Raw genomic sequence first — 44,577 nt, 5'->3', positions numbered from 1 at the left:
TCTAACTACAGTCGAGGATTTTTCTCCAAGGAGTAGCTATAAAAAGGTACAACAGGGGGGACTCGCAGATTAGCTAACTAAAGTCAAGAAATAAGAATGTTTCATTTTCATACCTGGATTACACAGCTTTTTTCCTACCATCCAGAAAAATCCGAACCTGCTCAGCGGATGTAATAGGCGAAAGGCCTGGCTATTCTTTAACACTGAGAAAATAAGCCGCAACAGTTTATTCATCACTGCGCCCAAAGCTTGTAAGACTCGCGGAGACGGTTCTCTTGATGAGAATGAAGTAAATGATACTATCAAAAATAGAGGTAATAACCATGCTCCGAAAAGCCCGGTAACGAAAGTGTCAGGGAACTGGGTTGCTGACAACGGGATAAAGACCTCGGGTATGCTGAAAGGGCCACATTTTTAAAAATGGTACGGTAACTATACAAGCTGACAAGTTAGGCGAATTTAATAAAATAATTCGGGAGATTATTCATAAGTACTGATAAGCTGTCTAGGAGGATATTATGCTTATAATTAAGGCAGAAATCATATTTGATATCCCTAATAAAAATTACACTGAAAATGATGGGATAACAACGCAATACCCTTTAAGGCCAGCATTTAATTTTGGAGAGGGGTTACTATTTTCTGGAACAATAAAAAATGATCTCTCTTGTGATAAACTTTTTTACCAAAAGGTATATTGTGTGAATGTAGAATTTCCTACAATAGCGAGTGAAGCATATGAAGCTGTTCAACCTTTAATTAAAATAGGAATGAGCCTAAAGATTCAAAATGCCTCAAACGTAATTGGTGTAGCAAAATTACTGGATTTCGTCTATAGAGATTGATTTAGGTTTAGTTCAAGGGTAGTAAGGTGTTACGAAGTATCAGAGACCAACTAATTGGAAGTGTCAGTGGACGGGGTTGTTGACAACGATAGGAGTTGACGCTGGGGACCGCTCGCTCTTTGACCGTTGTTTTAAAGTGAACAAAAAAAGCAGAGCAACGGACAAAGTTCGTTAAGGCTCGCTGTATGTTTATAAGAAGCGAGGGGACGCTTGAAAAGTGTCAGGAGACGGGATTATTGACAACAAGATTAGGACTTCGAGTATGGTGAAAGGGCCACTTTTAAACATAGTAGTTTCTGAATTCAATAGTACGTCTTGAAGAAACTAACTAAAACAGGAATTCAGTGTTCGGAAAAGAAAGTGATTAACATAGAATGCTTCCACGCAATACAAACAACAGAGCAACGAACAGATTAAGTCCGTTGCTCTGTTGTTTGTTTAGGCAGAACAGGATGATTCCCCAAGTCGGCTCCGCACCGGTCCATGCGGCCTCAGCCAGCAGCAGACGAGTAATGGCGGAATAAACGCGCAGGCAGGTGTTTGCCTTTTCATAGTCCGCATCAACGGTTTTGCCTTGAATGCATCCATAACTTTATGGCGGTTAGCAGCGGCAAGCTGAGAGACAACCAGGACAATCCCCGCCAGATTCCGGCTCCGAACAGTGCGGAGCCGCAACCCAGGAGGGTTAAGGACCCTATCAGCAAAGGCAGTTTCCAGATTTGCCAGGTGGATTGCGGCTGCGGAGCTTCTGTGGCTGTCAGCCCGGAACCGGTAGCCGGCTGTGGCCGTTTGCGCAATATCCACAGGTATACCCCGCTGACAATCACGCCGATCGTGATGATATCCAGCAAGGCCCACAGAATTTTCAACGGCAGCCCGCCATAATTTCCGAAATGCAAAGGGTGGGCGAGCTGCAGCAAGCGGATATACCAGGGAACAGCGGCGACGGCGGTTAGCTGTCCGGTTGCCGCATCAATCAGCGCCGGCGTATACCAGTGAGCCGTAACCGCTGTGGAGCCGGTCGCAAAGACCATATAATGGTATGGGCTGCCCCACTGGTCATTGGGAAAATAGAGAAAGGCGACGCGTTGGCCGGGAAACGCTTCCCGGGCGGCGGCGACAGCCTGCTGCGCAGGAATGAAATGAGAAGTAGGCTGTTGATTTTGGTAAGGCGTCAGCAGGGCCTGTATAGACGTAGTCTGCCAGTGAGTATATAAAGGGGAGGCCAGCGTATGTAAAACGCCGGTTCCCGTCATCACTACGGCCCATACCAAAGCCACCATGCTCAGCAGCTTGTGAAGATCGGCGTATTTTTGACGCGGCGAGCCCTCGGCGCGAATGGCGCCAAAGGCGGTAAAACGCATCAGCGGCTTGTAGATGATGCTGCCGGATACCAAGGCCAGTAGGAATAAAAGACCCATAAAGCCGAGAAACAACTGTCCGGGCAAACCGGCAAATAGATCGGCATGTAAACGGAAGAGCCAGGTTAATGCGGTCTTGCCCGGCGACTCGGTTTCCGAGGTCGTGATGACTTCGCCCGAGTAAGCGTTCAGGGTAACCCACGGATTTTCACCGTTGCTTGGTGAAGCCAGTCCGACGAAAACTTCCGGCTTTTCGTAATCAATACCGACCCAGAGCGGCTTATAGGCCGGATACTTAGCTGCAGCGGCTGCAACAAGCGTGTCCGGATCTTTGTAAAGAGAAGGCTGGGCCGCCAAATGCGGCCGGCCGTACAACGCGTCTTCCAGCTCATCGTGGAAAATGAGCGGCAGCCCGGTGATGCAAAGCATGAGCATGACAAGGGCGCAAATCAGGCTGGACCATTTATGGATGGAATACCAGTACCGCATGAAACCCTCCTATTATCTATCGCATGATCGCAAAATTTTTGAAGCTGGCAGAAGTGCTTTCAATTCTCACCAGCGGTGCGTGGCTGTCAGCAGCACAGTCCGGCCTTCGCCGGCATAGCCGTTGCCGACATCATAAAACTTATCAAACAGATTGCGGACGTTCAGTGCCAGCCGCCATTCGTCCAGGTCATAGTGGACCATAGCATCGGTCACTACCACTCCCGGATGCTTGGCGGTGTTGGCGCTATTATAACGGGAACCAATATAGCGCACCCCGCCGCCAAAACCTAGCCCTTTCGCCTTGCCTTCCTGTATCGTGTAATCGGTCCAGAACGCGGCGACATGCCTGGCAACTCCTGCGGTGTGTTTGCCAATGTCTGTTGCCACCGTACTCTTCGTTGTTTTATTATCCAGCAAGGTATAGGCGGCAATAATATTAAGACCCTTAACCGGTGTCAGATTGGCTTCCAGTTCCAGCCCTTTTGATGTTACCTCTCCGGTTTGTACATTGTACTCAGGCTGGCTGGGAAAGGTTTCGTTCAGCGGATCGGCGGTCAGGACATTTTGCTGGCGCAGGTCAAATACGGCGGCGGTAAACCGGGCATTGCCCCCGGTTGGTTCGTACTGAACGCCAAGCTCGTGCTGGGTTCCGGTGGTCGGCACAAAAGCCTTGCCGTACCGGTCAGCGCCGGATTGCGGCTCGAAGGATTCCGTATAACTGATATAAGGAGACAGCTCGTCGGTGGCATGATAGACGATGCCGGCCCGGCCGGTATTGGCCGTCTGCTTGATGCTCTCACTGTCCCTGTCATCTTCATACCAGTCCCGGCGGCCGCCCGCCAAAAATACCCAACGGTTTCCCAATTTCGCCTGATCCTGTAGATATAAACCGCGCTGCCGCATATGGGACAATTGAGAATAAAAGGGAACATCCGGCGTGGGTACCGCCTGGCCATAATTCAAGCTCACTAAATCAAGGCTGGGGCCAGGGCCGGTTAGCCAGCGGGAATCAAAGTTGCGCCGCTGGTAATCAAAACCCAGTAAAGTTGTATGCGACCATGCCCCGTTTGACCATTTGGCCTGAAAATGGGTATCAATGGTATCGGCGCTCAAGGTTTCCGGCATTGCATATGCCTTGCGGTCTAAGGTACGGCCATCGCTGCTAAGTCCGCTGTCTCCTATGTCCAGATATTGATACTGTATGTCAATATCGGAGTGGCGGGCAGTCTGCGTTACTGACCATACATTGTTGAACTGATGCTCAAAAATATAGCCGATCTGTTTCTGCTCCCGTTCGAAACGGTCATAATCCGGTTCACCGATAAATATTGTACTGGGATATCCGTACAGTGGATGATCGGATGAAAAAATTTGCCGAGTGCCTGTAGAGGAGCCTTTAACATCATTTTTCTGGTAAGTGGCTAAGATGGTCAATTTCGTGTCATCATCCGGCTTCCACGTTAGCGCTGGAGCAATAAAAACACTTTTGCCGCTGCTATAGTCCTGCTCAAGATCCTGTTCCTGGGTCCGGGCTGTCAGACGAAACAGCAGTTGGCCGTCCGCACGTGCCGTCCCGCCGATGTCCAGGGCGATACTTTTAGTAGCATTATTGCCGACCTGAATTTGAATTTCATGCAGTTCCTGCTCCGTTGGCTGCTTGGTAACCTGATTAAACAGACCGCCGGGAGCGTTGGCGCCATAAAGAATAGAAGCCGGCCCCCGCAGGATTTCAATCCGGTCAAAAGCATAGGTGTCGGTACTGACGGTGGCAAACGACCCGACCGGATTTCGCAGGCCGTCGGTAAAGGTCGAATAGTTGCCGCTGCTAAGCCCCCGGATGAGTGCATAGCTGTAGCCGCGAGCGTCTTTGCCGTATGTGGTGGAAGTGATGCCCGGCGTATAGGCGATGGCTTCATCCAAATTTTGTACGGCGCGGGCTTCCATCTGTTTCTGGGTAACTACGCTGATGGACTGAGCCGTTTCGTTGAGCGGCGTATCGGTCTTGGTAGAAATAGAGCTGCGTTTGGCAACATAGCCGGTGTCTTTTGCGGCTGTGACCTCCACATCTTCCAGAACATATTCCCCCTGCGCCGCATCATCGGCTGCGGCTGCTTCCCGGGCGGCTTCTTCGGACGGGGGCTGCCCCGCTTCTTCGGCGGCGTAAACGGGATATTGCCAAAAAAGACTGCTGCCGATCAGGGCATACAGCAGTCTTTTTTTGGCCGGGCTTAATGTTTTTTTCATCCGTTCCCTTACACTCCTTTACGATATAGGGTCCCTGGTTCATGCCGAAAAGCCTGCTTTTCCCGGCGCAATAGCAATGGCTGGGCGGCAAAACGGTACTGAACGCACGTAACTTCCCTCTGATGTTCCCTGCCTGGGAATCGCTACGGATTCAGCTTGTTCTGATATAAAACAAAGTATATATGATAATGATAATCAGTGTCAATTGATTTCTTCCAAATTTTAAAAGAAACGCGGGGCCATGCTGCTCCTTGGTTTATACGCAAAAAAGCGCCTCATGCCAGGCCTGTCGCTCGCAGATGCTTCAGATATTGAGCAGAGATATATTAAACGGGAAAATCGGTCACCCCAAATAAGCTTGTAAAAAACCGGGAATATTCCCGGTTTTTTATTTGTTACGATCATCATTTCGTCATATTTATTTGGTACAATCGGTATCACGGGGAGACAAGCCTGGGGAGGCGGTAAAGAATTGCAACAACATTTCTTGCTAAAGGTGATCATGCTTATATCGCTGGTGCTGATTGGCAGCGGTATGGCGCCGGTGAGTGCAGAGACGGCAGTGATCCGGCGGGGTGACAGCGGTCCGGACGTGGTTATGCTGCAAAAGCGGCTCAGCAATCTCGGCTATGCTGCCGGGACGACTGACGGCCTATTTGGCAGGCAGACGGAAGCAGCGGTTAAGGCTTTTCAGGCCGCTAACGGGCTCTACCCAGACGGAATTGTTGGTGATGGTACCTGGAGTGCGCTGCGCTCCGATGATATAGTGGCAAGTCGCGGCTTAGGCGGCAGCGCCGATGTCGGACAGATTCTCTTTGCAGCGAAGCAATATCAGGGAGTGCCTTATCTTTGGGGCGGCAGTGCTCCCGATGGATTTGATTGTTCAGGTTTTACCCAGTATGTGTTCGCACTGCATGGGATTCGCCTGCCCCGTACTGCCGACCTGCAGTTTGAAGTCGGCCTGCCGGTGCGCTATGACCAACTGCGGCCAGGTGATTTGGTGTTTTTTACCACATATGCGCCCGGGGCGTCTCATAACGGCATTTATCTCGGAGACAAAAAATTTGTCAGTGCTACTTCCAGCCGGGGGGTTGCTATTGACCGGATGAACAGTTCCTATTGGGAACCCCGTTATATTGGGGCACGACGGATAGTACGATAAATACGAGTACGAAACTGACTTAATAGAGGCGGTAAAGCTCCGTATCCGGATCCGCGAAACCGTCTCGCCGGATATTCCGGACAGTAAAACAGCAGCATGATACACGGAACCCGCCGGGATTGCTGTGCACCTCCGGCGGGTTCCGTCTTGTGCCCCAGACAGGGGCGCATTTTTGTTATTTGGGTTTTCTATTGCGTAACATCATAGATATGTATTTTATTTTTCCCGGAAAGTTATCTATACTGTATAGGATATAATTTGCAGATTTTTCCGAAGAGATAGCGTTCCCCAAAAGCATATAATCCAAATCTGCTGTTTACTTCGCTCTTAGAGCTTTGACGATGGCCGGAGAGCCACTATGGAGAAACAGTTAGTGGAAATAAAAATTCTAAAGCGGAGGTTAATATTGTATGAGCTTTAAACACAGTATTCAATTTCGCCTCACGAGTCTTATCGGCGCACTTATTTTCGTTACTTTGCTGATTGTATCAGGGAGTAGTTTTTATGTTTCCAATACCCATTTAACCGCTAGCCAGAATAAACTGGAGGATGCTATTGCGGACGGCGCAATTACGAATATCCAAAAACAAATCGATACCGCCATTACACAGCTAGAAGGAATCAGCCGCTTTGACCAGGTGAGAAGCGGTGACTTAGCCAGAATACAGCCGGTTTTAAAAGAGGCATTGGATCATTTCAGCAATTTTAATAATATTTATTTTGCCCGGGCGGACGGAAACGGGATCAATGCCAGAGGCAATGCGCTCAATGTCAGTGACCGGGAGTATTTCAAAAAAGTTGTAGCTTTACAGGCGAGCTATGTTTCAGATATTTTCTTTTCCGATACCCTTAATAAACAGGCAGTCACATTTTGCGTTCCTGTTTTCCGGGGCAGACAGCTTATCGGGGCTGTATTCGGCACTTATGCACTGGACCATATGGATGCGCTTATAAACGGGATTACCTTTAAAGAGAAGGGCTATGGTGTACTGATAGAAGGCAGCGGCCAATATATTATTCATCCCAGGAATCCCGAACGCAATGGCAACATGAATATCCGAACAGGTGAAATCTCGGCTGAATTGCAGCGCAAGGCAGGAACGGCTCCCAAGCTTGCCGCCGAATTCGTAAACGGATTTCAAGAGGCAGCTGATAAAAACATAAAGATGCATGTACAATATTCGTCGCTTAGCAGCGGTGAAGAACAGTTTGGGTTATTTGCCCCTATAGATCTGCCGGGCGGTCAGCGTTGGGTATTGCTCTTGACAACAACCGCAGCCGATGCCAAAAGTGAAATGAACACTTTCACCAGGCTTCTTCTGGGGTTATCTGTAAGCGCCTTGGCGGCTGGCCTTATTCTAACCTTCTTTTTCGGTAGATCTTTTGTCAAGCCTATCGTGAAAATCAATCAAGTCGCACAAACGATTGCCGGCGGTAATTTGAAGAGGATTGAAAGAACGATTGATGATAAGGGTGAAATCGGCCAATTAGCGGACAGTATTATTTTAATGAATGTAAATCTGCGTAATTTAGTCGGTAATGTTCAGTCGCAATCCTCACAGCTTGCCGCTGCCAGCGAAGAACTAACCGCCGGCGCGCAGCAATCCGCCGAGGCAGCCAGCCAGGTGGCAAATTCTATCGCACAGATCGCCCAGAACACTGATCATCAAGCGGTTAGCGCCAATCAGATCATGAAGATTGCCGAGCGTATACAAGAAGAGGTTGATCAGGGCGCTGCGATTGCAGACCGCGTATCGCAGGCGGCAATGGATACATCCAAAGCTGCCGAGGAAGGGCGCAGCGTAGTTGCCACTTCCTTGACGAAAATGCAGGAAATTGGCCAAAATACAGCTGTAACCCAGGGATTGATTGCTGACTTAAGTAAAAGCTCACGATATATTAGCGAAATGATTCAGCTCATTTCCGCGATCGCAGGACAAACCAATCTCCTTGCTTTAAATGCCGCTATTGAAGCGGCGAGGGCGGGTGAACAGGGACGCGGCTTTGCGGTAGTCGCCGAGGAAGTCAGAAAACTGGCGGCGGAATCGAATGCGGCAGCCCAGAAAATTGCCGTATTAGTGGCAGAAAATGAAAGCAACCTCACACAAGTGGTTGCAGCAACGACGGCTGGCGCGGAAGGCATTGACGCGGGCATCGCTTTATCCAACCAAACCGGGGAAGCTTTTGAGGCGATTGTTGCGGCTGTGCTTGGCCTCTCAACGCAAATCAAAGATGTGTCTGCGGCTATGCAAACCGTTGCCGACGGTAATAAAACCTTAACAGAATCGATCAAGGAAATTGATGCAACCAGTCAAACGGTTGCAGGCGAAGCTGAGACAGTTTCAGCTGCAACGGAAGAACAATCGGCTTCAATGCAGCAAATTTCTTCATCCAGTCAAAGTCTGGCTGCGCTGGCGAATGAACTGCAAGCGGCTGTTGCTAAATTTCAGGTTTAAGATAGTCTTTATTTTCTAGTGCTCGATCATCCGTTAAGGATGAGGCTGCTCGTTTGGGTTATATCCGGCGGTACGTGAAAATAAGACTGCGTTTAGGCTTTATCGCCGTTTTTATTGTGGGGAAGAAAAGAAACAGGGCGATTTGTCCCGCATCGCTGCGGACAAGTCGCCTGTTTTAATTATCGGATTAAGCGTGGAGCGCGCGCTTTTTGCGCTCTGGGGAGCAAGGCGCCTGTCCCATGCCTCTTGTTGCACACTACACGGATAAAAGGATTTACAATACGATGAACCATACCAGTAATAGAGTGCCGGTCAACAAGGTAATAGGCTTCATGGCGGAAAGGAAATCTCCTTTATAATAATCTAAAGAGACTAAAAGGCACAAATGCGCAGGCGAAAGCATTTGCCCGGCAAACCCGGCCACAAAAGCCGCTGCGGCTATATTGACATTCCCCTTGGAAATTGCGGCAACCAGGGGGAATGTGATGGCTACAAAGCCTTGACCGGTGCCTACGAGGATCCCCACCAGAAAAGCAATCAAACCAATGACAATCATAAGCGGAATGCCGGAATTCTGTAATACATGGGCAACCTCAGCGATAATCCCTGAATGTGTCAAAATCTGCTGAAAAAATAAGATGCAGATTATACCCCACAGCAGCTTTTTATCCAATGCATGTTTCAGCATCGAAAAAATTCCATCCGGCGTTTGCCGCAGCAGCAAAATCATCCCCGCTACCGCCACCAGCATAGACAAAGCCGGCCCGAATCCAAACGCCACGACCAAAATGAAATTGACAAGGATCGGTCCTGTTGCCATGGCTATAGCCCCGATGCCGCTTCGTTTCGACTGCGCGGCGATGTGTGAAACCCGGGCTTCTTCCTGCCTTTTTAGCGGTGCAATGTAATAAAGCCATCCGACTATAAGGCAAAAAACCGGAACCCAAAGCATATGGACAATCAGGACGCCTACCGGGATTTGTACAATTTGAGCAGCTAACAGCAGTGCAGGCATAATGGGATTAACGCACTCAAACAAATGACGAAACCAGTAGTTGATCCCGGCTTTTTGCTCCGGTGAAACAGCGTATTGCCTGGCGGCCGCCTCGACTAATGGCGCAGAAAATACGGCGCCGCCGAGAGATGGTAAAAAACCGAGAAAAGCAGGCATTAATGCCAATAAGACCTTGTCGCTCTTCAGCAAGACACGGGCAGCCTCCATTAGGCCGTCGATAATGCCATGCGTCCTAAGCTGGTATTCTACGCACATGACCAGGTAAAGAGCAAACAGGATTTCCCACGTGCTCCCGCTTAAGAGCAGTCCTTTTACCGCCAATTGCAATGTTGTTATCTGAGGGGAGCACATAATAAACAACAAGCCTGCGCCCGCCAGCATGGAATTGCCAATGCCGAATTTTCTGTGCAATAAAACCACGACTAACACTAAGGTCACGAACACCTTGATGACAGAAATCATATCCGATCAAGTCTCCTTATTTTCTCATATATTGATCGCCGGCATTGTTTCTGCTTTCCTCGCCCGCGGACTGCCCCGGCAGCAAGATGCAAAAAGAATCAAGCGACTTGATCAAACACTTCCTAAAATGGGATAATGCCCAAAACGAGTGCGGTGACCAGCATGACCACGGATGTCCCGATCGAGGGCAGCAGCGCGCTGCGCGTTAAGTCATCCAGAGTGGCTCCCGTTAAGCCCAGCAAGACATAAGTGGATGACACGAGCGGACTTAAGAGATGGCATCCCTGAGCCACTAATGATGCGCGGGCGATCTCCGCGGCGCTGATATCAAAATTGGTTGCATATTTTGCCAGCAGCGGCACAATGCCGAAATAGAAGGCGTCATTGGTTAAAAAGTAGTCAAAAGGCAGACTTGACAAGGCTGTAATCAATGCAATGCGGGAGCCAAATTCAGGGGGGATGGATTGAGTCAATGTATTTGCCATAGCATCGATTATTTTGGTTTCCCCCATAATGCCGGAAAAGATGCCAGCCCCCAACACCATCGCAACATTAAGCATGATGTTTTGCCCGTAATGACAGATTCGATCCTGCTGCACCTTAATGTTAGTGCCGTAATTTATGACTGACGCTAAGGCTGTTCCAATCATGAACAGGACATTCAGCGGCATCAGTTCAACAACCAGGGCTGCCATCAAAACGACAGTCATGATCACATTGACCCAGAATAAATGAGGCCGTTTCAGCTTTTGCGCTTCCTCGTCCATTTCAGCTTCAGCGGAGGCGAGGGCATCAAACTGCGCTGTATTGGCGTTTGAAGCGGTTATCCCCAACCGCTTCCGTTCTTGTATCCCCAAACGATAAGACCACAGAAGCACCCATGCAGCCCCGGCAATCATACAGGGAATCAGAGGAATAAATACATCAGACGCCTCCAGCTGCAATGCACTCATGACCCTTCCTGTAGGCCCTCCCCAGGGTACGATATTCATAACGCCCACAACCATAACCGCTACAGTGGGTAAAATGATCGGTCTAATCCCCAGCCGTTTATGCACAGCCATCATAGCAGTCGTAGTAATGATATAGGTTGTCGGTCCGTCACCATCCAGCGAAACCAGTCCTGCCAGAATTGTGGTGCCAACAATGACTTTCACCGGATCTCCTTTCACTGTCTGTAAAATTTTCTTCATGAGCGGGTCAAACATTCCCGCGTCAATCATAATTGAAAAATAGAACATCGCAAAGGCAATCATCACTGCTGTCGGCGCCACGCTCTTAATCCCGTTCAGCGCCATTTTGCCGACAGACGGCCCAAATCCAAGTCCTACTGCAACAATGATCGGAATCAGTATAAGAGCATTCATTGCGGTGATTCGTTTTGTCATCAGTAAATACATAAATACAATAATCATGGAAAAACCAACAACGGCTAATAAGGACATAATCATTCTCCTCATCCAATTTTTCGTTTGGAAATTAATTTTTGGGGCGCTGTCAATACAGACCGAAGCCAAATCGATCGAAACAGCCTTTTGCCGCGGCCTTGCCTGCCAAACCGGCAAATTGCCGGGCCAGTTCCGGCATGGTGGTTGTTGTCATGACTCCGGCCGTATATGTCGTGACTTTTTGTAATTCGGACGGCAGCATGCCAACCAGTGTTACGCCTTTGACAGGGATGATTTCTGTTGCCTGCTGAACACCAATTTCAGCACTGCCCGCGGCCACTGCTTCCATCACGGAATAACCGCCGGACAAACAGTGGCTTTTGGTTTGAACAGCCGTTTGTATTCCCAGTCTTTCCAGGACATTGGCAAAATGTATCCCGCTGGAGGCTCCTTTGCGCGGATCAGCGTATACGATAGACTTGGCGTTAAGCAACACTTGGCGGAAGGACTCCGTGGTTGAAATATCCGGGATGGGTTGTCCTTCCCGCACGGCAATACCGACTCCGACTCGGCCGATTCCAATGATCGTATCGGGCATGATTGTCCCTTGCTGCCTCAGCTTTTGCAGGGACTGATCCGTCAGTACAACAATATCCGCTGTCTCTCCGCCATGAATTTTCTCTACAATACTCCCTGCCGGCGCGAAAGTGACCTGAATTTGACTGCCCGTTTCCTGTAAAAAAATTTCCATCAGATAGCCGATAGCTGCCTGAGCCGCTCCCGCGCTCAGCACGGTAAGAGCTCTCCCGGAATCAGGGGCTATCGTTCCAGGCATTTTTGCCATCCTTCAACCCCCCCTTTCATTAAAGTCTGTTATATCGATTCAGTTTTGGGATTTGCTAATTTTTCAGAAACATAAGGAATCAATCCGCCTAAACGAATATATTCAACGAGAAATGCCGGGGGCTTTACAAACCGGTATTCTTTTCCCGTAGCCAGGTTTGTGACGATTCCTTCCTCAAGATTTATTTCCGCCAGATCCATCTCGGTTGATTCCTCCACAAATTGGGGGCAGACAATGGCCGGAACCCCGACATTATAACAATTGCGGTAAAAAATACGGGCAAAAGATTTGGCAATGACTGCGCTTACGCCAGCCCATTTCAAAGCCTGCGGCGCTTGCTCACGGCTCGAGCCGTAACCGATATTGAAACCCGCAGCAACAATATCGCCCTGCTGAACTTTTTTGGCAAACTCAGGGTCGGCCCCTGCCAGGCAATTTGCCGCCAACTCGTTTGGCTTTACCTGCGTCATAAAGCGCGACGGCAATATGTGATCCGTACTGATATTGTCGCCGAATTTCCATATCCGTCCAACAGGAGTCTGCTTTTGAACGCTCATCTTATTTTCCCCCCAGCATTTCTCTCGGATCGGTAATTGCACCAGCCACAGCAGAGGCGGCGACCGTCAATGCACTTGCCAGGTAAATTTGTCCTCCGGGGCCCATACGCCCGTCCATATTTCTGGTAGTCGTAGAAATACAGACATCCCCAGGAGCCAGGCATCCCACTTCATATCCTGCACAAGTACCGCAAGTTGGCGAATTAATAATGGCGCCTGCTTTGACAAGCCTCTCGATGATCCCATCGCGGGCCGCCTGTTCAACGACCCGGGACGTATTAGGCACTATAATAAAACGCACATCCTTATGAACCTTTTTTCCGTCTAATATTTGAGCAGCCTGAACTAAATCGTGATAAAAGGCGCCGGAACAAGACCCCAGGGTTGCCTGATGTATCGGCGTCCCGCTGACTTCAGCAACCTCTGCGCCGTTAGTGGGCAAGCTTGGCCGCGCGACAAAAGGCTGCAGTTCGGATACATCATAGGACTTCTCTGCGGCATAAATTGCGTCTGCATCCGGTTGCCAAAGTTGATCCCCGTCTCTTTGACCGCCAATCTTGCCAAAAGTTTTCGCATCGCATGAAACAAAAACATTTTTTGTCCCCATCTCCAATCCCATGATCGCAATGGCCATCCGTTCCTCCACGGACAAAGCTTTCATAACCGGACCGCCTAATTCCACAGCCATATAGTTTAACCCGTGGGGGCCGAACTGACTTAATATGAAGAGGGAAATATCCTTGGCCGTTACACCGGGGCGCAATGTGCCAGTCAATGTTATTTTGACGGTTTCAGGAACCTGCAGCCATATTTTGCCGCTGGCAAGCACTGCCGCCATTTCCGTTGAGCCGATTCCCGTAGCAAAGCACCCTAAAGAACCCAAACCGACTGTATGCGAATCTGTCCCAACGACAACATTGCCAGGTCTGGCTAAGCCTTCCTCTGCTACCACCGGGTGCATTATGCCGCGCCCTAAGGGGAAGATATTTGTGCCGTACTGTGCGGCAAACCGCTTTATATCCTGATAATGTTCAGCCGCACGGAAACTGGTGGCAGGTGAATGGTGATCAAGGGAAAACCAAACCTTATCCGGGTCCCATACTTTGGCATTGGGAATATCGGCGAATTGTTTAATCATGATAGGACCATTATTATCATGGATAATGGCTAAATCAACCGCAACGTCGACAATCTGTCCCACTGCCGGGTCTTTACAATTGGATTTGCAACTTAAGATTTTTTGAACAATTGTTTGTCCCATATTTTTTCTCCTTTTCACAATAATCTAAATCCTCGTGCTAGCAGTCTCATCCTATCACCGTTTTTTTACTTTTTAAAATACTTAAAAAATATAATGCCATTTCGAATCAATATAACGAAGCCACTGCTCTATCCGCAGTCTTTTTTTTAGAATCGGACGGCTGGTATGCCAAAAGTCATAAAAGTACAATGTTAAAGTCATACTAAAAATATGGTATGATGAGCAGAAAGCAAGTAGGGGTGTAGCATATCAATGGAACTGCGTCATCTTGAATATTTTAAGGAAGTATGCCGATCCGGCAGTTTTACCAAAGCCGCTTCGAACCTGTATGTCGCACAGCCGGTTGTAACTAATGCGATATTAAAACTGGAAGCAGAGCTGAACGTTCGTTTGCTGCATCGTTCCAATAAATCAGTAACACTGACAAATGAGGGGCAGCTTTTTTTAACAAGGATTGAGTCCCTGCTTGAGTTGGCTGATGATATTCATAAGGAAATGCGAGATTGCAACAGTCACAATTCCGGTTCACTGCGGCTTGGCATACCCCCCCAGATCGGTAATCGTCTTTTCCCGTATGTTTTTATCCATTTTAACAAAAGGTATCCCGATTTAAATCTCATTGTTACAGAAGAGAATTCTTCATGCATTATTTCCATGGTGGCAAAGGGCGAATTGGAGGTCGGCATTGTCGTGCTGCCGGAAACGCCTCTGGAGAATGTGCAGAGTCAGACTCTTTTTCAGCAGCAGATTGTACTGTGTGTCGGAACAGGACATCCTCTGCGCGGACGGGAAACAGTTGCTTTATCCGAACTGCGCAATGAAAAATTTATCATGCGTAAACCAGGCTCTCTTCAAAGAGATATTATGATCCAGCGATGTCAAGCCTGTGGATTCACCCCAAACATCATTTTTTCATCCAGTCAAATTCAAACAATTCGCACTCTTGTCGCACATAACGTAGGGATTTCCTTTCTTATGCAGATGATCGTGCTTGACGAACGGAAAATTCGGCCGATTTCACTGAAAGATCCTATTTTATTAAATATTGGTGTGGTTTGGAAAAAGGATAAATATATTTCTAAGGCTGCTCAAGCCTTTATTGATTTTGTGTGTACAACATGGAAACCCGCCTGAAGCATTCTGTTCCATGCGGGTTCCTCTTGGCGTGCTGATCTCTATTTTTTCTCGCTGGCGGCCCTAATAGGTAGTGCTTTTAAACTGTCATGAATAAGGGATAGGTTAGATCGCTTCGCAGAGTCATTCGCTCGCGGGGCTTTTTTGTGTTTGTTTTTAGTTAACTACAATCAAACGGTTGTGATGTACCGTATGAAAAAGCTGTTAGAATTTGTTGAAAATAAGTTATATTATGAAATTAGGTAAAAATCCGGATTTTACAGAAAAAAGATAATTAGAAACGGGGGAAACAGCAAACAAAGAAACGAAAATCAAACAGAACTTACAAAAAAGCCACATCGATTCTTTTGTTCATATTGTGTCTCCGTATTTTGCAGTTATGAATTACAATTAAATGATTGTGATACCCTGCTGCCCAGATTGTGCAACAAAAATACACATGGGGAGTGGCAAAAATGACAAATAAAGCGGTGGAAAATCAAAAAACAAAATTAGAGCAGATTTTGTTTGGTATCGAAAAAGTTGGCAACAAGATTCCGGACCCGATGATGCTGTTTGTCTATCTAAGCATTATAACAATTATCGCCTCGGCAGTATTAGCCTATTTCGATTGGTCGGCCATTAATCCGGTAACGAAAAAGGCAGTAACCGTGTACAATCTGGCTTCTAAGGATGGCTTGCTGAAAATGCTGACATCGGCAATTCATAACTTTGTGACAATGCCGGCGCTGGGTATGGTACTGACCTGTATGTTAGGTGTCGGCGTAGCCAATGAATCAGGGCTTTTCCTGGTAGGCCTCCGTGGAATGGTGGAGCGTTCAAAAGGGTCCGATCTGAAAATTATTGTTATTTTCGTTATCGCCTGTGTGCTATCCCATATTACCGGCGGCACAGGATTTGTCGTTATGCCGCCGCTGGGAGCGCTGATTTTTACGGCAATGGGACGCAATCCATTAGCGGGGCTAATGTGCGCCTATGCTTCCGTTACCGGTGCGTTCGCCTGTAATGTCGTCGTAACTTCTATGGATGTTATTACCGTCAGCTTTACCGAAGCAGCGGCAAAAATGGTCATCCCGGATATTACGCTCTCGCCGGCAATTGGTTATTATTACTCTTTAGCCACAGTCATTCCCGTAACAATTGCCGCAGTTTTAATTACCACTCATGTTGTGGAACCCCGGCTGGGGAAATATACCGGGAAGGGAATTGCCGACGGCGGAGGGGGTAATAGGGTAATTTCTGAACTGGACTATAAGGCTTTGAAATATGCTCTATGGTCTATGGTTATTTTCGTGGGAATTGTCTGTGCCGGAATCATCCCGGAGCACGGTATTTTAAAAGATCCCGCCACAGGGTCGGCTTTGACGGGAAAAGCCCCACTGATGACAAGTCTGGCGTTTCTTATTGCCCTCATGTTTTTCATCCCCGGCGTTGTCTTTGGTAAAGTATCCGGAAAGTTTAAAGACTGTCGTGACGTTGCCAGGGCAATGGGAAAAGCAATGGCGGATATGGGAACCTATATTGCGATCATTTTTGTCATTGCCCAGTTTCTAAAGTATTTTGATTGGTCCAACCTCGGGATCATCATTGCAATTAAAGGCGCTGAAATACTGCAAAACTCGGGATTCCCCATTTCGATCGTCGTTATACTGTTTGTTCTGATGTGCAGCTTTCTGAATCTGTTTATTGGCAGTGCATCGACCAAGTGGGCGATTTTATCCGCCGTATTCGTCCCGATGTTTATGTTTTTGGGATACCACCCGGCTTTGCCGCAAATGGCGTACTTAATTGGCGATGCCGTCACGAATCCGATCTGCCCGACCGATGCGTATTTCAGCATGTTGCTTGTATTGGCGCAAAAGTATGATCCGGAAGCTGGCATCGGTACATTACTGGCAAATATGATGCCATACGCCATTACGTATTTAATTATTATGACGGCTATATTAATGGTTTGGTTCTTCCTGGGACTGCCGTTGGGACCGGGAGCTCCGCTGCATATCTGATTTCGGGGAGGAATCCATGATGAATAAAGAAGCTGGCCCGTTCATAAACGCCCGTATAGAAAAGCTGCGGCTTGCTATGGGGGAAAAAAATATTGATACCGCTATCATCGCACGTCCGGAAAATGTTTTCTATTTTAGTAACTTTAATCCGATTATTAACAGCCATCCGGCTTATGTGATCATCAGCCTTAAGCAAGACGCCTGCCTTTTAGTGCATTGCATCCGCAATGATCATGCCCGCATGGAAGGCTCCGTCGAAAATGTTCAACTGTATGGCAAGTGGGGAGCTAATGTCGCCTTGGCTATGCACGATATAGATGCCATAGCGGCATTGCTGGGGGACAGTCCCATCCGCCTTGGCGTCGAAGGGGATTATGCCAGCGTTAACTGGCTAAAAGCGGTGCATTCCAAACTTAACGCGGCGGACACCAGCGATATTGCCGGGGACATTGAAATGCTGAAAATCATAAAGGATGCCTATGAAATCGGCTGTATACGCAAATCTGCCGCATTGGTGGACTGTGGCGTCGAAACAGCGATTGGCTGTCTTGATGCCGGCGCCCATGAAGCGGCAGCCTGCACCGAAGGCCAGTATCGCATGCGGGAAATGTGGCATGAGCGCTTTCAAGACTATGAAGTCAGCGGTTTCGGCAGCTCAGAGGGGGCGCAAGTCGACTCCCTGGCGGTTTGGAGCATGGCCAATGAGCGGATTGCTTATGGCTGTGACTGTCCTCAGGCCTACTTTCCTGTAGCGGGAGATTTGGTCTTACCCATGTCATGGGCGAGAATCGGCGGATACGCGGCTGAGAACGAGCGGTCCGTAGCGGTAGGAGAGCTGGACGCGCTCCGGAACCGCGCTTACGACGCAATGCTGGGCGCCAGGGAAGCGTTGTTTGCTGTTTTGCGTCCGGGGACCCCTTTTGAGGAGTTGTATCTGGCAGCCATGAAGGTGTTTGAAGACGCTGGGTTTTCATCTATTCTGCCGGGACGCTGCGGCCATGGCATCGGCCTTTCGACACACGAATTTCCTTCATTAACGAGCGGCAACAAAATCCGGTTAAAGCCCGGCATGGTTTTCACTGTAGAACCGGGTCTGATGACCAAAGACTGGGGCGGCGTACGCCACTCTGACACTGTGCTGGTGACGGAGGCGGGGTACGAGTTGCTTACCCAATCCCGCCGGGACAAAATCACGATCAAACAATGCGCCTATCGATAAGGAGAATAAGCCATGAATAAAAAAGAACGTATCCGGGCGGCGGTAACCGGCGAAAAACCGGACTGCCTTCCTTATTCCTTCTGGAGCCACCTGCCCGACGTTGACCTGGACCCGGCAGCCTTAGCGGAAGAAACCTACCGGTTTTATAAAACCTATGATATCGATTTTATCAAGACAATGAACAACGGTATGTACGCCATTGAGGACTACGGCTGCGAGATTGACTTTTCCGAAATAAAAAAAGGCGGGGTAGCCAGGCTCGTAAGGACCCCCGTCCAGTCCGCCGCCGACTGGGAAGAGCTTTCGGTCTGCCCCGTCACGCAAGGCACTCTTGCCCGGGAACTCACTTCCCTCAAGCTGCTGCTGGAAAAAGTACGCCAGGAAAATGTCCCGGTGCTGTTCACCGTTTTCAGCCCTATCACCATCGCTGATAAACTCTCAGGCAAGCAGCTTTTCCGCCACATTGCCGAGGGGCACGGCGCTGCAGTCCACAAGGCTCTGAAGGTCATAGCCGAGACCACGGCCAACCTCGCCCGGGAGGCCATCCGCCTCGGCGCCGACGGCATCTTCCTGGCCTCGCAGCTTAGCACCTATAACGCTATGCACCCCAGTGACTATATGGAATACGGCAAGCCTTACGACCTGACTGTCTTTGAAGGGGCTGAGGCCGGCTGGTTCAACACCATTCACGCCCATGGCGACAACATCATGCTGGAAGTGCTGCGCGACTACCCGGTAGCCGCTTTTAACTGGCATGCCTGGGAAACGCTGCCCGCCCTCGATGAGGCCCGTGTGCTGACCGGCAAGTGCCTGATGGGGGGCTTGCAACGGATGGACATTACCAACAAAAAGAAGAACGAAGTGCAGCATCAGATATTTAAATGCCTCCAGATGCTCGGCGGACGGAATCACATTCTGACACCCGGCTGCGTTATCCGCTATCCGCTTGATAACGAAATGCTCGCTTTCGTGAAGCGCACCAAGGACTACGTCGAGGGCTGCATGAAATAGTCTATGCCTCGCTCCGGAAAATTTCCTTGGTTATGCGGATAAACTCTCGGGCGGACTGGGACAAATATTTGTGTTTCATGTAATTGAGGGCAATTACGTGGTGTTCCGGTTCGAGATCCAGCGGATAAATGGACACGTGCCGCAGCTTCTCGGCGTTTAACTGGATATTAAGCTTGTGCAGGAAAATGCGGGGACAGACGATGGCGCCCATGCCCTCTAAGCACAGAGCCACTAAGGTTGCAATGTTGACGGTTTCCACCACTACTCTTGGAGTAATGCCCGTTTTGCGGCAATAGCGCTCTAAAATTGCTCCCGCCCAAGTAGTGGCGCTGATGGTGACGAAAGGGCACTGGCGCAGTATTTCCCGGACCGGAGCCGCCGCCGTATTGCAAAGCTCCAGGCTTTTGCCCGGCAAGTACTTTTTCAATAGCGGATGCGGCACAACCAATACGGATGTTTCGTCCAGCAGCATTTCTGACTCAACATTGCTGGCGTTGGCAGGTTTAAAGCCGATGGTGAGGTCTACATTTCCGTTCAGGAGCGCATCTTCAAGCTGCTGAGACGTTCCCTCCACCAACTGGAGTTTGACCTGCGGAAACATACGGTGGAAAGGGGGAAGCACCATCGGCAATATTACCGTCCCCCGGGCATGGGTTACTCCTACAGAGAGATATCCGCTGCGAAAATCTTTAATATCCTGTAGTTCCAGTTCCGTTTCGTTTTTGGCGTCCAGTAACGAGCGGGCGCGCTTTACCAGGCTGAGTCCGGCAGAAGTCAACGTCATAGGGGGAGTTCGGTCAAACAGCGGAAGGCCAAAGTGCTCTTCCAGCTTGGCGATGTGATTGCTCAGTGACTGTTGCGAAATATAGAGGCGTTTCGCAGCTTTCGTGAAGTTCAGTTCCTCGGCAGCTATCAAAAAATATTCCAGGTTAAGAAAATTCACACGCAACCCCCTTTGCTACCTAACAGATAATAACATACGGCAAAGCCGTCGTATTTTTTAAAGGATGGTATTTATGAACCCAAAAACCTATCATAGTTTTCTTGCTATTCTCAAGAGCGAGCTAGTGGTGGCTCTCGGCTGCACCGAGCCGATCGCCATTGCCTACGCCGGCGCGAAGGCCCGCCAAGCGCTCGGCGCAATGCCGGACAAGTGCACCGTCTGCTGCAGCGGCAATATCGTCAAAAATGTAAAAGGCGTCACCGTGCCTAATTCCGGCGGCCTTAAGGGCATTGAGACGGCGGCCATCCTGGGCATAGTCGGCGGCGATCCCGATCGCGGGCTTACTGTACTGGAGACCGTTACCGAAGAGCATATCGCCAAAACCAAGGAACTGCGTGCGGCCGGCTTTTGCCGGTGTGAGCTGCAGGCGAATCTCGCCGGCCTTTATATTGCCGTTAAGTTATCGGCTGGCGAAGCCACTGCCGAAGTAGTAATCGCCGACTATCATACCAACATCGTCCGCATCGCCAAAAACGGCGAAGACCTGTTTGTCAAGGCGCGTCCCGCCTCTGCCCAGGATGAAAACGATTCGGACAAATCCCTGCTCAACGTTAAGGACATTCTCGCCTTTGCCGGCGAAGTGAAAATCGACGACGTGCGGGAGATTCTTTCCCGTCAGATCGAGTACAACAGCGCCATCTCCCGGGAAGGGCTGAGCCATCCCTACGGAGTGGAGGTTGGCCGCAGCCTGATGAGTGATTTTGATTCCAAAAGCGTCAAACTGCGGGCCAAGGCCGCCGCTGCCGCCGGTTCGGACGCCCGCATGAGCGGCTGTCCCCTTCCGGTGGTCATCAACTCAGGCAGCGGCAATCAAGGTATCACCGTCACCATGCCGGTCGTCGAGTACGCCAGGGAGTACGGCGCAAGCGAGGAAAAGCTTTACCGTGCGCTGGTTGTCAGCAACCTGATAGCCATCCACCAGAAAAAATATATTGGCAGCCTTTCCGCTTATTGCGGCGTTGTCAGCGCCGCCTGCGGCAGCGGCGCCGGCATTGCCTATCTGCTGGACTGCAGCTACGAGGAAATCTGCAACACCATTACCAACACCATCGGCAACATTGGCGGCATGGTTTGTGACGGCGCCAAGCCTTCCTGCGCCGCCAAAATCGCCAGCGCCGTCGAGGCTGCGATCCTGGCCTTGCACCTCAGCCGCAAAAACCGGGTGTTTCAGCCCGGGGAAGGCCTGGTAAAGGAGGACGTCGAGCAGACGATCACCAGTATCGGCCGCATGGGCCGCGACGGTATGAAAGCCACTGATATAGAGATATTAAACATCATGTTGGAGAAATAACAGCCAAGTTTTTTATACATCATAGCATTTTTCATTTGCTTTATGAAGATGGGGCAGAGGTTTGAGTGTCTTGTGCAATTCATAGAGGACGCTAAGCGTTTCTTTTGGTGACGGCAAGGAGGATAGCATGAAAGTAAATAGCATTCAAACAAAATTTCTCATTATCTTAATTCCTCTTTATATCCTGTCAGTCGGCATATTATCCGGCATCAGCTACAGCATTTCCAGCCGGGCGCTGATAAGCAGCATGGATGAGGCCGCTATGGCGCTCGGCACGGATTATGCCAATCGAATCCAGTTTCAAGTGCGTGAAAGCCTGGTTCATCTTGAGGATCTTGCTGGCAGTCCGAGTATTAAAGCAGGCAAAGATAAAGATGAAATTATTCCGCTCATGGCGGAACTGCAAAAAAGGACGGGAACCTTTGATGTGATCTTTTTCATGTTCCCTGATGGCTCTGGCTGGCGCTCAGATGGCAGCGGCGGTATGTTTAACCGGGATTATCTTCAGAAGGCGGTCAATACTCAAAAATCGGTCATTTCCAATCCGTTGATTACAAAAACCACGGGAAAGCTGTCTGTAGCCATTGCTGTGCCGGTTATGAACAACGGTCAATTGACAGGAGTTATCGGCGGGGCAGTATCCCTCGAGACGTTGTCAAAAATGGTTCAAAACCTAAAATTTAAGGACAGCGGCGGCGGGTTTCTCGCTGAAGGTTCCGGACTGGTTATTGCCCATTCCAGGACTGAATTAACAGGGAAGCTAAACCTTACGGAAAAGAAAATCAATGAGGCTTTAAAGCTGCAAGAGCCGGAATTGGATGATAAGCTGATCGAAGGATTCAAAAGGGCGGTTGCAGAGGGGCAACAAGTTAAGGGCAGCTATATTTCCGTTGACGGTGTTGCAACTTTTGCGGTGTTTACGCCTGTGGAATTGCCGGGGAATGAGCGGTGGGTCATGATAGTCTCTGCTCCGGAAAGGGAAGTGATTCTGGAAGCAACGAACCTGGCGCGGATAACCCTTGCTGTATCGCTCGTGTTTATAATCGTGGCCGTTCTGGTTATCGTCATGTTAGGCAACCGCTTGGTACGGCCAATTCAAAGAATAAGAGACGCATGTTTGCTGCTGGCGGAAGGCGATCTTCGCGAACGCGAGTCAGGCATTCAGTCAAAAGATGAGATCGGCCAATTGGCACAGGGGTTTCGCACGATGCGGGATAATGTGCGTACACTGGTTTTAAAAGTGCAGACCCAAGTTGAACAAATCGCAGCAGCCAGTGAAGAACTGTCTGCCAACACCGAGCAATCGGAGAATGCATCCAAGCAGGTAGCCGCCACCATTGTGGAGGTGGCTCAAAGAACGGATAAGCAGCAAACTGACGTTGGCAATACCATGGCTATTGTTGAAGAGATGGCGGCAGGAATCCGCCAAGTGGTTGAAGGCAACAAAAATGTAGCCGGCGCCGCTGATGCGACCGTCAGAGTAACCCAGACCGGACTCGATGCTATTGAGCAGGCGGTCGCACAAATGACGAAGGTTGGGACTGGGACTGATCGTGTACAAAGTGCTATTGTCAACTTGTCGCAAGACTCCACTGAGATAGGTGAGATCGTCAACGTAATGAGCGGAATAGCTGAGCAAACAAATCTTTTGGCGCTAAACGCCGCGATTGAGGCTGCCCGGGCCGGAGAGGCCGGCCGGGGATTTGCCGTAGTGGCCGAAGAAGTTCGTCGCCTTGCCGAACAGTCGCAAGAGGCTGCCAAGAAGATTACCCTCCTGATCGGCGGCAACCAGAAGAATATAGCCGATACCGTAATCGTAATGGCCGCGGGAGCGGAGGACGTCCAGGCCGGGGTTGCAGTCGTAAATAAGGCGGGAGTGGCTTTCCGGGAAATATATGAAAAAGTAAATGAAGTTTCAGCGCAAATCCGGGATATTTCCGCCACAATTCAGCAAATGGCCGGCGGCAATCAGCAGATTGTGGACGCAGTAAGGAGAGTCGATATCGAAAGCAGGAATACCGGGGCACAAACCCAGACGGTGTCGGCAGCAACAGAAGAGCAGTTAGCGGCTATGGAAGAAATAGCGTCTTCCAGTCAAGCGCTGGCCAGGATGGCTGAGGAGTTACAAACGGCTGTTGAAAAGTTTAGGGTCTGAAGAAAAAGCATTAAATTTAGTATAGTTGGCTTTATGTATTCTAGACCGTATAGAGTCCAAAAGATGCTTATGGTCTAACAATTTCTCATAATCCACCAAAATCCGGATTGGCTGAGCGTAAACATGCTTGGCCATTTCTTTCGCCAAAAAATTCTAACCGCATCGCATTAATGAACAGCACCAACCTGCCCGATAATAGCTTCGCCGCTAAAAAACGGGGTATGGAGAGAGGCTGCCTTACCGGGACCAGGCCTATACCTTTTAAAAAGAGTCAAAGGGGCTTAAAATTCGTTTGCCGGCAGGAGTGGGACGCCGGTAAAGAGAAAATAAATCAAAGGTATGCCGGCCGTATCCCTTTGGAAAAAGAATATTCCTGCTATTCGCTTTGGCGATGAAGCGGGAGATCCGGAAACGGATGCTGAAACCTGATAAGTGCGGCATTCCCTGTTGGCTCAATGAGGTGAAAAATATTCTGTAAAGGGTGATAATGCGATGTCACAAAGCACGGAAACTGCTATTGCAAAGATTAGGGAAAAAACGCCGCGAATGGCAATTTGCTACGATTTTGATAAAACGTTATCCCCGGACGATATGCAGACTTTCACACTCATCCCTTCGCTTAGCATGGATACGAATGAGTTTTGGGCGGAGTCGAATCAACTGGCTGTTGATAATTTGATGGATAAAAATCTGGCCTGGATGTATCAAATGATTGTTAAATCAAAAGCGAGTCGCCGGCGCATTAGCCGGGATTATTTCCACGATATCGGTAAGGATATCAAATTATATAAAGGGGTTCCCGCCTGGTTTAAACGCATCAATGATTTTGGGAGCAAACAGGGCATAGAGGTTCAGCATTATATTATTTCGTCCGGTTTGAAGGAATTAGTTGAGGGGAGTACGATTGCTCCTGAATTTAAACGCATTTATGCCTCTTCATTTCTCTATTCGCCGGACGGTGTGGCGGAGTGGCCTGCGCAGGCTGTAAACTATACGAATAAAACTCAATTTATTTTTCGTATCGCTAAAGGTAAGTTTGAGGAGTGCGATGAAGGCGTTAATGACAGCATGACGGATGATGAGTTATATATTCCCTATGAAAATATTATTTACATAGGGGACAGCGCCACAGACATTCCCTGCATGCGCCTGGTCAAAAGCAAAGGCGGGTATTCGATTGGGGTGTATGATCCCGATAAGGACGACCGCGCCAAAGTATATTCGCTGCTGAATGACGGCCGCATCGACTATTTTGCTTCTGCTGATTATACTGCCAAAGGGACGCTGAACGATATTGTTTTTAACATTATCAACAATATTGCAACCAAAGAAAAATTAAGGACAGAGGCGGAAGTCCTCAGAGCCCGTTCAAGGCCTTATATCTTATACAAAAGCTTCCAAGCCATGATGGAGCAGAAACCTAAAATCATGAAAAGAGATCAAGAACTTTTAATGCAGCTCAAAAAAGAAGTGGAGGGGAATATCGAATCAATGTGAATTGCGCGATTGCAACAAGAGAACAACCATCTCTTCGATTTTTCCTCGATTCTTTATATTAAGCAGATAGGCGGTACGATATGAAAATTTCCAAGAAAGATGCATTGATATGGTTTGATTTTTTTTCACAATTGCCTGAGGAAGAACCAATTAATATAAAACACGAAGAAATCATTTACTCTACTTTTGCGCAAATTGAGGCAGCAATTGATCATAGAAATGATATGTTGATGTCGGAAATTAAAAACTTGAAAACGTTGCAAAATAGAACTTTTTTTGTGGGAAATGAAAGCAAATTCCCCAAAGGATGTCGTTCTTGTCTGTTGGGCACTGGTTTGAGTGCAATCAGGAAAACGAACAAATGTAATTTAAAGTGTAAGTTCTGTTATAATTATGGTGAACTCGAGGATATTCATCCAGTTGGGGAAGGTATGTGGGAAATTGGCGGCGCAAAATTTTACGAAAAGGATATTGATTTGCTTCTTTCCATTCACCAAAAACCCACTGGCATTTCCTACGTTTATTTAGAACCTTTTATGGAAATTGAAAAATATTATTCGATTATAAAGAAGTTTAATGATGCTCAGATTCATCAACATTTATACACAAACGGCACTTTAGCTACGGAAGAAACATTGAAAGCATTAGGTGAAGCCGGTCTTAATGAAATACGTTTCAATCTAGGTGCTTCTCATTGTTCGGACAAAGTAATTAAAAATATTGGATTAGCGAAAAAATATATTAAAAGTGTAGGTATTGAAACTCCAATGACACAGGAGTTTTTCGAAGCATTTTTTAAGAAAAAGCAAGTAATCTTTGAAACAAAACTCGATTTTATCAATTGTGCGGAATTACATTTAAATGAAAATAACATATATAATTATTATGGGGAAAATATGTATATTTCCAGGCATGGCTATATATCTCCAATTTGGAGCAGGGAATTAACTTTGAAATTCATGAAAATAGCTGATGAAGAAAACTGGGATTTAGCAGTTCATGATTGCTCAAACTACACAAAGTTTGCAAGAGGTTTAAATTTGAGCAGCAAAGCGGGTATGTGGTTCGGAGCCAGTAATTATGCCTGTGAGTTTTCTATGATTCCATACGAAATATTTATACCAATACTGAATGATGATAATTTCAAGTTTATAGACGAAGAAGAATTGCCTGACGACTATAAACCAGAAATTATGGATTTTTAGAATCGTGTGTATCATTTAGTGAGACTCAAGGGGACGGTTCTCTTGTCACGGCTGTGCAACCACACTTTGACTAATACCCGTCAATCCGGCAATCTGCCTGGTCGATATAGGAGCAGATTGTTTGTCTCAAATCAAAAACAATATTCATCAAAAATGTATCGATAAGAATAATGAACCTGTCTCCCTTGGCTCGGAGTACATAAATCCGCCTGGCAGGGCAGCTTATTTAATTTGATTCCTTGCTCCCCATTCGCATAACCCTTCCAAAACAGGCAAGAGTGTTTCTGCTTTAGCTGTCAAACGGTACTCAACTTTAGGAGGAATTTGAGGATACTCTTTTCGTTCTATCAAACCATCTGATTCCAGTTCTTTCAATTGTGAACTCAATATCTTAAAGGTAATCGAGCCAATTTGTCTTTTTAGGTCATTAAAGCGGACTGGCTGATTTTCTGCCAAAAGGTATATAATAACCATCTTCCATTTACCGCCAATCACTGACAAGGTGTATCCAAAAGGTGTATCTTGGATATTTTTTACTTTCCCCTTATATGCAACCATTCCCATAATTAACACTATCCTTTCTGATAGTACCTATCAATAAAGTTCGTACTGTATTTTTATTTGCTGTCTTGTTATACTAAATTTACCTTAAAGTAAAGGAGAGAGAAAATGACTAATATTAAGACTTATAATCATAATCTTTGGGATCATGGCATTTCCCAAGCTTACAGAGTGAATGGCACAATTTATGTTTCCGGGCAATTTTCCCATGATTCAGAGGGCGCATTTATTGGCGAAGGTGACATTGAAACGCAAACTCGCCAGACACTTAAAAATCTTGACCATGTATTAGCGGAGTTTGGTGTCACGAAATCCAATCTCGCTTATGTGGAAATTTATCTGGCAGATGCCGGGAGGCATTCGGATTCCGTCATTAGACTGTTCAAGGGATACTTAGGGAAGCACCGGCCAGCGGGAACTCTTGTAGGAGTGCCGTATTTTGCTTTTCCGACACAATTAATTGAAATAAGTGCTGTCGCATATACAGAATAATGGAAACACGGGGGCAGGCACTTTGTTTCGAAATAACATCTGTCCCCACGTTTCTGGGGTAATTCCTTTTTCTTCCCTCATGGCGCGAAATAGCTTCTGAGCCGGATGTTTCATGATCCGTTCCGGTACTTTTTTTACCGTATTGGCTGATACATGCGTCGCATCTATACTGAGCCCAGTTCCTTGGATGATTTTTGAATGCACTGTCTCCCCTTATATACCCAACCAACTGACATGCGGTTAGTGCATCCATTTGCCGGGACAACATCAGGTGCCTGGCTTTCTGAAGGCGCAGTGCTTTTTGGTATTGTAACGGACTCATGGAAGTAACCGCCTTAAAATGTCCGTGAAAAACAGAAACACTCATATGGGCAAGCCTTGCCAGATCCGCAACCTTCATCGGCTGAGAAAAATTATCACGCAACCAGTCGCCTTTGTAATATGCTGCACGCTTGAGTCTACAAAACCCATTTCGGCAATATGGACACCGATCGGGCTGCGCAGGAGCCGCATCAAAATCTCATCCTTTACAATTGGGGCAAGTAATTCCGTATCGTCGATATTGTCCTGGCACTCCATCAGTCTCGCCACTGCATTGATAATCCCTGCATCGGCGTCAGCCATATAATCCACGCTCTGCGCTTTCGCAGAGGGCAGACCTCGTGGATAAACTTTGGGAACAAACTCCGCGATCTTTTCCGGGTTGAGAGTTAGTCCTACGCCAAGGAACGGTTCGAGGGAGCTGGCTTGCGTGATTTGAAAAGCGATCGGTAGGGCACAGGAAACATGAGCATACATGACCTATCAACTTGAAAAATATCCTGCCCCAGCATGAAGGCCTTTACTCCCTGCGCAACAATTAATACAGAGGGCAGATAAAAAGCTTTCACCCAATTCGTATCCTTTCGGGAATGACGATTGATATGCAGGCCGGAAATGCACTGACTAAAGGTGCCGTCATGCGGAGCATGCTCATAGATTAAGTGTGCCAACCGACTTGTTTCTATTTCCTTTGACGCCTGGGGATTAATTGACCCTGATTGAGAAAAATATCTGTCTGACATTTTCAGATAGCTCCTTTATGAACATTCGTCATCTTGAGTTTTGTAAATAATACTGCGGCGTTCCCCGTTCAATAGATAGGAAAAACACAAGGATAACATAGTTTTTCATAAGATTGCTTAAAGATTATCTTTTGCAATGAAAACCCGAACCCTGCCAAATTTGATAATTTGACAGGGTTCAACAGTATATGTACTATCATTTTTTATGATTCTCTATCCAAATTAGTATATCTTTTTCAGCAGCCGAGCCATTTGCTAGCGACAGGCCTAGAGCGACTAGCTCTTGTTGCGTATAGGGCAAGCGGTAGCCATTGATACGCAGCAAGAGCAACATGGCGGCTACGCCTACTCGCTTATTGCCGTCAACAAAGGCATGGTTATTTACCAAGCTATAAGTAACAGCCGCAATTTTGGCGTTTTCTGACGGGTATAAGTCTTGTCCGTCAAAAGTGGCCAAGGGGCGGTTTATTGCGCTTTCAATTAAACTAATGTCACGAATGCCATGACTGCCGCCGGTTTGTTCTATCAGCTTTTGATGCAGTAGAATAATATCGGGAACGGTCAGGAGGCGCATTATTTCGCCAGCTCCAGCAGTGCCTCTTTGTTTTCGCTAATAATATCATCCATGGCAGTAGTCAATTCATTTTGTTGTTTACTATTAAGAAATTCCACAAAATCAATCACCTGATGTTTTTTATTTTCGGACAATTGTTCAAAGTCCTTTAACAGCTTTTCTGAGAGGGTCATGATGCCACCTCCTATGCGTTTATTATACCCAATAAATCAGCTTGGGAAAAGAGCAAAACTCACAGAATGACTTTAGGAGTTACAGTTTCGGATTTCGCCGTTAGAGATGATAAGGAGGACCGTCTCAGTGAGTCCCGGCAGGATTCAGCCCGTCAATGGCAAACTATATCCAGTAAATATCCTACAGACGGAAGGCGGATGCTATGTCGATTACGGTGAGGGATGCTTTATTGATCGGGGGATTGCAGCATAGCAGGCTGATTGGCGGCAAGGATGGTCTGGATCGAAAGATTGGCTGCGTCGATATTTTGGAAGTGCCGGATGCCTCATTGTGGCTGCGGGAACATGAGCTGCTGGTCACCACCTGTTACGCTGTGCGCAATGATCCGGAAGAACAGCTTAACATATTGCGGGCGATGGCTCGCTCCGGCTCGGCCGCCCTGGCGGTAAAGTTTGGCCGCTTCGTCGGCAGTCCGCCGCCCGAAATGATGAAACTGGCGGACGAACTCGCTATTCCTTTGCTGGATGTTCCGGATGGAGTATCGTTTCTGGATATCACTCACCCGGTGATGACAGCGATTGTGAATCGCCAGGCGGAGAAACTGGCCTACTCAGAGAAGGTGCACCGCCGTTTGACCCAATTGGCCCTTGAACAGCACGGCTTGCCGCCGGTGGCGGTAGAGCTGGCTCAACTGCTGGAGCGGCCGGTGATGATGGCCGATGATAGTTTTAAGCTGATTGCGGCGTCCGATGCGACTTCAGAAGCCTGGGGCGCCGGGATTTCCGTCAAGCTGAAGAAGCAGCCGGATTCCTATTATGTACAAACTGCAGGAATCTGCTGCGATGTTTTTCCGGTTGATGTGCAAACCCGGCGGTACGGCTATATCCTGGTGGTGCGTCCGGCGGAACCCGATATGCTGACAGATATGCAAAATGTCGCTGTGGAGCATGCCGTGACGGTAGCTGCCTTGCAGCTGGCGCGGGAAGAAGCTGTGCGTGAAGCGAGGCATAGTACCAATCGGGACTTTTTGGAAGATCTGATTGCCGGAGCGATTCCAAACCGGGAAATGGCCATAACCCGGGGGGAAGCGATGGGTCTGCGCCTTGATGAACCGTATTATATTATGGTCGCTGACATTGACGGCTTTACCGGTGTGCTGGCAAAGCAGCAGAAGTCCGAGTGCATGGCAAGGCAAATGAAGGGGGAATTGCTGCGGCTGGTTGAACAGGCTGCCGCCGTTTGGCAGAGGCGGACGATGATCGTAAGCCGCAGCGACAGTGTGGTCATCATTTTGTCCGTCGGACAGAAAGGCTCATGCGACTGGCGAAAGCGGCTGGCCGCTTTCGCGGATGGGATCCAGGGGCGAGTGAGGCAGCGCTGGTCAGAGATAACCCTTACCATCGGCATCAGCCGTCTGGGCTCTGACATCTTGGATTTTTCGGGAAATTACCATCATGTGCGGGATATGATCCGGATTGTACGGAAATTGTATGGAAGAGGCAGGACCGTCTTTTGGGATGACATGGAGATTTATAACCTGCTAAGCGGTGACCGCAAACAGTTGGAAATTTTTTATCGGGGGACCCTCGGAGGAATTGACAGGCCGGATATTAAAAACCGGCAGGATCTATTAGAAACTCTGGAGATCTACCTGGAGTGCCAGGGCAATGTTGTAGCAGCGGCTGAAAAATTGTTCATTCATCGCAATACCTTGCGTTATCGGCTGGAAAGGCTGCAAGAATTGCTGGGGCGCGACTGGGATAATCCGGATTACCGCTTTACATTATGGATGGCGTTAAAGGCGCGTAATCTTTTGCAGAAGTGAGAGGCATACCGCTAATTCCTGTTAAGCAACAGTTATTGTGCAAACAGCACAATAACTGTTGCTTATTTTTTGTCGTCACGTACAAAGAGATAATTGTTCATTGTGTGGAATAATACATTACAGGTATTAAAGGTATTTTCGTTAAATTTGGGAGGTGTAAACAAAATGCTTGCAGTGGTCCGCGTCTTTTCGACTGCTGATCCGGAACTGCTTTCTTCACACAGCCGGCTGCTCCAGACTCGCTTTGGGCTGAGAACGGTCACGTATTGTATTCCGGATCAGCCTTTTGGCATTCATGATGATGCATCAGAAGCCCGGGCAGTGCCCAAGATCGTCACTGTGGCCCGGCAGGCGGAGGCAGAGGGTGCTAAAGCCATTTTTGTCAGCTGCGCCGCCGATCCCGGCGTTGCTGAGTGCCGGAAAACTGTTTCGATTCCCGTCCTGGGCGCGGGATCATCTGGGGCTGCGGTTTCACTGGCTGTCGGCTGCCGGATAGGAGTCCTGAATCTCAATGGCCCGACACCGCCCAGGATGGCAAGGCTCTTAGGGGACCGGCTGACAGCCCATATTTCACCTGAAAATGTAGCCAATACAACGGATTTGCTGACTCCGGCCGGACGGCAGGCAGCCCTTGCCGCCGCGAAAAAGCTGGCGGAACAAGCGGATGTGATTGTTTTTGCCTGTACCGGCTTTACAACGATCGGGCTGGCTCCGGTACTGAGAAGCAGCATTCGTATACCGATTATTGATGCGGTAGAAGCGGGGGGAACTGTGGCCAAGCAAGTCCTTTACGCCAATTGAGTCAAGTAAAAGGAGGTTTAAAATGGCAAATCCAGACTACCAGGCCAAAAAACATCCCAGTGCGTTTGAACCGACGGTCCTCATCGTCAACATTGTCCTCTCATTCTTCGGTGCGATTATCGGTTTGCAAATCATCGCTTCATTGGGCGTAACTCCGAATACGGCTATTATCGGTGTGCTGGTCGCCCTCATGATTTCCCGCATTCCTCTCGCGATGTTTAGCAAATTCCGTGATATTCAGCGCCAGAACCTAGTACAGTCGACCATTTCCAGTGCTACCTTTGGCGCGGCGAACTCTCTGTTGCTGCCCATCGGCATTCCTTATCTGCTGGGACGGTCTGATCTTGTTATTCCTATGCTGATTGGCGCGACCATGGGCATGCTGATCGACTTGTTGATGCTTTACTGGATTTTTGACTCCAGGGCTTTCCCTGGCAGCGCCGCCTGGCCTCCCGGCGTGGCGGCGGCGGAAGCGATTTATGCCGGCGATGAAGGCGGCCAGCGGGCTCAACTGCTATTCTGGGGAGTCGGCGGCGGCGTTGCCGGTTCGTATTTCGGCATTCCCATGTCGGCATTAGGGATTACCATGATCAGCAATAAGTGGGCTATGCTGATGTTTGCCGCCGGCCTGCTGCTGCGTGGCTACTCGGTACAACTGTTCGGCATCGACATTAACAAACTGTACATCCCCCATGGGTTTATGATTGGCGCCGGCTTGGTAGCCGGCATTCAGATCATGATGGTTATGTTCAAAAAGAGAAAAGCGGACGGACAGACCGAAGAGACCACCCGCGAATACACCCGCAGCGACGGGGAAGTGCGGACCGGCTTGCTGCGCGGCATCAGCTGCTATATTGCAGCCGGATTCATACTGGCGATTATTTCCGGGATCTATACCGACATGCCTTCCGGTCAACTGATCCTATGGGTGATCTTTTCCGCGCTGGCCTGCGTGCTGGCGGAGTTTATTGTCGGCCTGGCGGCGATGCACTCCGGTTGGTTTCCGGCCTTTGCCACTTCGCTGATCTTTCTGGTCCTGGGTATTTTGATCGGGTTCCCCCCGGCAGCGCTGGCCTTGCTGGTGGGTTTTGTCGCCAGCGGCGGTCCTGCTTTTGCTGATGCGGGTTATGACTTAAAAGCCGGATGGATTCTGCGCGGCAAAGGCGCTAACCACTCATTCGAGCGGGACGGACGAAAACAACAGCTGCTTTCGGGTATGGTAGGCCTGGCCGTTGCCTGGATTACCGTGGCGGCGTTCCACAACGTATATTTCAGTCAAAACATGCTTCCTCCGGTTGACAGGGTGTTTGCCGCTACCATCGAGGCCGGCGTAGACCCGTCTATCATTAGCAATTTGCTGCTGTGGGCGATTCCAGGCGCTATCCTGCAGGCAGTGGGCGGCTCGCGGCGGCAGATGGGTGTGCTGATGGCCACCGGTTTGCTGATTCTGAATCCAGCTGCCGGCTTTACGGTGGTGGCTGGTTTGGCGGTCAGACTGTACATTGAAAAATACAAGGGCAAAGAAGCCATGACATCGGCTACCATCGTCGCGGCCGGATGTATCGCCGGCGACGCGCTGTATGGCTTCTTCAGCTCGGCTTTCAAGGCGAAATGGAGATGATACGATGAAGACTAAGGACGTTAAACTGACGGAGAAACAGGCCGAAGCAGCTGTATTCGGCGGCGCCGTGCTGGGCGGAGGAGGCGGCGGAGCGCTGCAAACCGGGTTGGAATCGGCTCTTCTGGCTTTGCGGATGGGAGATATCGCCTTGACCCCTTTGGCTGCTCTGGATGATGACCGGATCATTCTGACCGTTTCGGCTGTAGGGGCACCGGCAGCTAAGGAGAGATATATCCGTCCGGCCTACTATATCCGAACGGTAGAACTGTTCCGGCAGCGATTCGGCCTGGAGCCGGAAGGGATCATTACCAATGAATGCGGCGGCAACGCAACGGTTAACGGCTGGCTGCAGGCAGCCGTCCTCCAGCTGCCGCTGCTGGACGCTTCCTGTAACGGGCGGGCGCATCCCACCGGCATTATGGGTTCCATCGGACTGCACCGGGATAAAGGCTATGTATCACAGCAAATCGCGGTAGGCGGCGATCCGGCCAGGGGGCGCTATGTTGAAGTCGCCGTAAGCGGCTCGTTAGAGAGCGCCGCTGCCATGGTCAGGACCGCATCGGTCCAGGCCGGCGGTTTGGTTGCGGTTGCCCGCAACCCGGTAACAGCGGGATATGCCAAGCACAATGCCGCGGTCGGCGCCATCAGCCAGTGTATTGAACTGGGGCAGGCCATGCAGGCGGCCAAAGAGAAAAATACGGCGGCAGCCGAAGCGGCGGCGGAATACTTGCAGGGACAAATCATCGCCTGGGGCCGGATTGCGGACATCACCCTGGAGACTCGCGGCGGCTTTGATGTGGGACGGGTCACTGTTGAGGGCGGGAAAGAAAAGCTGGAAATGACCTTTTGGAATGAATATATGACAGCAGAGATTGATGGCGAGAGGCTGGGGACCTTCCCCGATCTGATCGCAACCCTTGACGCCCGGACCGGTAGACCTCTGCCCACGGCCGATATAGAAGCCGGCCAACAGGTCGCCGTGCTGCGGGTGCACCGGGATAAGCTGCTGTTGGGCGCAGGCATGCGTGATCCGGCCTTGTTCCTGGCAGCGGAACAGGCCGTAGGCCGTTCGCTGATCCCATATGTATTCCCGGCGTAAAGCTGCTTGCAATTGAGGAGAAAGGAGCCTGACAATGGCGCTAAAACAGGTACTTGATGTTTATGAACGAATGGACTGTGAATCGGTCAGCGGCAAGGACATTGTGGCATTGGCCCGGACTGCCGGCATACAGGATGCTGCCAGCATTACTGTAAAAGGGCCAAAGGGAACGACCGATTTCATAAAAATCCGGATTCCCGGTAAAAACGGCAAACAAGCCGGCGGCACTGCCCCTACTTTGGGCTTGGTGGGCCGCCTGGGCGGACTTGGCGCCCGTCCGGAGCGCATCGGCTTTGTTTCGGATGGAGACGGTGCTCTTGCTGTCGTAGCGGCAGCGATGAAGCTGGGTCTGATGGCGCAGAGAGGCGACCGGCTGAACGGGGATATCATCATCGCCACCCATATCTGCCCCTGCGCGCCGACCCGGCCGCATCATCCCGTGCCGTTCATGGATTCCCCGGTAGAATTCCATACAACCAACGAATATGAAATTGATGCCGACATGGATGCTGTCCTGGCAGTCGATACCACCAAAGGGAACAGAATCATCAATACTCGCGGCTTTGCTATCTCGCCAACCGTCAAAGATGGTTACATCCTCAGGGTCAGCGAGGACCTGCTGGACCTCATGCAAATCACGACCGGCCGTCTGCCGGCGGTCTTTGCCATTACCACTCAAGACATTACTCCCTACGGGAACGGTGTATTTCATCTCAACAGCATTTTGCAGCCCTCCGTCGCCACCAGCGCGCCGACAGTAGGCGTGGCGATCACTACTGAAACTCCCGTGCCTGGTTGCGCCACTGGCGCCACCCACCTGGTGGACGTGGAAATGGCCGTGCGCTTCTGTCTGGAGGTAGCAAAAGCCTATACCAACGGTCAATGCCAGTTTTATGACGCGGCTGAGTTTGCGCTGTTGCAGAAGCTGTACGGTTCTCTATCCCACTTGCAAACCGGCGGCGGGGTGAAGTAATGAAGGCCCAGGTCACTCTGACCGTCCCGGAAGCAAAGGCGCTGATTGCGGAAGGGATTGCGCAATTGCCGGAAGTGGAACAGGCGCTGCGCGCCGGCAGAGTTTTACTCAAAGGCGGCACTACCGTTGCGGCGGTGGCGAACAGACTGGTCGGCTGCGATCTGCGGATTTCCGGCCGGATCAGTCCCCGTGGCGCCAAGGCGTCAAAAGGGGACTCTGTATTGCCCCACAGCATTCTGATTGAGAAAGGGTCCGTTAAAAATATCGACGGCTGCTTTGGACAAACGGTGGAGTCTTTGCGGCGGGACGATGTCGCCATTATCGGCGCCAATGCCCTGGACAGTCATGGCCGTACGGCTATACTGCTGGGGCGTCCCCTGGGCGGAACCCCGGGGCAGGGTCTGGCTGGCCTGATGGCGCAAGGCTGCCGGGTCATCATCGCTTGTGGCCTGGAAAAGCTGATACCCGGTTCGATTGCGGATGCGATTGCTGCCGCCGGTATCTACTCATCTGACTGGTCCATGGGTATGTCCGCCGGACTTGCGCCACTAGCCGGTGCAGTGATTACGGAACAAAAGGCCCTTGAACTGCTGACGGAGGTCAAATGTACGGCGATTGGCGCCGGCGGCATCGCTGGCGCCGAAGGGGCGACGACACTGGTCATTGAGGGTCAGCCGGAGCCGGTGACCCAGGCAGTAAAGGCCGTATTGGAAGTGAAAGGCGCAGCGCATGCGGGCTGCCCCGTCAGTCTGGAAGAATGCCGGGCAGGCAGTCCCGCCTGCGGCGTTCATCAAAGCTGCGCCTGGCGAATGGAGAAAGGAGAGAGTCTGACATGGCGTTTAAGATAGGAGCCATTACCATTGGCCAGTCGCCCCGCACCGACGTGGTGCCGGAAATGATTGGCTTGCTTGGGGATGTAGAACTGGAGCAGCGGGGCGCGCTGGATGGAATGAGCGCAGAGGAGATTGCCGCCCTTGCGCCGCAGCCGGGTGACTATATCTTAGTAACCAAACTGCGTGACGGCAGTTCGGTGCGAATTGCCGAGAAGCATATTTTACAGCGTATTCAGAATCATATTGACGATTTAGTCCGCAACAGCGCGGAAGGAATCCTCATGTTGTGCACCGGGGAATTCCCGGGCTTTCAGTGCGAAAAGCCCATCCTATATCCCCAGCGGCTGCTGCAGCACTTTGTCGCCGGGACCATGGCCGACCGGAGCATCGGCGTCCTTACACCCGACATCAGCCAGGTGCCGCAGGCGGCACGGCGCTGGAAAGAGTACGGGATAAAAAAGGTCCTTGTTGAGCCCGCCTCCCCCTACGGCGATCCGGCCGATGTGCTCAAAGCCGCTCTGATCCTCAGGGAGCGAAAGGTGCAGACTATTGTCATGGATTGTATCGGTTACACCTGTGTAATGAAACAGGAGATTGTCAGACAGACCGGACTTCCGACCATTGTGCCGCGCACCGTTGCGGCAAGAGTAGCAGGGGAATTGTTTGGCTGACAGAGGGGCTCACAGGTTCGGATTCCACCATCTCCATCGCCAGTAAAAATAAGGTATGACAAAGGTTTAATGCCCTTGCCATACCTTATTTTATGTGTTTCTCGCAGGATGCGGACGGACAGGAGAATCCGTCCATCGGTATCATCATCTGCAAAAGCAAGGACCGTAGAGAGTGGAATATACCTGAAGGGGTAGCAAAGGGACGAGGGCGTGACAACGCATCATTTTAGAAGCAAATAATAGGACTAAAGTTGTCGGCAACCCCGTCCCCGCGACACCCCCGCTTCTGATATTGTGCGCATTCTCTATGGCAGACGGGATTATATGAAAATCGTGTTTGGAGAACCGCACAAAGACGGAACTGATTTTTGACGGACGACTATCCGCTTTAAGGAAGATAGCTGGTTGCAGCTGCAGCTGGCTATTTTTTATGCGATGAATAATTTTGAAATTTGGCAGGTTTAAAAATGAAGCGCAATGGAATGTAAGGGGATGAGCGCACTAAAAAAGCGAGGCGCGCGACTTGCCGGAGAGATGCGCAAAAAACAAAGACACAGGAGGAATCCATTATGGCAGTATCCAAGGTTCCCCAATCCAGCCGGGCGGGGATCAAAGTCCAGACCGGCGTCAGCACCGCCGGCGCCCCGGTGTACCGCGTCCGCAGCCTGCAAAACGTAAAAGCCGCCGCCTTAGACGAGGATGTTTACGCCGTGGCCCAGGCCATGGCCGCGCTGCAGCAGCACGCCGTCGTCTCCATCAGCCGCGTGGACGAAGCCAACTTAGTGAATGAGTAATCCCTGAAACCATCCATCCCCATCCCATTATGAAGAAAAGGAGGAATGCCTCATGAACAGAACCCTTGAAATGGTCTTCCGGGCCGCCAATGGCCGGGAAGTGACCATCAGTCTGGCCGATCCCCTGGAAAACCTGACTCTGGCCGGTGTGACCGCCGTCATGGCAGACATCATCGCCCGCAATATCTTCATCACTACCGGCGGCGAGCTCCGGGATATCATGGACGCACGGATCCGGACCCGCGAAACCGTTTCTTTAGCCTAACTGGATATTTCGTACAGTAAAACAATAGCATCGATGCAGGACGAACCCGCCGGGTCCGGCGGGTTCGTCCTTTTCATGTGTGTTGTGTATGGAACGGCCATGATCCGCAGAAATGACAAAAGGAGAACAGAAGTAGTGTTTTCCTATCAACTTGTAACGGTGGCGTTGTGAGGTTTCTTCTGCCTCACCTATGATATCCTCATACAGGCGGATAAGCTTGGGCCTGAGAGTTTGATTTTATTTTCTATTCCATCTCTGCCCAGGTCGCCTTTTTCGTTCCAGAACCGGGCAGCTACATGATCATCATCGCGTGGCCTCCTGTTCGTTCCCCTTACGGTTTAAATAGCGCCATAAGGTGGTGCGGCTGATTCCCAGTTGTCGGGCAGCAGCCGCCCGGTTGCCGCCGTGGGCCGCCACGATTTGAAAGATGATATCGCTTGTGATTTGCTCCAAGGTGCGCTGGGTGTCAAGGACGGCGGGGATAGGGGCCGCGTTGCGGACCAACGCTCGCTCTTTGGCAAGGAGTTCCGCCACAACGCTGCTGCGGATATAAGTGGAAGTGGTCAAGGTGGCCAGCGTCTGGAGCACATGCTTAAACTGGGTATAATTGTTGGGCCACTCATACTGGCGCAGCTGCTCGATGGCGTGGGGTTCAAAACCGGCAATTTGCTTGCCTATCTCCAAGTTCAGGCTGGCCAGATATAGGCTGGCCAAAGAGGGAATCTCATCGGAACGGCTACGCAGGGGGGGCAGGTTCAGAGTCAGGCAACCCAGCCGGGTGCTGAACATTCGCAGCACCTCCGGCCCGGGGTCGCCGGCCTTGCAGGCGCAAGAGAACAGTAGGCGCACCCGGTTGGCCAGACCGGTCTCCAAAATAACGGAGAGCAGCTCCAGTCGCCGGTTTTCGGGGAATACCTCAAAATTCTGAAAGTATACCGTGTTGCCGGTGCCGTTCAGAGGGGAGTTGTAGTGATTAAGCAGAAAATCCCAGCCCTTGTCGCTCATCAGAACGCAGTTTACAACGACAAAGGGCTTGGTGGACAGCGGGCTGCGCAGATAAAGGAACCGGGCGATTTGCTCCTTGCCGGTTCCAGTTTCGCCGATAATCATCACTGGTTGACGAGTGGCGGCAACGGCCGGTATTGTCGCGTCCAGCTCTCCCATGGCGCCGCTGATGTTGTAAAAGCTGTTCATAAAGAGGTGCTCACACTCGCTCTTATTCAAGAACCGCAGGCCGGACCTGTGTGAGTACAAGGGGATGCGTGAAGGCAGACAATAAAAGAGATAGTAGTGGGCCAAATCCATGGTGAGGATCTGAGCGGTGACGGTATAGAGCAGGCCCCGATCGCTGCGATAAAACTTCAGAGTACCGTTTGCAGGGATCTCGCGAATCTTAGACTGCAATGTGGCCGCCAGCTCAGCCGGCGGCTCGGTGGGCGTAAAGTGGAACAGCTCTCCATCCCTATCCAGCACCACTATACGGCCATTCTCCTCCTGGGTGATGCTGCGCAGGAAGAGGTTCTCCTGCCGCAGGCGGCGGAACCGGGCGCTGAGCATCAGCGCTTGGTCGATGGCGGCGTGAAGGCTCTCCACGCCGGAGATGATGAGGAATGCGTCCAGCTCCATCTGCCGGGCGATGGTATGGGTGACCATATCGCAGACTACCATGCGGTAGCCCCTCTGTTTCAGTCGCTCCAGTGTGTGTGCCACCTCGTCGGCGCTGCGGACTGTCAGGATGTCCAATTTATAGCGTAGCAGATCACACAGGGTATGGGCCGGCTTCGTAATGCTGGGGAACCCCACGATGGCATAGAGATTCGAGTAATTCTCCGCCAGCTTGATTGCCCGTAGCACGTCGTAAACCGACAGCTGGATCTCCACCACCGGAATGTCCGTTACTGTCCGGATCAGCTCTGCGGTGCAGCCCCGGGAGATGATACAGTCATAGGTATTGGGCGGAGCGCTGCGCACGATGGCTACGCCCTCCTCCAGATCGCCGGTATATGCATCCAATTGTATATTGGAGTAAGCCTCTGCCACACGCTCCATAGAGTTCTGCATCCCCTTATAAGGGGCAATACCCAGAATATGGATAGAAGAATCGGTCATAACATCCCTCAGTCCTTTCTGCCGTTGATGGCCCTATTCTGCGGCCACGCCCGCCGGACGGAAGCAAAATACGGTGCAAAATCCTTGTATCATTGCCCATCAAGCGCCGGTTACCGAGCCTGCGAAGCAGCAAACAGCGAGCCAGTGGCGCAAAAACGCTGTAATGATCGCCTAATTGCGGTTATTATACTACATTTTTTACAGAAAGGCACCGCATGAACGTTCACAAATGAAACACTATTTGCCTGATTTTTAAAATTTTCTTGATTTGTTTCAAATTAGGACATATTTTTAGATTTTTGCCGCTGCCGCCGGGACAGAAACCTGCTATAAATAGAACAAAGCCCCCTTGGAGGAGACGATAAACTGAAGAGACAGGAGAATTTTGTATGATCCTTCTTTTAATGATCGCGGATGACTTTACCGGTGCGTTAGACACTGGCGCACAGTTTGCCGCCCACGGCGTTCGTACCCGTGTGGTCGTCGGCCCGGATGTGGATTTCGCCGCCGCGCAGGCAGAGGTCTTGGTGGTGGACACGGAGACCCGCCATCTGCCCGCCCGGCAGGCCTACGACATAGTAGCACAGCTGACAGTGCAGGCAGAGCAAGCCGGCGTCCCCTACATCTATAAGAAAACGGACTCTGCTCTGCGGGGCAATATCGGCGCGGAGCTGACAGCCCTGCTGCGGGCCAGCGGACGGTGGCAGCTTCCTTTCCTGCCCGCCTTCCCCCAGATGGGCCGCGTTACGGTGGGTGGCATCCACCTTGTGGATGGCGTGCCGGTGACAGAGAGCCCGTTTGGCGCAGATCCCTTTGAGCCGGTGCGCCACTCCGTGGTCACGGAGCTCATCACGGAGCAAAGCTGTGTGCCGGCCCACAGCTTTCCTGCGCTGACCTCCGGCGACCCCGTGCCGGAGGCGGAAGGCATTCTGGTGTTTGATGCGGATAGTCCCGCGGACTTGCTGTCCACCGGCAGACAGCTGGTGAACAATGGTGGGCTGCACATCATGGCAGGCTGTGCCGGATTTGGCACAGTGCTGCCGGAGCTTCTGGGCATCGCAGCGGACGCGCCGCGGCAGCCGCCAGAGTTGCATCCTCGTTTGCTGGTGGTCTGCGGCAGCGTGAACCCCATTACCATGAGCCAGTTAAGAGTGGCAGAGAAGGCCGGCTTTACCCGCATCCACCTGACGCCGGAGCAAAAGCTGGAGGCTGACCACTGGCAGAGCCCCCGGGGCCAGTGGGAATTTCAGGACATTCACCGCCGTCTGGGGGAGAATTCCCTGTGCATTATTGACGCAAACGACGTGGGGGACAACGCACTGACCGAGTCCTACGCCTCCGCCCGGGGCATCCAGGCCGAAGGCGTCCGCCTGGGGGTGGTCCGGTCCATTGGCTACCTTGTGAGCGCCCTCTTTACCAGCTTCGCCTTAGGGACGCTGCTGATCACCGGAGGCGACACCCTTCTGCAGTGCATGGAGTGCGTGGGTGTCAAGGAGCTGGAGCCGGTGTGCGAGCTGGAGAAGGGCGTCGTCCTGTCCCGGTTTATTTATAAAGACTGTAGCAGGTATGTGATCTCTAAGTCCGGTGGCTTCGGGCAGGAGACGCTGCTGATAGATCTGGCACGCAAAATCTCTGGCACTACAAAACAGGAACCCCCCAATTTTTAAATGAGGAGGACAATAACATGCAATATGCAAAGCTACCTGGTCTGACCTGGGACGGCACCATCTACCACAATAGTGACATGGGAACTCTGGAGGCGCTGCTGCCCACCGGCGGATACCCAACCGCCCATGCCCCGGCAATGCTGGAACTGCCCAACGGCGACCTGCTGTGCTGCTGGTTCGCCGGCACCTATGAAGGCAGCGCCGACATCCACATCATCTGCTCTATCCTGCCTAAGAATAGCCCAGCCTGGCTGCCAACCGTCGATATCTCCGGCGACTCCACCCGCAGCGAGCAGAACCCCTCCCTCTTCTACGGCCCCGATCATGCCGTCTGGGCCATGTACACCGCCCAGCTAGACCGTCAGGAGGGCAAGGACAACATGCAGTACACCGCTATGGTTCGCTGCCAAAAGAGTACCGACGGCGGCAAGACCTGGGGGCCCTATGAGACGGTTTTCCCGGAGGAGGGCACCTTCTGCCGTCAGCCGATCCAGATCCTGTCCAACGGGCGCTGGATCTTTGGCAACTGGCTGTGCACCGATTCGAAGGATGGTCTGTCCGACGATCCCAGCGTCTTTCGCATCTCGGATGACGAGGGCAAGACCTGGCGGATGGTCATGATGCCGAAGAGTAATGGGCATGTTCACCCCAATGTAGTAGAGCTGGAAAACGGCCATCTGGTTGCCTTTATGCGCAACCGCGAGGCTCACCGCATCCACCGCAGCGAGTCCTTTGACTGGGGCGAGACCTGGAGCAAGCCGGCGCCGACCCCGCTGCCCAATAACAACTCCAGCATCAGCGCACTGCGGCTGCAGAGCGGGCGTATCGCCATTGCCTACAACCCCACCTGCACGCCAAATCCCCAGTCCGGCAAGGCTGCCTGGCCTGGCCTGCGCTGCCCGGTGGCGGTGGCCCTGTCTGAGGATGGCGGTCTGACCTTCCCCATTGTCCGCTGGATGGAGCGGGGCGAGGGTTTCATAGGTGATGAAAACAAGACCAACAATCGGCAGTACGAGTACCCCTATCTGATGCAGTCCGTCGACGGAGCGCTGCATCTGGCTTATGCATCCCACACTCGCGCCGGAGTGAAATATGTTCGCTTCACCGAGCAGGACGTGCTGGGGGAAAAGCGGGAACGGGTGGGACTCTATAACCCAACAGCTGCCCAGAGTCGCTAAGAGAGCAGGGGGAATCGGCGGGGAAAATGAAAAAAATTGTGAATATTAAATGTATTTTTATGCAATTTTTTACCGATAGGAGTGATGTCAGATGCAGACTGTATATAATTTAAAAATGCCCCATGCCGTCTACGGCGGCGAAAACTCAATAGACAATATCACTGCAATCTTAAAGAATAATCAAATTAAGCGTGTAGCCATGTTTACCGACAAGGGAATACATGCCTCCGGCTTGTTTGATCTGCCGGAAGCTGCAGTAAAGGCTGCGGGAGCAGATTACTATGTGCTGGACGAGATTCCGCCAGAGCCATCATACACAGCGGTGCAGAATATTGTTGACAGGTTCAAAGAAAGCGGCGCGGATATGATTATTGCCTGCGGCGGCGGCAGTGTTTTGGATGCTGCCAAGCTGGCCAGCGTGCTTGTAACCGGTGAATACGGCGTAAGGGAACTACTGGCTGAGCCGGGGCTTGCCAAAAAGTGTGTTCCAACAATTCTGATTCCCACCACCGCCGGCACCGGTGCGGAGGTAACTCCCAATGCCATTGTCGCAGTTCCGGAAAAAGAGCTGAAAGTTGGCATAGTCAACGAAAATATGATTGCCAATTATGTGATTTTAGATGCCCGAATGATTAAAAATTTACCCAGACAGATTGCTGCCGCTACCGGCGTGGATGCCTTAGCTCACGCTATTGAGTGCTACACCAGTAAAAAGGCCAATCCATTCTCAGATACCTTTGCAATGGAAGCGCTGGATCTGATTTTGAACAATATTATCCCTGCCTGTGATGATCCGGAGGCGATGGAAGCTAAGAGCAAGATGCAGATTGCTGCATTCTATGCGGGAATTGCCATCACAGCTTCCGGTACCACAGCTGTTCACGCCCTGAGCTATCCTTTGGGCGGCAAGTATCACATTGCCCACGGAGTTTCCAATGCTATCTTGCTGGCACCGGTTATGCGTTTCAATGCACCTGTCTGCCAGGATCGTTTTGCCAAGGCCTATGATCGCTGCTGCCATGACACCGAGAATATCTGCCAAACAACGAATGAAAAGGCAGAATGGATGATTGAGCAACTTGAGCGAATCGTACGTCATTTGGAAATTCCAACTAGCTTAAAGGAATTCGGCGTTCCGCCCGAGGATTTGGATGGCTTAGTAGAGGCCGGCATGCAAGTGCAACGCTTGCTGGTCAATAATATGCGTCTTGTAACGGCAGAGGATGCAAGAAAGCTGTACTTAGAAATCCTGTAAATTATTATGCAAATAG

The 44,577-nt window shown here is 50.5% G+C and carries 37 protein-coding genes and 1 pseudogene; 24 read left to right on the top strand and 14 right to left on the bottom strand.

Features of this window, described 5'->3' with window-relative positions; genetic code table 11:
- Positions 1–518 precede the first annotated feature (518 nt).
- Positions 519–845 (top strand): hypothetical protein, encoded by a 327-nt coding sequence (locus ALO_RS03685; RefSeq protein ID WP_004093036.1) that lies wholly within the window; start codon positions 519–521, stop codon positions 843–845.
- A 560-nt stretch (positions 846–1,405) separates the two neighbouring features.
- Here ALO_RS03685 and ALO_RS03680 read toward each other — a convergent pair.
- Together ALO_RS03680 and ALO_RS03675 are read right to left on the bottom strand one after the other, a co-directional pair.
- Positions 1,406–2,695: a PepSY-associated TM helix domain-containing protein gene (locus tag ALO_RS03680; RefSeq protein ID WP_004093034.1), complete on the bottom strand. Its 1,290-nt coding sequence runs from the start codon at positions 2,693–2,695 to the stop codon at positions 1,406–1,408.
- A gap of 66 nt (positions 2,696–2,761) precedes the next feature.
- The gene (locus ALO_RS03675) at positions 2,762–4,939 is read right to left on the bottom strand and encodes a TonB-dependent siderophore receptor (protein WP_004093032.1); all 2,178 of its coding nucleotides are present in this window, start codon (positions 4,937–4,939) and stop codon (positions 2,762–2,764) included.
- A gap of 472 nt (positions 4,940–5,411) precedes the next feature.
- On the opposite strand from ALO_RS03675, the gene ALO_RS03670 reads away from it, so the two are divergent.
- Together ALO_RS03670 and ALO_RS03665 are read left to right on the top strand one after the other, a co-directional pair.
- Positions 5,412–6,101 carry a C40 family peptidase gene (locus ALO_RS03670; RefSeq protein WP_004093030.1) on the top strand — a complete coding sequence of 230 codons (690 nt, stop codon included), beginning with the start codon at positions 5,412–5,414 and terminating at the stop codon, positions 6,099–6,101.
- Positions 6,102–6,511: 410 nt separating this feature from the next.
- Complete coding sequence (locus ALO_RS03665) at positions 6,512–8,557, top strand: methyl-accepting chemotaxis protein (protein ID WP_004093028.1); 2,046 nt, start codon at positions 6,512–6,514, stop codon at positions 8,555–8,557.
- Between the two features lie 274 nt (positions 8,558–8,831).
- Here ALO_RS03665 and ALO_RS03660 read toward each other — a convergent pair whose 3' ends face one another.
- The 5 genes from ALO_RS03660 to ALO_RS03640 all read right to left on the bottom strand — a co-directional run bounded on the left by ALO_RS03660 (position 8,832) and on the right by ALO_RS03640 (position 14,084).
- Entirely contained in the window at positions 8,832–10,034 is a 1,203-nt protein-coding gene (locus tag ALO_RS03660; RefSeq protein ID WP_004093026.1) for a DUF401 family protein, read from the bottom strand.
- A 122-nt stretch (positions 10,035–10,156) separates the two neighbouring features.
- Positions 10,157–11,479 (bottom strand): CitMHS family transporter, encoded by a 1,323-nt coding sequence (locus tag ALO_RS03655; protein WP_004093020.1) that lies wholly within the window; start codon positions 11,477–11,479, stop codon positions 10,157–10,159.
- 52 nt (positions 11,480–11,531) lie between these two features.
- On the bottom strand, positions 11,532–12,266 hold the full coding sequence (locus tag ALO_RS03650) for a molybdate ABC transporter substrate-binding protein (protein ID WP_004093018.1): 735 nt from the start codon (positions 12,264–12,266) through the stop codon (positions 11,532–11,534).
- 29 nt (positions 12,267–12,295) lie between these two features.
- On the bottom strand, positions 12,296–12,823 hold the full coding sequence (locus tag ALO_RS03645) for a 3-isopropylmalate dehydratase small subunit (RefSeq protein WP_004093016.1): 528 nt from the start codon (positions 12,821–12,823) through the stop codon (positions 12,296–12,298).
- A gap of 1 nt (position 12,824) precedes the next feature.
- Positions 12,825–14,084, bottom strand: a complete 1,260-nt coding sequence (locus ALO_RS03640) for an aconitase/3-isopropylmalate dehydratase large subunit family protein (protein ID WP_004093014.1) — start codon at positions 14,082–14,084, stop codon at positions 12,825–12,827.
- 252 nt (positions 14,085–14,336) lie between these two features.
- On the opposite strand from ALO_RS03640, the gene ALO_RS03635 reads away from it, so the two are divergent.
- From ALO_RS03635 to ALO_RS03620, 4 genes are all read left to right on the top strand, one after another.
- Positions 14,337–15,218: a LysR family transcriptional regulator gene (locus ALO_RS03635; RefSeq protein WP_004093012.1), complete on the top strand. Its 882-nt coding sequence runs from the start codon at positions 14,337–14,339 to the stop codon at positions 15,216–15,218.
- Between the two features lie 455 nt (positions 15,219–15,673).
- Complete coding sequence (locus ALO_RS03630) at positions 15,674–17,224, top strand: AbgT family transporter (RefSeq protein ID WP_004093010.1); 1,551 nt, start codon at positions 15,674–15,676, stop codon at positions 17,222–17,224.
- 16 nt (positions 17,225–17,240) lie between these two features.
- Complete coding sequence (locus ALO_RS03625) at positions 17,241–18,443, top strand: M24 family metallopeptidase (protein ID WP_139025312.1); 1,203 nt, start codon at positions 17,241–17,243, stop codon at positions 18,441–18,443.
- Between the two features lie 12 nt (positions 18,444–18,455).
- Positions 18,456–19,454 (top strand): uroporphyrinogen decarboxylase family protein, encoded by a 999-nt coding sequence (locus ALO_RS03620; RefSeq protein ID WP_004093006.1) that lies wholly within the window; start codon positions 18,456–18,458, stop codon positions 19,452–19,454.
- A 1-nt stretch (position 19,455) separates the two neighbouring features.
- Here ALO_RS03620 and ALO_RS03615 read toward each other — a convergent pair whose 3' ends face one another.
- Positions 19,456–20,397 carry a LysR family transcriptional regulator gene (locus ALO_RS03615; RefSeq protein WP_004093004.1) on the bottom strand — a complete coding sequence of 314 codons (942 nt, stop codon included), beginning with the start codon at positions 20,395–20,397 and terminating at the stop codon, positions 19,456–19,458.
- A gap of 73 nt (positions 20,398–20,470) precedes the next feature.
- Between ALO_RS03615 and ALO_RS03610 the strand changes: the two genes are divergently transcribed.
- From ALO_RS03610 to ALO_RS03595, 4 genes are all read left to right on the top strand, one after another.
- Positions 20,471–21,748, top strand: a complete 1,278-nt coding sequence (locus ALO_RS03610) for an L-cysteine desulfidase family protein (RefSeq protein WP_004093002.1) — start codon at positions 20,471–20,473, stop codon at positions 21,746–21,748.
- Between the two features lie 127 nt (positions 21,749–21,875).
- On the top strand, positions 21,876–23,903 hold the full coding sequence (locus ALO_RS03605; RefSeq protein ID WP_004093000.1) for a methyl-accepting chemotaxis protein: 2,028 nt from the start codon (positions 21,876–21,878) through the stop codon (positions 23,901–23,903).
- Between the two features lie 492 nt (positions 23,904–24,395).
- Entirely contained in the window at positions 24,396–25,400 is a 1,005-nt protein-coding gene (locus tag ALO_RS03600) for an HAD family hydrolase (RefSeq protein ID WP_004092997.1), read from the top strand.
- An 80-nt stretch (positions 25,401–25,480) separates the two neighbouring features.
- Complete coding sequence (locus tag ALO_RS03595) at positions 25,481–26,605, top strand: radical SAM protein (RefSeq protein WP_004092995.1); 1,125 nt, start codon at positions 25,481–25,483, stop codon at positions 26,603–26,605.
- Between the two features lie 222 nt (positions 26,606–26,827).
- Here the strand turns inward: ALO_RS03595 and ALO_RS03590 are convergent, their stop codons facing one another.
- On the bottom strand, positions 26,828–27,169 hold the full coding sequence (locus tag ALO_RS03590) for a winged helix-turn-helix transcriptional regulator (RefSeq protein WP_004092989.1): 342 nt from the start codon (positions 27,167–27,169) through the stop codon (positions 26,828–26,830).
- Between the two features lie 105 nt (positions 27,170–27,274).
- Between ALO_RS03590 and ALO_RS03585 the strand changes: the two genes are divergently transcribed.
- Entirely contained in the window at positions 27,275–27,658 is a 384-nt protein-coding gene (locus tag ALO_RS03585; protein WP_004092987.1) for a RidA family protein, read from the top strand.
- Here the strand turns inward: ALO_RS03585 and ALO_RS23740 are convergent.
- From ALO_RS23740 to ALO_RS22000, 4 genes and pseudogenes are all read right to left on the bottom strand, one after another.
- Positions 27,549–28,025, bottom strand: a complete 477-nt coding sequence (locus ALO_RS23740) for a helix-turn-helix domain-containing protein (RefSeq protein WP_461781516.1) — start codon at positions 28,023–28,025, stop codon at positions 27,549–27,551. The genes ALO_RS03585 and ALO_RS23740 overlap by 110 nt on opposite strands.
- A 29-nt stretch (positions 28,026–28,054) precedes the next feature.
- Positions 28,055–28,722, bottom strand: a pseudogene (locus ALO_RS23735) (AraC family transcriptional regulator).
- A gap of 196 nt (positions 28,723–28,918) precedes the next feature.
- A complete protein-coding gene (locus tag ALO_RS03575) occupies positions 28,919–29,296 on the bottom strand; it encodes a type II toxin-antitoxin system death-on-curing family toxin (protein ID WP_004092984.1) in 378 nt (125 codons plus the stop codon).
- Entirely contained in the window at positions 29,296–29,469 is a 174-nt protein-coding gene (locus tag ALO_RS22000) for a DUF2281 domain-containing protein (RefSeq protein ID WP_004092982.1), read from the bottom strand. The genes ALO_RS03575 and ALO_RS22000 overlap by 1 nt, the downstream gene beginning before the upstream one ends.
- Positions 29,470–29,672: 203 nt before the next feature.
- On the opposite strand from ALO_RS22000, the gene ALO_RS03570 reads away from it, so the two are divergent.
- The 9 genes from ALO_RS03570 to ALO_RS03530 all read left to right on the top strand — a co-directional run bounded on the left by ALO_RS03570 (position 29,673) and on the right by ALO_RS03530 (position 38,352).
- Positions 29,673–31,295: a PucR family transcriptional regulator gene (locus tag ALO_RS03570; protein ID WP_004092980.1), complete on the top strand. Its 1,623-nt coding sequence runs from the start codon at positions 29,673–29,675 to the stop codon at positions 31,293–31,295.
- 165 nt (positions 31,296–31,460) lie between these two features.
- Positions 31,461–32,096, top strand: a complete 636-nt coding sequence (locus ALO_RS03565; protein WP_004092975.1) for an aspartate/glutamate racemase family protein — start codon at positions 31,461–31,463, stop codon at positions 32,094–32,096.
- Positions 32,097–32,118: 22 nt separating this feature from the next.
- Positions 32,119–33,717, top strand: coding sequence for an OPT/YSL family transporter (locus tag ALO_RS03560; RefSeq protein WP_004092974.1), 1,599 nt, complete (start codon positions 32,119–32,121; stop codon positions 33,715–33,717).
- A 4-nt stretch (positions 33,718–33,721) separates the two neighbouring features.
- Entirely contained in the window at positions 33,722–34,816 is a 1,095-nt protein-coding gene (locus ALO_RS03555) for a DUF917 domain-containing protein (protein ID WP_004092972.1), read from the top strand.
- 34 nt (positions 34,817–34,850) lie between these two features.
- Positions 34,851–35,789 (top strand): DUF1177 domain-containing protein, encoded by a 939-nt coding sequence (locus ALO_RS03550; protein ID WP_004092970.1) that lies wholly within the window; start codon positions 34,851–34,853, stop codon positions 35,787–35,789.
- On the top strand, positions 35,789–36,637 hold the full coding sequence (locus tag ALO_RS03545) for a hypothetical protein (RefSeq protein ID WP_004092968.1): 849 nt from the start codon (positions 35,789–35,791) through the stop codon (positions 36,635–36,637). The genes ALO_RS03550 and ALO_RS03545 overlap by 1 nt, the downstream gene beginning before the upstream one ends.
- Entirely contained in the window at positions 36,622–37,293 is a 672-nt protein-coding gene (locus ALO_RS03540) for an AroM family protein (RefSeq protein WP_004092954.1), read from the top strand. The genes ALO_RS03545 and ALO_RS03540 overlap by 16 nt, the downstream gene beginning before the upstream one ends.
- Positions 37,294–37,862: 569 nt before the next feature.
- Positions 37,863–38,087, top strand: a complete 225-nt coding sequence (locus ALO_RS03535) for a DUF1659 domain-containing protein (protein WP_004092952.1) — start codon at positions 37,863–37,865, stop codon at positions 38,085–38,087.
- A 52-nt stretch (positions 38,088–38,139) separates the two neighbouring features.
- Positions 38,140–38,352 (top strand): DUF2922 domain-containing protein, encoded by a 213-nt coding sequence (locus ALO_RS03530; protein ID WP_004092951.1) that lies wholly within the window; start codon positions 38,140–38,142, stop codon positions 38,350–38,352.
- 303 nt (positions 38,353–38,655) lie between these two features.
- On the opposite strand, the gene ALO_RS03525 is transcribed toward ALO_RS03530, so the two are convergent.
- Positions 38,656–40,401: a sigma-54-dependent transcriptional regulator gene (locus ALO_RS03525; RefSeq protein ID WP_202945726.1), complete on the bottom strand. Its 1,746-nt coding sequence runs from the start codon at positions 40,399–40,401 to the stop codon at positions 38,656–38,658.
- 449 nt (positions 40,402–40,850) lie between these two features.
- Here ALO_RS03525 and ALO_RS03520 point away from each other — a divergent pair, with 449 nt between their 5' ends.
- The 3 genes from ALO_RS03520 (at position 40,851) to ALO_RS03510 (ending at position 44,561) form a co-directional block, all read left to right on the top strand.
- Positions 40,851–42,128, top strand: coding sequence for a four-carbon acid sugar kinase family protein (locus ALO_RS03520; RefSeq protein WP_004092947.1), 1,278 nt, complete (start codon positions 40,851–40,853; stop codon positions 42,126–42,128).
- Between the two features lie 17 nt (positions 42,129–42,145).
- The gene (locus ALO_RS03515) at positions 42,146–43,306 is read left to right on the top strand and encodes a sialidase family protein (RefSeq protein WP_004092945.1); all 1,161 of its coding nucleotides are present in this window, start codon (positions 42,146–42,148) and stop codon (positions 43,304–43,306) included.
- Between the two features lie 91 nt (positions 43,307–43,397).
- On the top strand, positions 43,398–44,561 hold the full coding sequence (locus ALO_RS03510; protein WP_004092944.1) for an iron-containing alcohol dehydrogenase: 1,164 nt from the start codon (positions 43,398–43,400) through the stop codon (positions 44,559–44,561).
- The last annotated feature ends 16 nt before the right edge of the window (positions 44,562–44,577 follow it).

The sequence above is a fragment of the Acetonema longum DSM 6540 genome (assembly GCF_000219125.1).
In the GTDB taxonomy this organism is placed as follows: Bacteria; Bacillota; Negativicutes; order Sporomusales; family Acetonemataceae; genus Acetonema; species Acetonema longum.
This window is presented reverse-complemented; position numbering and strand designations above follow the sequence as displayed.

Excerpts from the sequence above, each read along its gene's own strand:
- ALO_RS03685 (WP_004093036.1), top strand. The coding sequence starts at position 519 with ATGCTTATAATTAAGGCAGAAATCATATTTGATATCCCTAATAAAAAT.
- ALO_RS03680 (WP_004093034.1), bottom strand. The coding sequence starts at position 2,695 with ATGCGGTACTGGTATTCCATCCATAAATGGTCCAGCCTGATTTGCGCC.
- ALO_RS03675 (WP_004093032.1), bottom strand. The coding sequence starts at position 4,939 with ATGAAAAAAACATTAAGCCCGGCCAAAAAAAGACTGCTGTATGCCCTG.
- ALO_RS03665 (WP_004093028.1), top strand. The coding sequence starts at position 6,512 with ATGAGCTTTAAACACAGTATTCAATTTCGCCTCACGAGTCTTATCGGC.
- ALO_RS03660 (WP_004093026.1), bottom strand. The coding sequence starts at position 10,034 with ATGATTTCTGTCATCAAGGTGTTCGTGACCTTAGTGTTAGTCGTGGTT.
- ALO_RS03655 (WP_004093020.1), bottom strand. The coding sequence starts at position 11,479 with ATGTCCTTATTAGCCGTTGTTGGTTTTTCCATGATTATTGTATTTATG.
- ALO_RS03650 (WP_004093018.1), bottom strand. The coding sequence starts at position 12,266 with ATGGCAAAAATGCCTGGAACGATAGCCCCTGATTCCGGGAGAGCTCTT.
- ALO_RS03645 (WP_004093016.1), bottom strand. The coding sequence starts at position 12,823 with ATGAGCGTTCAAAAGCAGACTCCTGTTGGACGGATATGGAAATTCGGC.
- ALO_RS03640 (WP_004093014.1), bottom strand. The coding sequence starts at position 14,084 with ATGGGACAAACAATTGTTCAAAAAATCTTAAGTTGCAAATCCAATTGT.
- ALO_RS03635 (WP_004093012.1), top strand. The coding sequence starts at position 14,337 with ATGGAACTGCGTCATCTTGAATATTTTAAGGAAGTATGCCGATCCGGC.
- ALO_RS03630 (WP_004093010.1), top strand. The coding sequence starts at position 15,674 with ATGACAAATAAAGCGGTGGAAAATCAAAAAACAAAATTAGAGCAGATT.
- ALO_RS03625 (WP_139025312.1), top strand. The coding sequence starts at position 17,241 with ATGATGAATAAAGAAGCTGGCCCGTTCATAAACGCCCGTATAGAAAAG.
- ALO_RS03620 (WP_004093006.1), top strand. The coding sequence starts at position 18,456 with ATGAATAAAAAAGAACGTATCCGGGCGGCGGTAACCGGCGAAAAACCG.
- ALO_RS03610 (WP_004093002.1), top strand. The coding sequence starts at position 20,471 with ATGAACCCAAAAACCTATCATAGTTTTCTTGCTATTCTCAAGAGCGAG.
- ALO_RS03605 (WP_004093000.1), top strand. The coding sequence starts at position 21,876 with ATGAAAGTAAATAGCATTCAAACAAAATTTCTCATTATCTTAATTCCT.
- ALO_RS03600 (WP_004092997.1), top strand. The coding sequence starts at position 24,396 with ATGTCACAAAGCACGGAAACTGCTATTGCAAAGATTAGGGAAAAAACG.
- ALO_RS03595 (WP_004092995.1), top strand. The coding sequence starts at position 25,481 with ATGAAAATTTCCAAGAAAGATGCATTGATATGGTTTGATTTTTTTTCA.
- ALO_RS03590 (WP_004092989.1), bottom strand. The coding sequence starts at position 27,169 with ATGGGAATGGTTGCATATAAGGGGAAAGTAAAAAATATCCAAGATACA.
- ALO_RS03585 (WP_004092987.1), top strand. The coding sequence starts at position 27,275 with ATGACTAATATTAAGACTTATAATCATAATCTTTGGGATCATGGCATT.
- ALO_RS23740 (WP_461781516.1), bottom strand. The coding sequence starts at position 28,025 with ATGAGTGTTTCTGTTTTTCACGGACATTTTAAGGCGGTTACTTCCATG.
- ALO_RS03575 (WP_004092984.1), bottom strand. The coding sequence starts at position 29,296 with ATGCGCCTCCTGACCGTTCCCGATATTATTCTACTGCATCAAAAGCTG.
- ALO_RS22000 (WP_004092982.1), bottom strand. The coding sequence starts at position 29,469 with ATGACCCTCTCAGAAAAGCTGTTAAAGGACTTTGAACAATTGTCCGAA.
- ALO_RS03570 (WP_004092980.1), top strand. The coding sequence starts at position 29,673 with ATGTCGATTACGGTGAGGGATGCTTTATTGATCGGGGGATTGCAGCAT.
- ALO_RS03565 (WP_004092975.1), top strand. The coding sequence starts at position 31,461 with ATGCTTGCAGTGGTCCGCGTCTTTTCGACTGCTGATCCGGAACTGCTT.
- ALO_RS03560 (WP_004092974.1), top strand. The coding sequence starts at position 32,119 with ATGGCAAATCCAGACTACCAGGCCAAAAAACATCCCAGTGCGTTTGAA.
- ALO_RS03555 (WP_004092972.1), top strand. The coding sequence starts at position 33,722 with ATGAAGACTAAGGACGTTAAACTGACGGAGAAACAGGCCGAAGCAGCT.
- ALO_RS03550 (WP_004092970.1), top strand. The coding sequence starts at position 34,851 with ATGGCGCTAAAACAGGTACTTGATGTTTATGAACGAATGGACTGTGAA.
- ALO_RS03545 (WP_004092968.1), top strand. The coding sequence starts at position 35,789 with ATGAAGGCCCAGGTCACTCTGACCGTCCCGGAAGCAAAGGCGCTGATT.
- ALO_RS03540 (WP_004092954.1), top strand. The coding sequence starts at position 36,622 with ATGGCGTTTAAGATAGGAGCCATTACCATTGGCCAGTCGCCCCGCACC.
- ALO_RS03535 (WP_004092952.1), top strand. The coding sequence starts at position 37,863 with ATGGCAGTATCCAAGGTTCCCCAATCCAGCCGGGCGGGGATCAAAGTC.
- ALO_RS03530 (WP_004092951.1), top strand. The coding sequence starts at position 38,140 with ATGAACAGAACCCTTGAAATGGTCTTCCGGGCCGCCAATGGCCGGGAA.
- ALO_RS03525 (WP_202945726.1), bottom strand. The coding sequence starts at position 40,401 with ATGGAGCGTGTGGCAGAGGCTTACTCCAATATACAATTGGATGCATAT.
- ALO_RS03520 (WP_004092947.1), top strand. The coding sequence starts at position 40,851 with ATGATCCTTCTTTTAATGATCGCGGATGACTTTACCGGTGCGTTAGAC.
- ALO_RS03515 (WP_004092945.1), top strand. The coding sequence starts at position 42,146 with ATGCAATATGCAAAGCTACCTGGTCTGACCTGGGACGGCACCATCTAC.
- ALO_RS03510 (WP_004092944.1), top strand. The coding sequence starts at position 43,398 with ATGCAGACTGTATATAATTTAAAAATGCCCCATGCCGTCTACGGCGGC.